The organism is Pseudanabaena sp. SR411, assembly GCF_002251945.1.
GTDB lineage: Bacteria > Cyanobacteriota > Cyanobacteriia > Pseudanabaenales > Pseudanabaenaceae > Pseudanabaena.
This window is the reverse complement of the sequence record NZ_NDHW01000181.1, coordinates 1-57,671: the sequence shown is the minus strand read 5'-3', so window position 1 is coordinate 57,671 and position 57,671 is coordinate 1. Positions and strand designations below refer to the sequence as shown.

General features: G+C 40.3%; 36 protein-coding genes and 1 pseudogene (1 of these 37 running past the window's edge). 2 read left to right on the top strand and 35 right to left on the bottom strand.

Going from position 1 to position 57,671, the window contains the following annotated elements; genetic code table 11:
* The 22 genes from B9G53_RS19030 to B9G53_RS18925 all read right to left on the bottom strand — a co-directional run.
* Positions 1-113: the beginning of a hypothetical protein gene (locus tag B9G53_RS19030; protein ID WP_094535047.1), read on the bottom strand. 235 nt of this gene lie to the left of the window's left edge; only the first 113 of its 348 coding nucleotides appear in the window; the start codon lies at positions 111-113; its stop codon lies off the left edge, out of view.
* 20 nt (positions 114-133) lie between these two features.
* Positions 134-346, bottom strand: coding sequence for a hypothetical protein (locus B9G53_RS19025; protein WP_094535046.1), 213 nt, complete (start codon positions 344-346; stop codon positions 134-136).
* Positions 347-627: 281 nt separating this feature from the next.
* The gene (locus B9G53_RS19020; protein WP_254923732.1) at positions 628-1,986 is read right to left on the bottom strand and encodes a hypothetical protein; all 1,359 of its coding nucleotides are present in this window, start codon (positions 1,984-1,986) and stop codon (positions 628-630) included.
* A gap of 297 nt (positions 1,987-2,283) precedes the next feature.
* Positions 2,284-3,447 carry a glycosyltransferase family 4 protein gene (locus tag B9G53_RS19015; RefSeq protein WP_094535045.1) on the bottom strand — a complete coding sequence of 388 codons (1,164 nt, stop codon included), beginning with the start codon at positions 3,445-3,447 and terminating at the stop codon, positions 2,284-2,286.
* A complete protein-coding gene (locus B9G53_RS19010; RefSeq protein ID WP_094535044.1) occupies positions 3,444-4,742 on the bottom strand; it encodes a glycosyltransferase family 4 protein in 1,299 nt (432 codons plus the stop codon). Before B9G53_RS19010 ends, B9G53_RS19015 begins: the two co-directional genes overlap by 4 nt.
* Positions 4,742-5,920, bottom strand: a complete 1,179-nt coding sequence (locus B9G53_RS19005; protein WP_254923731.1) for a glycosyltransferase family 4 protein — start codon at positions 5,918-5,920, stop codon at positions 4,742-4,744. The genes B9G53_RS19010 and B9G53_RS19005 overlap by 1 nt, the downstream gene beginning before the upstream one ends.
* A gap of 2 nt (positions 5,921-5,922) precedes the next feature.
* Complete coding sequence (locus tag B9G53_RS19000; protein ID WP_176453275.1) at positions 5,923-7,116, bottom strand: glycosyltransferase family 4 protein; 1,194 nt, start codon at positions 7,114-7,116, stop codon at positions 5,923-5,925.
* 361 nt (positions 7,117-7,477) lie between these two features.
* Positions 7,478-8,740 (bottom strand): glycosyltransferase family 4 protein, encoded by a 1,263-nt coding sequence (locus tag B9G53_RS18995; protein WP_094535042.1) that lies wholly within the window; start codon positions 8,738-8,740, stop codon positions 7,478-7,480.
* Positions 8,727-9,863, bottom strand: a complete 1,137-nt coding sequence (locus B9G53_RS18990; RefSeq protein WP_094535041.1) for a glycosyltransferase — start codon at positions 9,861-9,863, stop codon at positions 8,727-8,729. The genes B9G53_RS18995 and B9G53_RS18990 overlap by 14 nt, the downstream gene beginning before the upstream one ends.
* Before the next feature lie 65 nt (positions 9,864-9,928).
* On the bottom strand, positions 9,929-10,984 hold the full coding sequence (locus tag B9G53_RS18985; protein WP_094535040.1) for a glycosyltransferase family 4 protein: 1,056 nt from the start codon (positions 10,982-10,984) through the stop codon (positions 9,929-9,931).
* A 269-nt stretch (positions 10,985-11,253) separates the two neighbouring features.
* Positions 11,254-12,363 (bottom strand): glycosyltransferase family 1 protein, encoded by a 1,110-nt coding sequence (locus B9G53_RS18980; protein ID WP_217901625.1) that lies wholly within the window; start codon positions 12,361-12,363, stop codon positions 11,254-11,256.
* Between the two features lie 50 nt (positions 12,364-12,413).
* Positions 12,414-14,210, bottom strand: coding sequence for an ABC transporter ATP-binding protein (locus B9G53_RS18975; protein ID WP_094535039.1), 1,797 nt, complete (start codon positions 14,208-14,210; stop codon positions 12,414-12,416).
* Positions 14,211-14,261: 51 nt separating this feature from the next.
* Entirely contained in the window at positions 14,262-16,661 is a 2,400-nt protein-coding gene (locus tag B9G53_RS18970) for a glycosyltransferase (RefSeq protein WP_094535038.1), read from the bottom strand.
* 113 nt (positions 16,662-16,774) lie between these two features.
* Entirely contained in the window at positions 16,775-20,914 is a 4,140-nt protein-coding gene (locus tag B9G53_RS18965; RefSeq protein WP_094535037.1) for a N,N-dimethylformamidase beta subunit family domain-containing protein, read from the bottom strand.
* Positions 20,915-21,386: 472 nt separating this feature from the next.
* Positions 21,387-22,580 carry an L-2-hydroxyglutarate oxidase gene (lhgO, locus tag B9G53_RS18960; RefSeq protein WP_094535036.1) on the bottom strand — a complete coding sequence of 398 codons (1,194 nt, stop codon included), beginning with the start codon at positions 22,578-22,580 and terminating at the stop codon, positions 21,387-21,389.
* Positions 22,581-22,592: 12 nt separating this feature from the next.
* Positions 22,593-23,315, bottom strand: coding sequence for a YdcF family protein (locus tag B9G53_RS18955; RefSeq protein WP_094535035.1), 723 nt, complete (start codon positions 23,313-23,315; stop codon positions 22,593-22,595).
* A 14-nt stretch (positions 23,316-23,329) separates the two neighbouring features.
* A complete protein-coding gene (locus B9G53_RS18950; RefSeq protein WP_094535034.1) occupies positions 23,330-24,538 on the bottom strand; it encodes a DegT/DnrJ/EryC1/StrS aminotransferase family protein in 1,209 nt (402 codons plus the stop codon).
* Entirely contained in the window at positions 24,531-25,502 is a 972-nt protein-coding gene (locus tag B9G53_RS18945; protein WP_094535033.1) for an NAD-dependent epimerase/dehydratase family protein, read from the bottom strand. Before B9G53_RS18945 ends, B9G53_RS18950 begins: the two co-directional genes overlap by 8 nt.
* Entirely contained in the window at positions 25,492-26,202 is a 711-nt protein-coding gene (locus B9G53_RS28855; protein ID WP_094535032.1) for an acyltransferase, read from the bottom strand. The genes B9G53_RS18945 and B9G53_RS28855 overlap by 11 nt, the downstream gene beginning before the upstream one ends.
* A 9-nt stretch (positions 26,203-26,211) precedes the next feature.
* The gene (locus B9G53_RS18935; RefSeq protein ID WP_094535031.1) at positions 26,212-27,309 is read right to left on the bottom strand and encodes a DegT/DnrJ/EryC1/StrS aminotransferase family protein; all 1,098 of its coding nucleotides are present in this window, start codon (positions 27,307-27,309) and stop codon (positions 26,212-26,214) included.
* Complete coding sequence (locus B9G53_RS18930; protein ID WP_094535030.1) at positions 27,306-28,352, bottom strand: Gfo/Idh/MocA family protein; 1,047 nt, start codon at positions 28,350-28,352, stop codon at positions 27,306-27,308. Before B9G53_RS18930 ends, B9G53_RS18935 begins: the two co-directional genes overlap by 4 nt.
* Before the next feature lie 90 nt (positions 28,353-28,442).
* Positions 28,443-28,937, bottom strand: coding sequence for an acyltransferase (locus B9G53_RS18925; protein WP_094535029.1), 495 nt, complete (start codon positions 28,935-28,937; stop codon positions 28,443-28,445).
* 1,037 nt (positions 28,938-29,974) lie between these two features.
* On the opposite strand from B9G53_RS18925, the gene B9G53_RS18920 reads away from it, so the two are divergent.
* Positions 29,975-30,760, top strand: a complete 786-nt coding sequence (locus tag B9G53_RS18920) for a WecB/TagA/CpsF family glycosyltransferase (protein ID WP_094535028.1) — start codon at positions 29,975-29,977, stop codon at positions 30,758-30,760.
* 619 nt (positions 30,761-31,379) lie between these two features.
* Complete coding sequence (locus B9G53_RS18915; protein WP_094535027.1) at positions 31,380-33,629, top strand: polysaccharide biosynthesis tyrosine autokinase; 2,250 nt, start codon at positions 31,380-31,382, stop codon at positions 33,627-33,629.
* Positions 33,630-33,793: 164 nt separating this feature from the next.
* Here the strand turns inward: B9G53_RS18915 and B9G53_RS28650 are convergent.
* The 13 genes and pseudogenes from B9G53_RS28650 to B9G53_RS18850 form a co-directional block, all read right to left on the bottom strand.
* Positions 33,794-34,411: pseudogene (locus tag B9G53_RS28650) on the bottom strand (IS256 family transposase); the annotation flags it as partial.
* A 441-nt stretch (positions 34,412-34,852) separates the two neighbouring features.
* Positions 34,853-35,791 (bottom strand): hypothetical protein, encoded by a 939-nt coding sequence (locus B9G53_RS18905; protein ID WP_094535025.1) that lies wholly within the window; start codon positions 35,789-35,791, stop codon positions 34,853-34,855.
* 9 nt (positions 35,792-35,800) lie between these two features.
* On the bottom strand, positions 35,801-36,691 hold the full coding sequence (locus B9G53_RS18900) for an NAD(P)-dependent oxidoreductase (RefSeq protein WP_094535024.1): 891 nt from the start codon (positions 36,689-36,691) through the stop codon (positions 35,801-35,803).
* Positions 36,692-36,694: 3 nt separating this feature from the next.
* Entirely contained in the window at positions 36,695-37,807 is a 1,113-nt protein-coding gene (locus B9G53_RS18895; RefSeq protein ID WP_094535023.1) for a glycosyltransferase family 4 protein, read from the bottom strand.
* A 50-nt stretch (positions 37,808-37,857) separates the two neighbouring features.
* A complete protein-coding gene (locus B9G53_RS18890; protein ID WP_094535022.1) occupies positions 37,858-38,844 on the bottom strand; it encodes a glycosyltransferase family 4 protein in 987 nt (328 codons plus the stop codon).
* Between the two features lie 135 nt (positions 38,845-38,979).
* The gene (locus B9G53_RS18885; protein WP_094535021.1) at positions 38,980-40,140 is read right to left on the bottom strand and encodes a glycosyltransferase; all 1,161 of its coding nucleotides are present in this window, start codon (positions 40,138-40,140) and stop codon (positions 38,980-38,982) included.
* Positions 40,141-40,204: 64 nt separating this feature from the next.
* On the bottom strand, positions 40,205-42,031 hold the full coding sequence (locus B9G53_RS18880) for a beta-galactosidase (protein ID WP_094535020.1): 1,827 nt from the start codon (positions 42,029-42,031) through the stop codon (positions 40,205-40,207).
* A gap of 71 nt (positions 42,032-42,102) precedes the next feature.
* Positions 42,103-44,124, bottom strand: coding sequence for an O-antigen polysaccharide polymerase Wzy family protein (locus B9G53_RS18875; RefSeq protein WP_094535019.1), 2,022 nt, complete (start codon positions 44,122-44,124; stop codon positions 42,103-42,105).
* Positions 44,125-44,149: 25 nt separating this feature from the next.
* Positions 44,150-45,328 (bottom strand): glycosyltransferase, encoded by a 1,179-nt coding sequence (locus tag B9G53_RS18870; protein WP_094535018.1) that lies wholly within the window; start codon positions 45,326-45,328, stop codon positions 44,150-44,152.
* A 9-nt stretch (positions 45,329-45,337) separates the two neighbouring features.
* Entirely contained in the window at positions 45,338-46,660 is a 1,323-nt protein-coding gene (locus B9G53_RS18865; RefSeq protein ID WP_094535017.1) for a lipopolysaccharide biosynthesis protein, read from the bottom strand.
* Positions 46,660-50,898: a non-ribosomal peptide synthetase gene (locus B9G53_RS18860; RefSeq protein WP_094535016.1), complete on the bottom strand. Its 4,239-nt coding sequence runs from the start codon at positions 50,896-50,898 to the stop codon at positions 46,660-46,662. Before B9G53_RS18860 ends, B9G53_RS18865 begins: the two co-directional genes overlap by 1 nt.
* Positions 50,895-55,556, bottom strand: a complete 4,662-nt coding sequence (locus B9G53_RS18855; RefSeq protein ID WP_254923730.1) for a type I polyketide synthase — start codon at positions 55,554-55,556, stop codon at positions 50,895-50,897. Before B9G53_RS18855 ends, B9G53_RS18860 begins: the two co-directional genes overlap by 4 nt.
* On the bottom strand, positions 55,546-57,671 hold a 2,126-nt coding region (locus tag B9G53_RS18850), incomplete at its 5' end, for an SDR family NAD(P)-dependent oxidoreductase (RefSeq protein WP_141211825.1). The genes B9G53_RS18850 and B9G53_RS18855, both read right to left, overlap by 11 nt.

Genomic DNA, 57,671 nt, shown 5'->3' with positions numbered 1-57,671 from the left:
ACGCTATGGATCTCTACATCTAGTTTTGGTGGAACATAGTTCCAACTTTCTTCTTTGGCTTCAATAATTCTGGCTACAGCTTCACTGACATTCTGAATATAGGATAACGCCACTGGTCGGCTATGATTTTCGGCTAAGTCGCGATGCACTTCCGCGCTGAACCGTAAGCAAATTTTGAGGATACTTGTTTTGCAAACAATGGGGTTGATGTGATGATGATTCTGGCTTCTCGCTCTAAAGGGCAATAAGTTTTTCCTCCTCCTGCGCGTTGATAGACATGACGATCAACCACGACTTCTCCATAAGGGGTTTGATATGTTTTCGGTAGCTCTCCTTTAGTTTCCATCTTTTCTCCTGCAATCTCGATTGTTGAGCCATCTGTATCTCAATATTTCAGCGCTGCTTTTGTGGCGATACAACCTACTTTGTTTAAACTATTCTGAATGTTTTCTTCACTCGTCAACATTGAATGACTCAGGTCTATAATCATTTCTATCTTCACTTGATTTCCCTCTACATTCACTGATTGAAGACCCATCTTTATATTCTTTTACGATTTTATTTTACATTTTTTATTGTATCAGATTGAGGTCATACCCTGCATGGTTTTCTTTACAGTTGCTCATTTCACCCCACATTTAATACGCGAAGTTCCTGCCATCGTAATCCAATTAGACTAGCTATAAAAAGCATATATCCTGGTTCTTGCATCTGGGTAAAAATTAATCCATTGATGGCGACTGTCAGCATTAGATATTTAGAAAGATCGTCGGGACAGATTCGGCTCCAAGTAATCCAACAGACATATAGGTAAGCACCAAGTCCCAAAAAACCTAAATCTCCCCAGATGGCTGCCCAACCAAAAAAAGGTGCAAAAAAACTACTGCCACCACCTAACCAGCTTGAACCCATAAACGACCATACTTGCTCACCTATTGGAGAACGGGTTGCGCCAAGTGGATTGAGTAAATCGCTAAAGTCTTTCAACATCCATCCTCCTAGTCGATCAACTGTATGTCCTGGCCCCAATCCCAACCACCAGTTGAGTGGAGAATGAAAATGCTCGAGCGTAAACCTGATCCCCGAAAATTTCAGCTTCGTGGCTTCTCCTTCTGGCCCATAGATTTCGGGTCTAATCCAAGTTTGAAAAGTCTCTAATCCCGGAACGTTATAAATTGCCCAAGCGAATACAATTCCAAAAACTATAAATCCAATCAAATATGAAAGCGCCTTAACTAAATCTTTCATATTGACTAACGATAGTATTGCAAAGCCTCCAGCCATAACTACTACAACCTGATTTGCTTGAGACCAGATAATATTGCTGATCCCAACGAGCAATACTAGAATTCGTTGCCACATCGGGCGATCTTTAGCATTTATATAGAAATAAATGCCAACAGTGGCACAGACTGAAGCTGAAACGACATGCCCAGATCCTTGGTTAATAAATACCCCTTTAATTGCATCGCCATCGCCCCACCCCCCAGGTGAACAACCACAGGTATCCCACTTTAAAATAAACTTTTGGATCAGGGAAAAGCCAACATTGAAAAAAGCAAAGCCTAAAATCCATCTGCGAAATTGTGCGAACACCTCTAATGACATTGGGATCGAAACGATTGCCAGAATCAAGAGAAAAGGTTCAGTCCACATGAGGAATGAAAGAATAACATTAATGATGCCAACATCATTCAAAAGTGCACTGGCAAAAGAAATAGTTAGTAGAAGCCAAAGACTTCCTAAAAGTGCCATTGAGTTGGCAAGTTGTTTCTTATCCTTCGACTTAGCCTTAATTAAGACTGCAGCGCATGCAAAGGGAACAGCAGCGAAATGCAAGAAATTTACGGCTGAAGGGAACTTCAGCATCATTAGCACTCGCGGGAAAAATGCTGTCGCATAGGCAATAATCACTAGGTTAGAACTGCTGATATACCCAAAAGTTTTTTTTGCTGCTTTTCTAGAAGTAGTGATGTCTGGGTTCATGGATCTAAACTTGAAAAAATTGTCATATTCTGGGAAAAGAACGAGTAAACACTTAAACACTAATGAAGATCTATTTTATGAACAGATGGCTCACTTGTTAAATCTACTTACTATAATTCCTCCCATATGAAACACCATAGGAAAGAACAAAAAATAAACTGACGCTAACATACTCATAGCTAATCAAGTTGCATACACTGGCTCCCAAAATCCATAGAACGAATAACACGACGAAGATAATTGCAAAGAAGAGCAAGCCATTAAGAGACTTAAGCTGAGGTTTACTTAAGCTAAGGTTTATTGAATGCAAGCTTTCTCATATATTTTGATTAACTGCTGATAGCTTTCGGATGAAGTGTACTTTATTTCAAATTCGGTTCGGGCGTTTTGCCGCATTTGTAATATTTGCTCGGGATGCGCGATCGCCCACTCCACCTGAGTAACGAGATCGTCAGCCTTCCCTAGTTGAAAATGCAGCCCAGTTTCGTAGGGGGTAACAAAGCTGGACATTGCACCCAAATTAGCCGCTATCACAGGTGTCCCACAGGCGAAAGACTCGATTAAAGTTCTAGGTAAACCCTCATACCATTTTGAAGGGAAAATCAAAAATTGGGCATTTTGCATCAGCTTGTAAACTTCATCCATGGGTCTTCGTCCTAACCACTCTATTCCGCGTAGCTGTTGGGTTGCCCTATTCACCTCAGATGCTAGAGATCCATCGCCCACAATTTTAAGCGGTATTTTAGTGCTAAGCTGCGCCCAAGCCTCCAGCAGGACATCGATTCCTTTTTCGACAGACAAGCGTCCCACAAATAAGGCGTAGCCCCCTTTTCCTTCGCCAATTCCTGGATCGGGATCGACAAAATTTGGCTTTACAAACACTTTTCCTACGGGCAAACCGCCTTGGATAAATTTATCTCGCGCAAAATCTGTTAGGGCAATATAGGCATTCACCTGACGGTTCCAAGTTTGGAGCAAACGATGAGTGGTTAGCATTGTCACGACTGCGGCACTTGCCGATTTGCTTCCTCGATAACAGTTATGCTGAATGCCTTGCCAAGGAATTACTTTTCCTAAGCAATCTTCGCAGACTTTGCCGTCGCGCAGGAACAGGGCATTAGGGCAGAGTAGCCGATAGTTATGAAATGTTTGGACAACGGAGGCTCCTTCAGCCTTGGCTGCATAGTAAGCAGATGGAGAAATGAGAGGGAAAGTGTTATGGAAATGAACGATTTGGATGTTCTGCTGGCGAATCAGCGATCGCATCTCTTGATAAACGTCCCAATTCCAGATCGTTTTACCTAATAGTTCTAAGGGTGGGGTGGTTTCAATTTGGTCGTTGTTGAGTATGTAGCGATAGACTGAGTGTCCATAACTTTCTAACAAATTACACTCTGCAAGAAACACCTGTTCCTCTCCTCCTATCTGCTGATAGTAGTTGTGAGCCACTAGTATATTCATCTTGGAGAACTTTCCTCAGCGAATAGGTCGTTAATTAGTCTTGAATTATCCAGATCGCTACCTAATGGAGTGACGACTTCTTCGTAAGCCTTAGTCAATGCTTTCGCCTTGGCTTCCCAGTTATAAGACTTGGCAATCAGACTTTGTCCAGCTTGCCCCATTTGCATTCGCAAATTGGTATCCTGAGCCAATTTGGTCATGGCTTCTGCTAATTCCTGCACCACTTGGTCTGGAGTGCGAGCAGGGATTTTGAAGCCAGTTTCGGCAGTAACCTGCACTCCTGGACCGCCTAAATCTAGGCAAATAATGGGACGACCAGCTGCCATGCCTTCCAGACAGACCCAACCACCAGAGTCATGTAGGCTGGGGTGAACCAGAACCTGGCACTCGCTCAGTTTGCTTAAACACTCAGTGCGTGGAAGATTGCCCCAGAACTTTACTTGGTTGGTGATTCCCAGATCTTTTGCCAAGGTTTGCAGTCGATCGCGTTCAGGTCCCTCACCTAAAATCCAATATTCCGCATTGGGCAAGGCTGCTTGGGCAAATGCTCGCACTCCCAAATAGAAGCCTTTCCAGTGAAGCAACCGTCCCATACTGATGAACCGAATGGGTTCTGTTGTTAGTATAGGGTAGCTTGCTAAGGTGGCAATTTCTTCTGGGCGTAAGCCGGATTCCACCATTATCGAGGCATTCTGCGCACCTAATTCTCGCATCCGTTTTGCCGTATCTTCAGCTTTACACCATGTCAGACGGCTCCGCCTTGCAGTAAGGCGCATGAATGGATCGAGTTCTCCCAACCGTTGGGAAATGCTGCGAAATACTTCATAGGTTCGGGCTCGTAGGTTAAAATCTTGCCAAAAGGTTTGGGGAGCGGACTCAGCACCTCCAATCGGTCCCCAAAAGAACGGGATGGGCAAGAATGAGAGGAAACTGGGAGCTGAGTATTTCCCGTAAGTAAGGTGATGAACTAGGTCAAAACCTATCGATTTATGAAGCGATCGCCCCACAAAATAGGCGTATATTTGCCATAGGTAATAGTGCAAATGTACGTCCCAACTTGCTTTTTTGCCTTCTTGAGACCAATCATAAACCCAGCCTAATGGATCTAGGTACACAAACTGAAGATTTGCTATGGGTCTAACTGTTAGTTCTGCTTCAATGGCGGCGCGATGGGTGTTGGAAGTAAACACCCATATTTGATGATATTGAGTAAGGGAAACGGCGGTATTCCATCCCACTCCTGGTTCAGTGCCTCGATTGGGCTCACAGGCGTATGCTGACAGCAGAATTTTCATCAAGAAATGACCTCCTTGTAAAGACTTACAGATCTGATAACTTTTGTAAGAAAATCGGTTACAGCATTTGGAGTATGAGGAGCAATAATCTGTCTGGATTTTTCGCCCATTTGTCTACTCAACCCAATATCTTTGACAAATTTCTTCATTAAATTAGACAAAACTTCTGGTTGATAGGGATCAAAAATATAACCGTTCACATCCTCGACCACCATCTCGGCTGCACCTGCCCACTTTGAGCATAGAACTGGCTTGCCAAACCCCATTGCCTCTAGTATAACCATACCCCAAGTATCCTCTAGCGTGGGAAGGACAAAGACATCTGCGTTGATGAAATAAGTACTTAGTTGCTCGTAGCTTATTTGTCCAATCCACTGAACACACGCTTCCAACCCATAACTCTGACTCAATGACTGGAATTCCTGTTGTTGGGGGCCAGTTCCTAAAATTAGAACAGTGTAATCAGAAACCCCCTGTGCTTTCAGTGATGCACAAGCCTCTATCAGGTATTGCAGTCCTTTACGGTAAATGAGTTGCCCAACAAATAAAAAGATCGGCTTCTGATATTTAAGGATGTTCTGGTCTATCTCGCTTGAGACTTTCATAGCCTCTGGATCTGGTACTTCGTATGGTTGTGCAAAGACCTTCCTTTCATCTGCCCTCAAGACTTCCGTCAGATAGGCTTTTCCCGCTTTGCTATTGGTGATAAAGGCATCTGCCCATCGAGTCATGAGACGGCGAAAAAACAGACGGAAGCGAGAATTTCGATAGTCGTATGTTGGTGAACAGCCATCATAGGTAATAACAACTTTCCATCGTCCTAAGAACTTGAGTAGCAATGCCAACAACGTCCAGATTGAGAAACTACTGGTAAAGATGACATCAGGTTTGAATTGAAGTAGATAACTAACGATCTTGGGAGAGGCATAGGTGAAATTAGGGACGTAACTAGTGGAATCGGCGACCTCAATAAACTTGACTTTGCCAACTACCTCAACCTGAAATGATTTCTCAAAGCCTGATGCAAATCCGGGCCATTGTCCTGTGTAGACAATTGTTTGGTTAAATGTCTTAGTAAATTCACTTAAAACTGGATGCCAGTAACTTGCTCCTTGCAACGAGGGAAATAACCAAGCAATTCTTAGATCGTCTATCTTTTTCACTATAACGTCACCCAAACTTATAGATTTTGAAAAATTATGCTGGCAAACTTTTCTGCGGAATTCTCTTCAGCAAATGCTTTCATCTTAGCGCGATCGCACAAATTTTCTGGCAATTCTAATAAAAAACGAGTTAAACCTTTTGTGATTTCATTAGGGATAGTTGAGTTAACCGCTAAACCCAATTCATAACGCCGAATTAGCTCTCCCATTAAGCCATAATCTGAACTTAGCACTGGTTTATTGGCGGCAGCTGCTTGCAGTAGAATCCCACTCATGCCAACGTGACGCTGGTAGGGAGCTAAAACGACATCGGCTAGCTGAAAATAAGAATTTACCTCTAATTCAGGGACGTAGCCGTAGCGTGCGACTATTTGTAAAGAATCAAGTTGACGAATAGGAGTTAACCAATCTTCTAATTGCTTTTGATTGGGTTCTCCTACAAATAACAAGCACAATTTCTGCTGGAGTTCGGGCGACAAATGAGAGATAGCTTCCACAAGCTGAGGAATTCCTTTTCTGCCTTCTGACAATCTGCCAAAAGATAGGAAAATTTGTCTATTAGGAGCAATCCCTAAATTAGCTCTTAGGGTGTCAGCCGAAAACTCGCTAGAGTCTTCTAGCTTTATGGGATCTGGTAAGTGCATGACTCGATCGCGATCGCCTAAACGAGCGATCGCTTCTATTGCTAATGGATCTAGGCAAAATAAGGTTTTAAACTGCGGATGGTGTAAAATTCGCCACAGAAAAATTTGTTCTCGCAGATGTTGTATGCGCTCTTTCCAGGTTGGGATAGAGTCAACAAAAAAGCTGTAGTGAAAAGTAGGTCGGTAATAGATTCCTGAAAACGGGCAAGGAAGTTTTAATCCCAACACGAGGGGCAACTGACAGGAATCAAAATAGATAATCAATCCTTGTGTTGCTTTTAACAAACTTGCATATTTGCTAATCAGTTCGTATTGCTCGAAGGTGCGTCCCCAGCTTGACGTGGCATTTTCTAAATCAGCTTGTTCTTGGGGGGCGATCGTCACGAACTGGACGCTTTGGCGATCGTCGTATTTTTTTTGTAATTCTACGACATCAGCATGTTCTTCAAGAAACTGTCCAGATACAACTATATTTAGAGTTCCTGACAATTGCCACTGACACCAATAAGATATTAAATGTCGGAGATAAGTGGGATGATGACCGTAGCACCAGGGAGAAAATACCATTATTCGGTTTGCTGTTTTTTTACTAATACTCTCATCCTCTACATTTAGGCTGTTTCCTATCATTATGATATATTTCTCTACTAAGAAATTTTACTCTTTATAAGGGTGTGACCAGAATTTGATGTTCTACTTGATTAATGTATTACACATTCATAAATGGGTTTAAAATTTGGAATAGCAATTAATGAAATTATTTAGATAATAGTTTTAGAAAAATCTGAAATTCTTTAAAATAAATGTTTGAGGCGATCTACATCAAATTCTGGTCACACCCTCATCAAACTTTATAAGCTATATTTTTCTAGCAAATCAAAGCAATTGCATAATTTTTTAAATACTGCCTAATAGTTCAATTAAGCTTTTAGTCTTTCAAAATTGTTCGATAAAGTTGCTGGACAGAGAAAACATGTTTTTCTATTGAAAATCTTTCTTTAGCTGTCTGCTGAGCGACTTCGCTCATATGTAATGTTTTTTCTTGATTGTTTATAACCCAAAGAATCGCCTCTGACATTTTTGACGCATCCTTTGGAGGAACCAATAAGCCTGTGGTTTGATCCTCAATCATTTCAGGAACTCCACCAGCCGCAACACCAATTACAGATCGCCCTGACAGCATTCCTTCTACAATGACTCGTGGACATGGATCTGGTTCAGATGCGCTATGAACTAGAATATCTGACGCTGCCATAATTTGTGGAATATCTTCTCGAAATCCTGTGAAAATGACGTAATCAGTCAGGTTTAAATCTACAACTAGCTTCTGAAGTTTCTGGTAGTAGTTTTGCAGGCAAGGACGAGTTTCAAGTTTTCCAACGATTAAGGCTTTAACATTAGAATGATGCTGAATGACTTTTGCGATCGCCTCTATAAAGTAATCTTGTCCTTTCCAGCTATCTAAGCGTCCAATGTTACTAATTAAGACATCGCGATCACTCATATTAAACTCAGACCTAATCTGGACAATTTCTTGAATCGTAACCTGCTCAGATGCAGATGTATTGAAACCATTATAAATAACCTGTCCTTTCTCAATCGGAATTTGGAAGTCTAAATAATACTTCTCAACTGCAGTTGAAACATACAAAAAAGCAGAAACAGAAGGGATTAGAAGCTTCTCGAACCTTGCTAGCTGACTAAATGCATGCATATGACAGACTTGAGGTACGCCAGCTAACCATGCAGCAAGAACTGTGAAACGATCTTGCCGTAGATTGTCGTTGTGGTGAACGAGAGAAATTTTTTCTCGTTTAATTAAAGCAGCAACCCGAATTACTAAAATACAGGCACAAACCAATCGATAAAATGTTTGGAGCCATTTTCCGTATTGCTGCAAATAATCGGTAGTTTCTGATAGAAATACAATTGAGCCAAGAGAGGGTTTTTGGGTGCTTAAAGCAAAAACTGTTATTCCAATATCCTGAAATTTCTGAAAATAAAAATCAGGTTCGTAGAACAAAACAATAGGTTCAAAGATGCTCCGATCTAAACCTTGTACGAGATCGTAAAGTGCTGTGGCAGTACCACCTCCACCATTTTGAATATATAAAATTCGGTGTCGTTTATTAGGGATTTTAGACAAATCAACCGACAATTGTCTAGCTTTATCCTTTTCAATTACTTTCATAAATATTACCTTCGCTTAAACCAATTTGTAACACATTAAGATATTGTTGTGTTATTAATTTGAGGCTAAATTGATCCAACCAATCTGGACTAACTGATTTGATATTTCCCGATAATACTTTCAAAAGTGCATCAGCTAAAGATTGGCTATCGCCAACCGGAACTAGTTCGCCATACGTGCCATCATTGAGTATTTCTGTTGGGCCACTTTCACAGTTTGTCGAAACTACTGGAGTACCAATTGTTAGTGCCTCGATAATTACATTCGGCATTCCTTCCCATCGGGATGATAATGCAAAAACTGCTGCTTTCTTCATATAGGGAAATGGATTTTTGACAAATCCAGGCATTTCAACATGCTCTGTCAAACTTAATTCCGCCACTAAAGCCCCTAGTTTAGATTGATCGGGTCCCCAGCCCAAAATCATCAAACGAGCATTACAGACCGCTCTAACCTTAGCAAAAGCCTTGATCAGAGTTGGATAGTCCTTTTGGTCTTCTAATCTGCCAACGCTGATAATCACGGGTGGTGATCCTGGCATAAACCATGGATGATCGATTGGCTCTTGGGCTTTCTCTTGTAATTCTGGAAATGCAGGATTATAGATGACATTGATTCGCTCTAGTGATAGACCAGTAATCTGGGCGAGATCTTCCGCCACTCCGCGAGATACACCTACGAGACAGTCTGCAAGTGGATACAGAAAACGGACAGCAAGTGGAATCAGTCGTTGGCGGCTACCTTTCTCATGATATTTCACCTCTCTGGAAAGATTATTTTGCTCGGGGACTAATACTTTGGTCGAAACCCCAGCCAAATACTTTGCTACTATAGCTACCTCAATTGCGTAATGGAGCGTAGGTATAATAGCCACAGGTTGCTCTTGTCGCAGGTAACGGATCAGACTAGGCAGACTAGCTGAGACTCGTGCAGCTTTCAAGTCTATAACGCGAACTTCAGACGGAATCTCCCATAATTCAAGCCCTTCACCAGCACTCAATACCAGATCGACTGCGATTCCAGCTTCAATAAGTCCGCGAGCTAGGTTAATGTGTGCGCGCTCTGCACCACCACCACCCAAGGTTCGGAGAAATAAAGCAATTCGAGGTGTAATTTTAGACATAGTAAATATGAAGTTAGTATAGAACAACATAATCGCAAAATTAACGAGTGATATCCATATCTCGATTAATTGACTAGTTTTTGGTAAAGCTCTGCATATTGTCGAGCAATCATATCCCAAGAATAATGCTCGGTGACAAAATTGCGTGCTTTTTGAGAAAAAACAGTCCTTTCAGTTTTTGCCCATTTAGCGACCTCCTTGAGTTTTTCTACCCATACTGAAGGATCATCTACAGGAAGAAGCCATCCAGTTACATCTTCAATTACTGCCTCAGGCATGGAACTTTTAGGTTGCGCCAGAACTGGGATACCCATTGCAGAAGCTTCCAAGATGGTGAGTGGTAATCCTTCCAGTTCCGAGGGAAAAATTAAGGCTAAGGCATTGCCCATAAAGTTTCGCACTTCCGATCGCGGCTGACCACCCAATAGTTTGACATTGGGATATTTGCTGGCAGTCTCTCGATACATGGATTCTTCTTGGGGAGTATAACTTGCACCCACCATCACAAAATCTAATTCGGGCATTAGGGATGCAATTTGCATAAACACATCTGGTCGTTTACGGGGGGTCAATACACCTACAAATAATACATAGGGATGGCGAATCCCCAACTTTTCCAGATCGACGGGTTGAGCAGCTGCGGGATCGAAGAAATTGAGGTCAACTCCGCTCGGAATCACCGCATCAACCTTCCGCCCAAATTGCTCCTGAATATCTTTAGCCACAGCATAGCTCACTGCCCCTAATACATCGGCTCGACGCACAGAAGTTACATATTGCCGATAAAATTCGTCATCATCATGGGGTTGGATGGGAGCGGTAAAGATGTGGGTACACTTGCCAAAACTACGGGCTTTTGCCATGGCTGCGGCTATGAGGTTGCGAGGTGTCGCAGAGGCATGATGGACGATATCAAAGCGTTGCCAGATCAGATCGGCAACTTTAATTTTATGAATATGCGGTTGATTCCAGAGAAATTCTCCTAAAGCTCGATCTTCATCAGATGTAGGACTACTGAAGGAGTAGAAGTCAATTTTAGGGTTGCGGAGGGTCAGTTCCCTTAGAGATGTGGAAACTGGAAATTTACAGCGATCTAAATTAATTGGCAAAAGTACGCGCATAATTTTTTGCACCTATATAATTAGTATAAAAATGTCCATTTGATGGTATTTGAAGAGATATAGCCACTCTCCACTCTAGTTATTCTGTAGCCATACTTTTCTGCCACTATCTAAATAGGCACCATCTTGACCTGAGATACCACACCACATACAACTGCTGTTTCCATAATTACTCGAGGTTCGTGGTAAATTTCTATAGGTCGAGAATATCAAAAAACTTAAGGGAAATTATATTTTTGCTAGGGTTGATTTGACGCTTCTATTTCTTTTTACACTAAAGATGAGTAGACTAAGCCTGTTTGTTCAGCGCAAGTTTGCCAAGAAAAATTCTTAATACGCCACAATCCTTGCTTTACTAAGTTGCTTGCATAGTCACTAGAAAACACCACTTTCTCTATTGCAGTGACTATGCTGTCAATATCATAAGGATCAAACAATTCAGCCGCATTTCCAACAACTTCAGGAATGGAGCTAGTGTTACTACAAACTACAGGACAAGATGCAGCCATAGCCTCTAGAGGTGGAATCCCGAACCCCTCATACATAGAGGGGTAGACAAATACTGAGGCGTTTTGATAAAACTGCCTTAGTAGAGCATCACTCCCAGCAAAATGCAGTAAATCATTTTCGAGAACACCCATCTTATTGGCTCGATTCAGTTCATCAGGGGATAGAGGAGAACCCCCAAAACAAACTATCTTAAAGTTCTTTTTCAAGTGATCAGAACGGACATAAGCTTGAATAAGACCCCAAAAGTTTTTATAGCCATAGCGATCGCCGACATAAAGAATGTATGGATCAACTACAGTTCTCCGCTGGAATATTTCACTCTTTGGATCGTAATCTGATGAATAACCATGGTAAATTACAGAAATCTTACTGGCATCAATTTCTATGAGATTGAGTAAGTCATTTTTAGTACTCTCTGATATGCAAATAATATGGTCAGCACTACGAATAGCAATTTCCTTAATAATATTGATATCACTATCTGGATAAAATTTCTCAGGGATCATATCGTGAACTGTCAAGACTTTTCGATGGTGCTTTGAACCTATACCTTCGATTCTGAAAAAAGTCTCATGTACAATTTTAACGGGATTTTTCTTAATCCAGTATTTTGAGAAAGCAATATTTGCCTTCTCGATCATATTTGTAGCCTTTGGGATTCTAGGTAGCTTTACTCCTACGACAAGGTTGGATGGTATTGCAGGAAGATATTCATTGAAATGAACTCCAGCTAAAATCTTGATGTCAAATTTATGATCATTTGAAATACCTTTGGCAAGTTCGCAATAGTATCGAGAAATACCGCCATATCTTTGTCTGTTAAAGATCTGGGAATCATATACGACTCCAATTTTGCTGTTGACGATCATGAGACTTAAACCATCCTTAAAAAATTAAGTATTAGAAAACCACGAGCAAATTACTTTTCTAATACAACTTCTTCATAACTTCCGCTTTGTAGTATTCGCCCTCTCTCCAACTTGTAAATGCGATCGCAATGTTGAATTGTAGACAGCCGATGAGCAATGATAATGATGGTCTTATTGCCTCCTAACGCCTTAATTGCATCACTAACTAGGCTTTCGGTTTCATTATCTAAAGCAGCAGTTGCTTCGTCCAAAACCAACAATTCTCTTTGATGATAAAGAGCTCTAGCTATGCCTACCCTCTGACGCTGCCCACCAGACAATCGAACTCCCCGTTCGCCCAGAACGGTCTGAATGCCATCAGGCAGTTGTTCAACTAATTCTGAGAGTTGAACGCTCTGGATTGCCTGTTGTAATTTCTCCGCATCAATAAGATGGTCTGGCACTCCAAAGGCGATATTCCTTTCTAGGGTATCGTCAGTCAAAAATATCGACTGGGGAACATACCCGATTAAATTTTGCCAAGAACGTAAATCTTGATAAATTGATTTCCCATCAACCTGAATGTCCCCACTTTGAGGAGTTAAGAGCCCCAAAATCACATCAACTAGAGTGGTTTTGCCTGCTCCTGATCGCCCGATCAAACCGATCGATTGACCTCGTTTTATGGTGAGTGAAATTTCGTTTAGAGCATTTTCTTCAACATCTGGATAGCGGTAAGTGATTTTCTCCAGAATTATTTCATTCAGAAAAGGTACAACTGATCGTTTACCATGAAGTTGCTTCTCTGTGTCTGAACTTAAAGGAATCTCGACCAAAATCTTACTATCTAATTCCTCTTGTTCTTTTAAGTCCAAATATAACTTGTCTAGAACATAGCTATTATAACGAACTCCGTTCACTGTTCCGAGGAGATTACCTACAGCAGGCATCAAACGAAATGAAGCTAAAGCAAATATACCAAGGACTGAAGTGACCATCTGGGGCTTTTCTCTGTTTATCAGCAGAAAAAGCAGGGTGAAAACGACTAAGAAGGTCATAAACAGCCCTTCAATTAAATAACGGGGAAACGTGGAAAAAGTCACAGCCTTAGTTGTGCTAGTTGCCATTTTTTTTGTCTGAAACTCTAACTGTTTCTCAAAGTATTGTTCACAACCAATTATCCGTGTTTCTTTAATACCTCCCAGACTATGATTGATAGTGCGAATGATCTCAGTGCTGGCATCCGATCCATCTTTCCCCCATCGCCACAATCTATCTTTTAGCACTCGGATCGTAGCATAACCAAATAAGAGGCATAAACTAATCAGAATAACTGCAATTGGGCTGGTGGCGATCAGTAATATTACTAACCCAATAGTGACAAAGATATTTGAAATAGAAGTCAAGAGTGGCATCAGCAAGCCATTACAAAAAGTTTCAGTATCTTTGAGTACGCACTGAATGAGAGTTGCTGTATTTCTTTTAAGATGAAAAGTGTAAGGAGCTGCTAAGTAGCTATGTAGCAGCCTTAAAGATAATCTGCCTTGGAACGTAAAGCCATATGCAAAAACATATTGAGTAACTCTAAAACCTATAAAGATTTTCAGATAAAAAAAGCTAATGATACACAAACCAAATAACTGTAAAAACTGGGTATTAGAGGCAAATCCTAACTGTTGGTATAGTGTCTGTAAAATTGGTGTTTTGCTTATAAAAGTGGGATCGGTAGCGATCGCAATAAATGGTCCTATTAGCCCCACAGAAGCTGACTCCATAAAGCCAAGTAAAAAGAAGAGCAGTAGAAGCAGTAATAGTCCTTTTCGATATCCTCGAATGATGTATAACAACTTTGAAAAGAATTGCAACATGCGTTTACCAATGATTTTGTAAGATTAAGTTCAAGAATAAGAATAACTCTCTTAAGCTATATGATTCGATTTATCAGGAATATCACAAGGCAAAGAAACTTTTTGAAAAATTGAATAACCTCCGCGTAAACAAGGATTCTGACAAACTAGGACATAACTAGGGTCAAATAGCAGATCGAAATGATTTTTACCATGTTGAGGAGTGCTGATGTTATTCAACAGAATATATTGAGCTCCAGCGATATACTCTGTTGAATTAAAACTAAAATTGAATTCGGAGCCATCAATCAATACTGCATCAAAGGCATTAATTTGACTTTCTTGTTTAATAATCTTAATGATATTCTCAAGAGCATCTGAGAATATCGTTGAAGAGGAAGATGGAAACGTAAAAAATTTGATACAAGGACTTTTAGTGTATAGCTTGTTCAGCTTAGTGAATCGAGGATTGATCGTATTGACACAGAATATATCAATATTTTGCTTGCCACGAATGCCAGTTATCAATGCTTCTGTGCTTCCTCTTCCAGCAGATGCACCAATGATTAGTACTTTTTCTATGTCTTCCTCCTCTGCTAACTTTTGAATTGCGTGAAAAAATTCATCATTTCTCATTTCTGACAACGAGTAAGGTAAAAAGAAACCGAACCTAGACTCTAAGAAATTTAAGAAATTCAGGATTTTAGGCTTTAGCTTTAATTTCTTTCTGATCTGAAGAAACCAGAGTTTTCTAAAAAAAGAGAAATGAAAGGGATATCCAGTTTTGGGTAAAAAGAAAGAGAAGTCTTTCAATCGCTTAAGATAAGCTACTTTTGAAGATTTGAATACTGTATTTGTGGTTGACTCAGAATCTTTTTTTTTTAATGATGAAGCATTTAAAGCAATGGATGTTGTCAAAGTTTCCGCCAAATCTTTCTGCTGGCAGGCATTCAGCATTTTACTAATTTGCTCAATCCATTCATCAAAGCTACGGTGAGGTAGTTGGTGAATGCTGTAATGATACTTTGATTGGTCTTCATATTGTTGGAAAGGAGCTATATTTTCTCCATTTCCCAAAAATTCTATTACCCATCTTGTTCGATCAAGTTCAGGATGGCTCAGCAATGGAAAATGATTGATATGTTGTTTAGCTTCATCCAATTTTCCTGAGCACAGAAGGACGATGGCATAATATGCCCATTCTACAGGATCGGGAACAAGAGCTTGGTAATCTCCAAGTGTGTATTGAATCGGTTGAACTATCCAATACAGGGCAGTATCCATATTTCCTTTGTAAAGATTGCACAGGGTAAGTCTAAGCTTTGGTTCGGGCATCCAAGGAATATAACTGACACACTTTATATAGGAAACTTCTGCCTCTTCATATTGCCCAGCCCAAAGTTTCTCATCTCCTTTTCTCAGAAGGGATATATCTAAACCGTTGCTGACAAAAGGGGAACTTTTAATGCTTGATGATCTTTCTCCTATCGTTAGTGGAGCAAAGGGATTATTTTGAATAATTTTCTGATTGGGTTGGAGTTTTTTATGCAGATTAAACCATTGAAGCAATTGATCGCGTTGATTAAGGGTATGACGAGAATGAACTAGTTTGTAGCCTGCGTCAATGATACTTTCAAGTTCATCTTGATTTTGAAAAAGATAGTTTAGCTTGTCTAATATATTATGCTCATCAGCAAAAATACAATTTTGCATATCAACAAAACCAACGGCTTCAAGAGCAGGAGATTGCTCAGTGATTAAACAAGACTTAGAAGCTGGGATTTCAAAATGTTTACGAACGACCTCCTTTGCCACTGTGCCGCAAGTTGGCACAAACCATGAAGCATTAATCACGCGAGCATACTGTTCACCATGAAACATACGAGAGACCGATTGGCTATATCCCCCATGAGGGCAAATGAGGGAAGGAAAATGTTTAGTGACAATTTTATTAACTTTTTGCCTCCACGGGTACAAAGATGCTACTTGCCCAGTAATCAGCACAGGGATAGTTTTAGGTAGTTGATAATCTTGGTAAACATCTGCATCGATAAAATTCGGCCAGACAAATAGATTTCCAGTGATTTCTGGCATATGTTCAGCAATAGTGCTGGAAATTGAGAAAAATGTTTCTATTTCCCAATGCTCCATGTCTGACAGAAAGCCTGCCCGACAATCACACCATGAATCTCCATTGTGAAGTCCTAGTTTCGGTATCTCAGGATAAGCTGAAGTATTATGAATATTGATTTTGCGAGAAAGAGTGGATTTAAACCCACTTTCAAAAAGTGTGAGATCTGGCTCGTACTGATCACAAATTTGCTGATAATCACAATCCCGACTAATTACAATTACGTCAAAAAACCTTGACAGGCACTTAACATGCAGCTGCATATGTAGTTGTACAAACAAAGGGGTTTTCTTATGATCCCACTGAAAAAATACGAGTTTCGGTTTTGCTACTTGATCCATAAGGTTTCCGCTAATTTTTCTAGACGAGTTTACTCTTTTAGGTCTTGGAGTTTTTGAGCATTGAGAGAGCAAAATATGCTGAAATATAGCTCTCTCATGAATCCTAATGAAGTTCAAACTATAACGATATTTGCAGAGGGTGTTTGAGGTTTAGCTCCCATATCAGCTAGAGCATTGACTGTAATTTGCTGAACTCGAGGATCAACACGGTCAGTGACACCGTAGCTATCTAGACCCCAAGCCCATTGTATGGAGCCAGTTGAGAATACTTTAGCGCCGCTAGGAGCCGTGTAACGAACTGCGTTGGAAGTATAAACGTCAGTTCCTGGTGGAAGAGGAGGTAGAGCGAATATTGATCCTGGCACAACAGGCGATGCCGATAAAACTACTAATCCCTCAGGAGTAAAGCCATTATTTAGTACTGCATCCCACTCGTAACCTACGAGTCCTGAGAGCACATCACCGTTCTGGAGTCCGGTATAAGCATAATAAGGATCTGAACTGTTACTGACCACAAAGTTAAATCCTTGAGTAACAGAATTACTTGTACTATTGTCTCCGATGTATGCTACGCCTAGCAAAGAGTTCTCAGGACTATTGAGCTCAGGGCTGCGGAACAGCGTCGTTGCCTGAGAAATATCATTTTGTGCTATTGGATCGAGAGCCCAACTACTCTTGTAGGAAACCATCACACGATTAGGTTCTCCAGTACTGGAGTCCTCAAATCGAACTCGCCAATAAGCCGTGTTCGCCGAGAAGAATGCTAGGTTGATCCCATTGTCCCGAGCTTTGGTGACGCTATCAAACATTTCCATTGACCAGTACTCATCATGTCCCACAGATAGAAATGTATCTTGAGAATACAATTGCATTGGGTTGGTATGCACATCTAGATTGGAGTAGTAGGAAACATCATAGCCTTGGGACTCTAACCAGCGCACCATATTGTACTCCCATGCCATCATATTGTTGATGGTGTAACCATCGTTATTCACAGTACCCTGATGAGTAGGAGCCATTGGTCGGTCAAAAGACACCTTGAAGGCGCGATTGTTATTTAAGCTATTAGAGGTATAAGTACTGTAACCACCGTAATTGTTGTAAGCCTCATAAGTGGTAAAGCTAGTCTGGAAGCCCAAATCAGCAGGGCGATCATCATCCCGTACCGTAAACGACACTTGAGATTCTTTACCTGTTCCAATGTCTATCAACTTCGCAATGTATAAGCCACTAGTCCAATCGTTGCCAATTTGCAGATTGTAGGACGTATTCCAGTTGGCTTCAAACAGTCGAGTATTTGGATCAAAGGTGGAACCAGTTTGAATATCTCCATTCAGTAAACCACTACTGGTGATGAATCGACCTCCAACTCCTCCGTAATAGCCTAATCGGTAGACATCTATTCTGTATTGTCCAGGTTGTGCTAGGGAAACCTTAATAGGCAAAACCTCTCCCTGATTGACACTGGTTGCTGAAGCATATCCCAGAATTTCACTATTCGTAGCCAGGTTGGTAATTTGCCAAGCGGTTGTACCTGTCTTCTGATTTTCCAGAACGATCGCATTTTGGGCAGTGATGCTTGTCCCGAAGCTGAAAATGTTTTCAAGGGTTCCATTAAGATCTGTATAAGTTGTTGCCATTCGCACTTGCTTGTCTAAAAAGGAGGAACCAAGTGCTAATGTTCGTCCTGTAGCCCCTGCAATATTGATCCAGATATTATTGACCAGCTCTTGCCACTGATAATTGATGGTGACACCAGCTAAACCGTCGTCATCCAGGACAGTTGCTGTAAGGCTGCTTTCGGTTGTTGCACTGCCCTTGAGAATGGCTGCTCCTAGATCATTGATATTAGTCACAGGGGATGTCACAGAACTGACAAGTGTTTCGCTGCTGCCTAGGGCATCAGTGTAAGTCGCCCTGACTCGCAGTTGCTGATTGACCAAGACATCTCCCAACTTCAATGTTCGTTGAGTAGCTCCTGAAATATCGGTCCAATTGCCATTCTCTAGTTTTTGCCACTGGTAGGAAATATTAGTTCCAGTCAACCCATCAGTATCGGATACTGAAGCAGTCAGAGTTTGGTCTTCTATAGCTGTCCCGTTGAGAGCAACTGTGCCTGGATTATTGGAATTAAAAAAGACAATGTCGCGGTAGTAGTTTTCGTTTTGGAAGGTCTGGGTCGGGAAGTTTCCCAGAGTGAAGTTATACACTCCAGCCCCAACCGACGTGTTGATGATACCATTAGAAATTGGAGAAGCAAAGCCAGCATTCGTAGAGACGTAAGCAGTATTCGTATTAACTGAGACAACATAGGTGGTACCAGCGGTCACCGCTAATGGGTTCGCTAGTACCTGCTCCTGCCAGCCAGATGCAGTTTCATTCGTAAAGGTGACACTAGCTAGCAATTGCCCAGTACTAGACCAGATTCGACCGACATGACTGCCTGTTTCGCTGGGTGATTTGTAGTAGCGAATTGCCTGAATTTGACCAATGGCTGTAGTTGTAAACCTCATGCCCAACTCGTAATCATCCCCTCCATTATCTATGTTGTTGAGGTTTGTCGGGGTAGCTGTTGAAGTAAAGAGAGATTGAGTGACAGCAACAGCAGTAATGAATGAAGTAGGATTGCTGAGAATATTTTCAGCAGTTCCTAAAGCATCAGTATATGAAGTATTAACACGAAGTTGATTACCTACCAAAGTGGAGTCTAATGTCAAAGACTGGGTTGTAGCCCCACTTACATTAGTCCAATTAGTACCATCAGAACTTTGCTGCCACTGATAGGTTGGGGTGACACCATTTAGACCATCAAGATCAGTAACATTCGCCGTGAGTACTTGTCCAACAACCGTAGAACCAGCGATCGCGACAGTACCCAAGTCATTGACATTGGCTACGACTGTGGTTGGAGTACTAAGGATATTTTCGCTAGAACCGAGAGCATCAGTATAGGTAGCATTGACGCGAACTTGATTTCCAACTTGAGCTTGACCTAAAGTCAAAGTGGAGTTAGTTGCGCCAGTCACGTTTGTCCATGTTGTGCCGTTGGCACTTTGTTGCCATTGATAGTTGATGGTGACACCATTTAGTCCATTGGCATCACTTACAGCTGCGGTTAAGGTTTGATTTTGAGTAGATGTTCCTGTAAGGGCAACTGTTCCTACTGTGTTGTTTACTGGGGCAAAGGCAGTAAATACGATGTCGCGGAAGTAGTTAGTGTTATTCCAAGATTGCGTGGGGAATGCACTCGGTGTTTCATTAAACACACCATTGCTACCATCCGCCACAGCACTGATATCACCATTGGTCAAAGTAGAAGCTAAGCCATTAGACGTAGCGACGTAATGTGTATTGGCGTTAACCGAAACTATGTACTTGGTATTGGCAGCAATAGTTAGTGGTGTTGCCAAAGCTTGTTCTTGCCATCCTGATGCTGTTTCATTGGTGAAGGTGACACTGGCTAGTAAGGTTCCATTGCTTGACCAGATTCTACCTACATGAGTACCAGTTTCACTGGCTGCTTTGTAATAACGGATGGAGTTAATTGTACCTGCCCTAGCACTCTGGAACTCCATCCCTAACTCATAATCAGCGCCACCATCTGTGGCATTGACTAGTAAAGGAACTTGTGTAGTAAAAACGCTCTCGAACACACCTTGGTAAGAACTCATCAAGGAATGTGACAGAGGATTGGCTGTCTCAATGTTGCCAGTGCTATACTCCAACATCCAGTCCCCACCTTGGAGGGAGTTGCCAGTAAAGTTATTGGAAGCGGCAATATCCGCTCCAGTTAAGGTACTTAAATTATCAACAAATGCTTGTCCAGATTCTCCAAACGCGACGTTGCACCCATAAAAAAGGATATCTGCACCAGTTGCAAGTGATAGAGACCATTTTTGTAGCTCACTAGTATATTGCGAAAGTGACTCTGCACTTAAAAAACTTTTACCCAGTTGCAATTGAGCTACATTGGCATGAGAGATGATATTAACGCCTGTTAGATTTTTATACAGTCCTAAGGTTTCAGTTATTTGAGCAACCCCATCTCGTGTTGGATCTAAAAGGACTTTGACATCTGATTGTAAGTTTGCCATGACAGTCATAGCATCGGAAATGTTTTGATCGACAAAAGTAATTGTTTGTGGACTAATTAAGTTGCTCCCAGAAAATCCTTGTACTTGTAAAGGATCCACTAATTGCTGAGGAATTAATGGTGATGACAGAGTCTGGTTGGCAAAATAATTGTCTAACATGGCAATACTCTTATGCTTTTTATAAAGAAATAATGATTTGTTGTTCGCACTTTTATCCCAAACAACTTAGCAATAGCAAGTCGCATAAAGCAATTTAACTTTTGCAGTATTCAGAAATAACCTACATACTATTTTATTTGCAAAGTCATTTTTATGTAAATAGCGCTGAGTTAGCTAATAGTTACATTTAAGTTATATTTAGTTCTTTACGTTGATATAAAACTCAATAATTTTGATAAAAGGGATCTTCTGGCTTCTTGGGAATAAGCATAGCTAATTTATAGATAAAAGCCTTTCACTCCAATGATTTGCCCTTACTAAACATTCGAGTATTGTATAAAATTATACAGTCTATGTCGTAAACCCAGAAGAACGATAAAAAGTTTACTAAGCAAATTTTTTATCAAAATTATCGTCTCTTGTTTTGCTTAAAAAGGCTGTAATTAGTAAAGATGTTAGAACAAGAGGGTATTTAGAAACAAAAATCAAGTTTTTTGTCTGCGATTACCTTGCCGATTTCAATCGAGGAAGTAGCTGCTGGAGATGGAGCATTACAGACATGGATAGAATTTTTTGTTCTGACAATTAAAAAATCATCAACTAGACTACCATCATTCATTAGAGCCTGCGCTCTTACGCCAGCATGACTAGGTACTAGATCATCAGCTTGAACTTCGGGAATAAGTTTTTGCAAGCTCCGCACAAATGCAGCTTTGCTAAAAGAGCGAATCATTTCTTGGAGTCCTTCATCTGCATGTTTGAATGCTAATTTCCAAAAGCCAGGGTAAGTCATTACTTCCGTAAAATCTTTGAGATCGAAGTCTGTTTTATTGTAGCCTTCACGTTTTAAGCTCAGAACTGCATTAGGTCCTGCATGGATATTCCCATCGATCATGCGCGTGAAATGAACACCTAGAAAGGGGAAATTGGGATTGGGGACAGGGTAAATTAGATGTTTAACTAAGTATCTTTTTTCTGGCTTTAATTCGTAGTATTCACCTCGGAAGGGAACTATTTTTGCTTCAGGATCAACTTGATTAAGTTTGGCAATGCGATCGCTATATAATCCTGCACAATTGATTAAGCTACGAGTTTCAAAAACACCATTATTAGTCTCAATTCTTTGTCCATCAGACGTTTCAACAATTTTCTCGACTTTTGTATTGAGATGCAAATCACCTCCCCAACACTCGATCAATTCCGCATACTTACGACAGACTTGTTTATAATCAGTAATTCCTGTTGAAAATACTTGAATTCCTGCAATACAATTCACATGAGGTTCAATTTCTTTAACTTGTTCTGCCGTTAATTTGGCAACTTTAATTCCATTCGCTAAACCTCGTTGGTAGATATTTTCTAAGGCTGGTAATTCATTAGTTTGGGTGGCAACAATCACTTTGCCACAAACATCATGCGCGATGTTATGTTCTCGACAAAACTGTACCATAGACTCACAACCTGTGCTGCAAAGCTTAGCTTTCAAGCTTCCAGGTTTGTAATAAATTCCAGAATGGATAACTCCACTGTTATGACCTGTTTGATGTTTGCTCCAAGCACTTTCTTTCTCCAGAACTGCAATGCGAAGGTTGGGGTTGGAACTTAGTAAAGCCATAGCTGTTGAGAGTCCAACAATACCTCCTCCAATTACTATCGAGTCATACATAAATTTAACCTCCTAATTTTTTTCTCCACTCACATGGCAATGCCAAGCTTTGAGTCGATCGGTAACTTCTACATTTGGATGATCAATTTCGTCTTGGGTGCGTTGGCGCAGGCGACCTTGCCATCGATAGATTATCAAACCAACATACTCCCGTATTACAGTACCAAGTCGATCATTCGTACTCCAGTTTGTGGGTAAGGGAATTGAGTGGGCAATCACTTTAAACCCAAAACTTTGAAATAAGATCTGAGATCGCAGCATGTGGGGAGCATCTGTCAATAAAAGAATCTTCTGAATCCCTTGAGGATGTAGCACCGCCGTAGTAAATTGAGCATTTTCTTCGGTCGTCTGCGAGCAACGTTCGCCACTCAAATAGATTTTTGAAATTCCCCAATTTTGCAATTGGGAGATTGATTCTTCGGCATCCAACATTCCGCTCACAAAAATTTGGGGTGCGCGTTGCGCTTTCCATAGTTTACTAGCTACTTCTACTCGATGAGAACGCAACGACTCACCGCGTCCTAGAATGATGATCGCATCAGCTTTTTCACCAGTATCTGGAGGTAAAGCAAACGTTAAGCCATGATTTGCTAAGTCAACCCCAATCGGCGAAGTTAAGAACAGGTAAATCACGCCAATAATCGCTACGGGGAGAATGACTCGACGTTTCTGTTGTCGAGAACTGACTAGCCACAACACCCAGAGCAACGCAAAAAAAATCAAAGATTCCAGCATCACTACGCCGCGATTTAGTCATGTTTGATCAGTGAATTTTTCAAGGCTTCAACAATTCGATCAAGATCTTGATTGGTCATTTGATGGAAAAGTGGTAACAGAATACAACTATCTTGAGCTTTCTCGCTTTCTGTCAAGCGATCGCATTTTCCTGCCCCACAGTTACATGGTTTTGGTGTAGCTCCACAAGACCAAGCTTCCTTTTGATAGGCAGGTTCACGATGTGTGTTCATAATGCCGCGCCTTGTGGCAATGCCTTGGTCTAGCATCTGCTGCATTACTTGCACCTGATCGTACTTGTCTGTCAGTCTTATAGCATAACTCTGCCAGTTGCTCCGCGCCCAATCTGGCTCAGTTGGTAATTGCAATCCCTCTACATCTGCTAATAGTTCATGATAGCGTTGGGCTAAATAGCGGCGGCGTTCCACGATCGCAGGCAAACGTTTAAGCTGCTCACGACCGACCGCAGCTTGAATGTCAGTCATCCGATAGTTGTAACCCAAGATTGGATAGGACTCAAAGATAACTTGCTTAGCTCCGTGACGTACTGTGTCGGCAACGCTCATACCATGTTGACGCAAAAGTCGAAACTGCCGATCCCATTCAGGATTAGAGGTAGTCAACATGCCGCCATCACCAGTGGAAATGATCTTGCGGGGATGGAAGGAAAAGCAAGCGATATCACCATGAGGCTTTCCAATTTTTTCCCACTCACCATTCCAGAGAATTTCACTACCGATCGCACAAGCAGCATCTTCAATCACAGGCAAATTGTGCTGGTGAGCAATCTCTAAAATTGCTTTGAGATCGCAAGGCATCCCAATTTGGTGAACTACTAAAATGGCACGAGTGCGATCGCTGATGGCTTCAGAAATTAATGCTGGATTGATATTGTAGGTTTGCGGATCAATGTCCACAAATACTGGTAATGCACCACAATAGCGAATGCTATTGGCAGTTGCGATATAAGAATGGCTAACTGTAATTACCTCATCCCTAGGCTTTACCCCAACTGCTAACAGCGCTAGGTGTAAAGCTGTCGTGCAATTAGATACAGCACAAGCGTGTTTAGACCCCACGTAAGTGGCAAACTCTAGCTCAAACGCTGCAACTTCAGGTCCTTGGGTGACCCATCCAGACATAATCGCCCGACTCGCGGCTTCGGCTTCGGCTTCACCCATCCAAGGTTTAGCGATCGGAATATTTTGGAGCTTTTCAGACATTAGTCGCCTCCTTATTCTTTTGTGCAAGCCACCAAGTTACCAATTTGCTCAAGCCATCCTCAAGTGATACCTCCGCTTCAAAGCCGAGCAACTGCTTGGCTTTAGTCACATCTGCGAGCCTACGAGCAACAGGATTAACTTTACGCTCCTCACCATATTCGGGCTGTAAATCAGATCCCATGACTTTTGTTAAACCGTAAGCCAAATCATTTAAGCTACTTTCAACACTACTGGCAATATTAAACACTTCATCAGTGACATCGGCTTTGGCGGCTAAGATATTTGCTCTCGCAATGTCCCCGATATAGATAAAGTCCATTGTCTGTTTACCATCACCAAAAATCAACGGAGGTTTACCTGCAATGATGCGTTCCATCCACCGAATTAACACTTCGGTATAGACACCATAAATATCCATTCTCGGACCATAGACATTGAAGTAACGCAGAGCCACATAATCTAGTCCATACATGTCATAAAAGCTGCGTAATAAAGCTTCATTAAAAATCTTGGTAGCGCCGTAAAGAGTACGGTTATTGTAAGGGTGATGCAGCTCTGTGGTGGGAAATTCATCTGCCATCCCATATATTGATGCAGATGATGCAGCAACTACTTTTTTCACCTTAGCTTTTACGGCTGCTTCCAATACGTTATAAGTACCATCTGCCATTACTTCTAGTGCTAGACGAGGTTCTGCAGCACATTGGGTAATCCGAATCGCAGCTTGATGAAAGACAATATCTATATCTTGCATAACTTCATCTAAAAGTTTGAGATCGCGAATATCACCTTCCACAACTTTGACATTGCCATTTTCCTCTGCCCAAGCTAGGTTTGACATCTGTCCGCGTGTAAAATTATCAAGAATGATAATTTCTGCAACTTCTTCTTTAACAAGAAGGTCAGCAATATGAGAACCAACCAGACCTGCGCCACCTGTAACCAATACTCGACTATTTTTCATGTTCTGTAATACTTTCTAATGGTTGATATCCTTCACGCCAGCGTAAAAACTTTGCAGGAACGCCAGCAACGATCGCATAGGCAGGTACATCCTTAGTAACCACTGCTCCAGCACCAATAATGCTACCTTCACCAATGGTTACACCAGGAAGTATAACTGCATTCATCCCTATATCGGCTCCTGCTTTAATTCTGACCGACTTGATTTCCAAATCAGTTTTGACAATGGGTAGCTCAATTGGCAAACCAGTGTGAGCTGAGCCTAGAACTTTTGCCCCAGGCCCCCATCCCACATAGTCTTCAATGACTAGATCGCGAGCATCAAAATAGCTTTGAGGACCAATCCAAACATGGTTGCCAATGCGACAAGTGCCATCAAAACGACCTTGAATATAGCTTTGAGATCCAATAAAAACTTTATTCCCAAGCTCAAAGGTTTCAAGATGTTTAAATCCAACTCCATTACCAATCTGGATACTATGACCAAATTTACGAGCAACAGCTCGCCAAATAGCCCGCCGCATTAATCCGTCAAAATTACCGTCACTAGCCACAAACCGAGAATACAGTTCAACTAATGATTGGAGATCGTACTGATTGCGGAGATACTCGGCTAATTGAACTTCAAAATCAGGATCTAGCTTATCTTCTTGTAAGCCATGGAAGGCTGCGACTACTTTGGATTTTACAAAATCAGACATGGAAATCCTCTATCTAATAGAGCTAATTATGGCTTTAGCAACCTGAGTTTGTGACTCAATGGGTAACTCTGGATACATGGGTAGAGAGAGTACTTCATTAGCAACAGCCTCTGAATGAGGGAAATCCCCCACCTTATGTCCTAACTCTGAATAGGATTTTTGCAAATGTACAGGAATTGGATAGTGAATGCCAGTTTGAATATCATGGGCTTGTAAACTCTGCTGAAGAGCATCACGTTGAGGCGATCGCACAGCATATATATGGTAAACATGACGGTTATGTGGTAACGCTGAAGGAAGCCCTAAACCAGATTCTGCCAATAGTTCATTATAGTTGGCAGCACAGGCAATTCTAGCTTCTGTCCATGCTTCGATATAGCGCATTTTTACCCGTAAAATCGCACCTTGAATGCCATCCATTCGATAGTTATAGCCTTTGAGAACATGGTGATACCTCTTTTCTTGTCCCCAGTCGCGCAACATCCTCATCGTCTGATCATATTCAGGATTATTGGTTACAGCCATACCGCCTTCACCATAAGCACCTAAGTTTTTACCGGGGTAAAAACTAAAGCACCCAATGTCTCCAATGCTTCCCACTCGACGGCCTTTATACTCAGCTCCATGGGCTTGAGCCGCATCTTCGATCACAACCAAATTATGACGACGGGCAATTTCTAAAATTGGATCCATATCTGCGGATTGACCATATAGATGGACAGGCAGAATCGCTTTAGTCCGCCCAGTGATCGCTTGCTCGATTTGAGTGACATCAATTGTATAAGTGACAGGATCAATATCGACAAAAACAGGGGTGGCTCCTGTGTAACAAATTGCAGCTGTCGTTGCCACAAAAGTCATCGGTATAGTAATTACTTCATCACCTGCACCAATCCCAGCCGCTAGTAATGCTAAATGCAGCGCACTTGTACCTGTGTTCAGCGCAATCCCAAAGCTAGCTTGGCTATAATTAGCAAATTCTGCTTCTAGGGCGGCGACTTCACTTCCCAGAATAAATTGGGTGCTATCCAACACTTTTAATACGGCTGTATCAATTTCATCTTTGATACTAAGGTACTGAGTTTTTAGATCGACAAATGGAATCACGACGACACCTCCGCTAAATTTAATTTGACTAACTTTCCTTGTTCTTTCATGGACTGATTTGCTGCTTCAAGAATTTTGACAACTCGCAGCCCTGCTTCGCCATCACTAATAGGACGCTCTCCTGTTTGAATGCAGTGTAAAAAATGCAGCCCTTCTGTCCGCAGTGCTTCTGTTATATCTAGCTTTGGTGACCACATATCACCTGTCCGATAACCAATCATTTTTTGATAGACACTTTCAGAATCATTGTTATTTAAAGTGATGCCTTTGTCATACACTTTAATCTTTTCACTCGGATCTAAGTCATCGAACACAATCATTTTTTGACTTCCTCCGATCAAAGTTCGTCGAACTTTGACAGGAGCTAGCCAATTCACATGTAAGTGCGCGATCAAGTTGTTTTCAAAAAACAGGGTCAAGTAAGCAATATTTTCGGTTCCATTAGGTACATGACTGATTCCAGTTGCTGACACCGCATAGGGTTTGGCTGGCAAGACATAGTCCATAATCGAGAGATCATGAACTGCAAGATCCCAAAGGACATTGACATCATGTTGAAACAGCCCAAGATTGACTCGCACTGAATCATAGTAATAAATATCACCAAGTTCTTTGCTAGAAACTAATTCCGCCATTTTACGGACTGCTCCTGTATAGACAAAGGTATGATCCACCATCAATATTCGGTTTTGACGCTTGGCTTCAGCTAACAACTCAATGGATTGCTCAGAAGTCATTGTCATTGGCTTTTCAACCATCACATGCTTCCCAGACTGCAATGCTGCTAATGCCAGCTTAAAGTGTGTGGAAACAGGAGTGGCGATCGCTACTGCATCAATCTCAGGATCGTTAAAAATGTCACTACAGTCTGTTGTGATCTGAATCGCAGGATAACGAGCCTTGGCTTTTGCCAGAAGATCGGGGCTAAAATCACTGACAGTCCTGACATTAACACCTGAGAGTTCCGAAAAATTTCTAACTAGGTTTGGTCCCCAATAGCCATAGCCAATGACACCAATATTGATGCTATTAATGCTGCCCATATGTACTTATTAAAGATATAAAGATATATTTACAAAAAATTGTGCAAAAAACATAAACGACAAGACTAAAAGCTAAAAACTAGCCAATAATCATTGCGAGGTAGATTTATCGCGATCACGTACATCTCCTACAACCCTCGCAGGCACACCAACTACGATGGAGTACTCCAAAACATCGTGGGTAACCACTGCACCTGCACCGACAAGAGCATTTTCGCCAATAGTTATTCCTGCCAAAATAGTGGCATTACTACCAATGGAGGCTCCACGCTTCACATAGGTTTTGACAACAGCCCAATCAGCCTCTGTTTGTAAGCTCCCATCAGTATTTGTAGATCGTGGATAAAGATCATTGGTAAACATTACTCCATGTCCAATAAAAACCTCATCTTCAATCACAACACCCTCACAAAGAAAGGTGTGAGAGGATATTTTGCAGCGCTTACCAACCTCCACATTTTTTTGAATTTCTACAAACGTTCCAATTTTTGTATCATCATCAATACGACAACCATAAAGGTTAACGAGTTGGGGATGGAAAATTTTAACGCTTTCACTCAACTGGACATCTTCATTGACTGGCATTATCTTGTTCTACTCATTGTATTGAAGTCATAAAAAAATTGAGATTAGCTCACTATTTGAAAGTCTCTTGCTAGATAGGGATTGTGAAAATAGCTTTTGCACTAATACCAATCTAAATATCCTCTCATAGCTTATTTAATAGTCGCTATACAGTCGTTATACATATGATACCTTCCCTAAACTCAAGATTTAACATTTTGGATCTTTTTAGGAAAAAACTTTAATGGCTATTGACATAACATTCTAAATACTAAAAAAGCTAAGTTTAAGAGGCTGTTTCAATACTTTGGATAATTTGTAAATGAGGTTATAAGCATTACAGGGCAGTCTTTCTAAGAATTGCATTATTTAACTAGCTGTGAGCTAAAATGCTCACAACTAGTTTAAATAACAAGTGGAATGATGTTCTATACAGGACAAACGATACAAGCTTCTAAAAGTATCCAAAATATTGGATTGGGAAAGCTGTCTTAAGGATAATTACGCAGCAAGACTGCGAGCCAAAATAGCTAAGACCCTAGAATTAAGTACTATCCAAAGCTTGTGTGCCACCTTTTAAACAGACTCCAAATAGCATATTTTTATTAATGCTTTGAAAGTTGTAGAAAATTTACAAAACTGTCTTATTTTTTTGAATTATTATTATTCTCATGTATAGTTATGGTAAATTATATAAGACAAATCAAACATTGAATCAAACATTTTTAAAAAATGTAAATCTCTAGAATCTTATATCTCTTAGGGTAAATCCCTCATGTCCTGTGGCGAAAGATAAAAATTGCAATGCTTAACAATGTGTGCAAGCAAAACATTTTTTATACCTCGTCCGCTTGCTGCAGGGTAGTTAATTAACTTAGAAGCGCTAATCGTGAAGTATTGAAATTAGTAGTAGTAGTGGCTAGTTATTTCTAATAGCTAAAAACACAATTAAAAATCTTTGATTTATCAATATCTTCCCAAATCTTGCACGGGTTCTCTTTTTGCCTAGCAATCACTTCCGTTTGATAACCAGTTTTTTTACTTTGGGATTTATACATATGGATAAAAATGGTATGCCAACAAAGGACTTAATTGGAGTTCCCGTATACTTTTCATCTTTTGACGAGCAAGTTAGTCAGATAGTAACTTGGGCAAGAAATTACCAAAGTAAGATGGTTTGTGTCGCTAATGTTCATATGTTAATTGAGGCTTGGCAAAATTCTCACTTTGCTGACCTGCTTAGAAACGCAGATCTAGTTACCCCAGATGGAATGCCCTTGGTTTGGATGATGAAACTGATGGGAGTCAAACAAGCGGAAAGAGTTGCTGGTATGGATATTTTTCATACAGCATGCGAACAAGCCTCTACTGCCCAAATAAGTGTTTTTCTCTTGGGATCGAGTCCAGAGGTACTAGAAAAAATTTGTCAGCGCTTAAAAAATGAATTCCCTAAGCTGAATATTGCTGGAATGTATTCTCCACCATTTGCGCCACTTAGTCTAAATCCAGACATTAGCATTATCAAAACCATCAACGATAGTGGAGCGGGAATTGTCTTTGTTGCCCTAGGTTGTCCAAAGCAAGAATTGTGGATGGCTCAATATCGGGAGAAGATTCAGGCTGTCATGATTGGAGTAGGCGCAGTGTTTCCTATTTACGCTGGTGTATTGAAGCAAGCTCCAAAGTTTATGCGAAACGCTGGGCTTGAATGGCTATTCCGTCTAACACAAGAACCTAGTAGGCTATGGTATCGCTATACTACCACTATTCCGATTTTTATATGGCTGGCTCTAAAGCAGATCTGGCTCCATCGAATTTACTACTCTGCCCAAAATGAATCTTAAGGACTTTTGAACAAATAGGGATCTCTATATAATGCAAAATTGTTGAGATATAGAGCTGTTTTTAGAGATACCTATTTGCAAATACTTAAACTGCTTACAAATGCCCGTCGCAAATATTGTCATCCCAAAGACAATATTATCAGAAATATTTTAGGAAAGATCTATTGAACCAACAGGAGTACGTAGGATACTTATATACATGCCTTAAACTTACGGCGCTGGCTCACTAATTAGTGATATTAAGCTGTAATCCCTATCTGGCAACGATTTCAGGCTTTAGTCACAATTTACTTGTAAAGCCTTGCCAATCAACAGCTTCATCGCTCTATCACTAATTAGCTGTCCAGTGCCAAACTTACAAATTTTGTTAACATGAATCAAACAAAACTAAATATATTAAGCATTTGCAGTAGCTTAAAGTGATGAAATATTTTGATATACAGTGTTTTTAAACTCGGGTGTCAAACATCATAAACATCTGTCATGAAAATCATTGAGCCATTTTTATGATGTTTAATCTCCACGAAACGCCTATTGGTCTGAAAATCTAATATATTGTGATCGCCTGTGTTTTAGGATTAAGCACAATCTTCTAGTCCTCATACGCAAGAGAATAAACATGCAAAGTGAACAGTATCCTCAACTTCCTCCAAAAAACAGTGACATTAAGCGCTTTGAGCCTGTGAATTTGGTCAAGTTTACATCTCCTGATGATGAAGGAGGATTAAAATTAGGTCAAGCATTGCAGTCACTCCACCGACAATTACCTGTAATTGTTGGAGTAACTTTTATAGTTACTTCTTTGGCACTTCTCAAAGCTATAACTAGTAAACCAACTTATCAAGCTAGTTTTGAGATATTAGCCAAAGTAATTACCGAGGAAACGCGAGTAATTTCTCAGGTAACGCTGAACAATAGAGATGATAATAGTAAAAGTTCGGTCGATTCTACAACGCTAAAGCTTTTGAAAAGTCCTAGAATTATCAACCCAATTGTCGATCAATTAAAATTAAAGTACCCTGATGTAAATTATGAAAGTCTATCCGATGGCTTAGTTCTTAAAGTAATTACAGAGGCAGAGATTCTTAATGTCAGCTATGAGGATAAAGACTCCACAAAAGTTAAAGCTGTTCTAGATTTGGTGTCCAATGCTTATCTTGACTACAGTTTGGAAGAACGTTTAGCTGAGGTACAACAGGGACTCGACTTTGTAGATTCCCAATTACCAAAAATAGAGGAAAGTGCTAGTAAACTTCAAGATAAACTACAAAGCTTTCGGCAACAATATAATCTGATCGATCCAGAATCAACCAGAAAGCAGTTAGCTGAACAAATTAGTACTATTAGTCAGCAGCGACTAGAAAATCAGGTTAAATTAGACGAAGCATATGCTCTCGCTTTTGATTTAGATAGCCAGTTAGCCAACCCGAGTAGTAACTCAAAGGGTTCCGCAGCACTCCAAGATAATGCTCGATATCAATCACTTTTATCTCAAATTCAAGTTTTGGAAATCCAAATCGCCAAAGATTTGAGTGTGTTTCAGGAAAGTACTGACAAAATTAAGGTGTTGCGAGATCAGCAAACAAACTTACTCGCATTGTTGAGCCAAGAGGGAGAAAGAACTAAAGAACTGCTTGCAAGTCAAATTCGAGAATTAGAATCCCGTAGTGAAATTTTATCGCAAGCGGAGGAACAGTTGAATCAGCAGGTGAAACAGCTATCCATCGTATCTCGGCAATATAATGATATTCAGCAAGAGATTAAAATAACTAATGATAACTTGAATCAGTTTCTAACAAAACGAGAAGCTTTACGCATCGATGCTGGACAACGTAAAACACCTTGGCAGATCCTCACTCCATTGAAAGATCCTGTCGCATCCTCTTCTGATATTAAAAGAAATGCCTTGCTGGGCGTAATACTGGGATTATTGTTAGGGATCGGTATAGCTTTATTACGTGATAAGTTAAGTAATTTGTTGCGTACCCCAAATGAAGTAAAAGACACATCAAAGCTGCCAATTTTGGGAGTCATTCCCTTTAATTCGGCTTTAATATCTGATAAAAAACAAGATGGTATTTCGGACTTGATTCCATTAGAGAAATCTTTGATAGACAATGAAAATAACACTACTATAGAGAAACTAATTGAAATAATAAATATAAAATCTTTGGTACAGCGCTCCCACAAAAGATTGGAAGGAGAAGCTAATGCTACACAGCCTTACTATATGACATCGATATTTTTAGAATCTTTTAGATCGCTTTATACGAATATTCGCCTGCTTAGCCCTGATGACAAAATTCGATCTATTGTTATCAGTTCTTCCTTGCCGAGTGAAGGGAAATCTACAACTTCAGTTTATTTAGCCCAAGCCGCAGCGGCTTTAGGCAAACGAGTACTACTTGTAGATGCTGATTTGCGTCGTCCAAAACTGCATGAGCGATTGCATTTTAGTAATGCTGTAGGACTTAGCAATTTAATTTCTTCCAATCTTAGTTTTGATGAAGTAGTTCAGAGATCTCCAATTGAACCCAACTTATCGATACTCACCTCTGGTCACTTGCCACCCGATCCAACACGACTAATTTCTTCACAAAAAATGCAGGACTTAATGCAATTATTTCAAGAGACATTTGATTTAGTGATTTATGATACTCCCCCACTTATAGGTATGGTCGATGCCAAATTACTCGCATCAAAAACAGACGGAATTATCATGGTAGTTGGATTAGATAAAACTAAAGTTTCAAGCTTAAATCAAGCTTTAGAACTTTTAAGTAACTCTCCCATTGTTGTGTTTGGCATAGTTGCTAATAGATCAAAAGACTATGTAGCAAGTCTAAATGATACTTATAAGCATTACTAGTAGACAGTCAAATGTAAATTGACGGATAAGATAAAGGCACTGGTGAGTTAATTAGTGAGGCAACAAAATCTCCTTGAGGATAATAATTCCAGCATAGAAACGGGACGATGAAAAAGTCCGATCGCCATAGGAGATTGTCAAGCAAAGTGTGTAAAGTCTAGGAACTAGAGGTGGAGACGATCATCAAAGAGGATGGCAAATCGATTAAGTGCAGGTTTCCAATCCTTAATCGCGCCTCATCCATTTCTTAGAAATATTCTGCATCGCCAAATAAACCAGCTTCAAAGCAGCCTCATCAGAGGGGAAAATCTGTTGAGATTTAATCACTTTCCGCAAACAGCTATTCATCGACTCAATCGCATTAGTGGTATAAATCGCCCTACGAATCTCGGACGGGAAAGCAAAGAAGGGGATAATGTGCCCCCAGTGACTGCGCCAAGACTTGGAGATCGAGGGATATTGTTTGTCCCATTTTTCAGCAAACAACTCAAGGTTAAACTCCGCTTCTGATTCCGTCGCAGCAGCATAAATTGCCTTGAGATCCGCACAAACTTGCTTGCGTTGTTGCCAAGGCACAAAGGCGACCGAGTTACGCACCATATGAACAATGCATAACTGTACCTGTGTTTTGGGAAACACAGGTACAGTTATGCATTGGGAAAACCAGTCAAACCATCAACGCAAGCAATCAAAATGTCTTTGGCTCCACGGTTATGAATTTCAGTGAGTACGGACAACCAGAATTTCGCTCCCTCATTCGGTGAAATCCACATATTCAATAATGAGTTTATTACTCATCGACAAATCTTTAATTTTCCCAAGCTTTTTACCTATGGTTTTTTCTCATAACTCATTTAGGATTGCTATATAGCACCTTTAGCAAACTACCCAACGACGAACAAGCACAAGCGATCGCCATAGCGACCTAGACGAAGAATATCTCCTGAGCATACACTCTACATTCAGCAGGTGTTTTTTGAGAATTAGCATTTATTAGAGAAAGCCTTATAAATAGTGCATTTTGGGGATTTTCCCGTTTTTGAGACTCATGGTGCGATTTACTAACTGCTATAGATATTTAATAAAAAGCTCTATCTATTACCTCTCTTTTGCGATTTGGTATTATTTAATTCTGTCCTTACCTTCTTGAAAACTGCAATAGTTTTCAGATTTGCCTTTCTTTGCCTTTTTTAGGGGTTCTCTGAATTAGGAGACTAACAAACCTAGCGATAATCCCATCTTCCATCCACACAAGCAATCCAAGAACCATCATTAAGTTGATGTCCATCTATATGATGCATTCCTGATTTATTCCATCCTTTACCACTAGCGGTTAAGAGAGGTTCAGTACCAACTTGTTTTTCAGTATAAGTTTCTGGAGAGATATCAGTAATTTCAAAGGCTCTCACTTGCGTCCCATAGGTGGGAAAACAGTCTTGCGTATAACGAATCAGGCGATCGCCTAAATTTAAAATGCGACCTGCGGGTCTAGCAATATGAGGATTATGTTGGATAATCGGACTAAGTGGATGCTCCTGCCATTTACCTTGGAGATTAGAAGCATAATATAGCCTTAGAGTATCATTCTGATCTTTAGGGCTAGTTTCGGTAAAAAGCCACCACAAATTGTTATAAAAAACAATAGAAGCATCTAAAAATTCTAAGCCTTCTAAGATATTCCCGATAAAGTTCCATTGCAAGGGAAATTGAGTAGCTTTATAAAGTCGAATGGATTGAGCCTCTCCTGTCTCAGGAATCATATAGTAATCTGCTTTCCATTGGAAAACATAAGGGTAAGATAGATGAAAAGATTCAGTAAGGACGATTTGTTGATATTGCCATTCTAATCCATTATTACTAGTTGCTAAGCCAATTTCACCAAGATTGAACTCCTGATTCATAACTTCAAAAAACATATACCATGTTTCCTTATTTTTAATCATGAATGGATCGGCAACCAGAGAAGCATGGCGATCGCTAATATCTTCTCTCGAAATTACTGGTTGTTTAATCGATAGTGCAGGCTTGAGATCTAAGGGATTAGAACCAACATAAATCCCGATCGCCCAATTAGACATTTGTGCTGACAACCAGTATTGGATTGGTTTTGGCAAGTGTTGGCGAATATTTGATCGAAGATGATTGACAAGTCGATTAATCATAGCTCAACTTTAAATAATTCCTTGGTTACGCATTAACTCTATTTCTTGTTGCAAGCCAACTTCTAAGGTGCGTGGCTCAAAATCCAAATCGTTTTTAGCTGACTCATGGGAATAAGCCTTATCTTCTTGTAATCTTAGAATTTGCTCACGTCTTACTGGCGATTTATCTCCCAAAATACTTTCTAAAAGAGTTGCTATGGTAATGCCAATATTCAGAGGAAAGTAGAGATGATAAACAGGTTTAGCTAATAATTTGCTAACTATAGTTAAAAGTTCTCTAAAGTTAACAATACTAGCACCAGAAAGATCGTAAGCACCTTGAATATTGGGAAACTGCCATGCTTTCACCAGAGTTTGAGCGATATCATCTGCATGAATTGGCTGTAAAAGGGTATTTCCTGAGCCAAAAACAGGAAAGAATTTATAGCGATCGCAAAATTTAACTAACTTATGTAAATTTTGATCCTGTGGAGAACCATAAATCATCGTAGGACGAAGTAGACAATAGGTTCCTGAATATGTCAACAGTTCTTTCTCAGCATCTTTATATTCTTGGGAATATCGATTGTATTTTGAATAAATTCCCGTTGTACCAATAATAATCAAATGGGGAGTTTGCTGTGCTTTTTTGAGGCTATTAATTAGTACAGGGACTTGATTCAGTTGCACAATATGAATAATTATTTCAAAATTGCTTTGAGCAAAAATCCGATCCCAAGTTTCAGCAGTTTTACTATCGCCAATATAGTAATTAATCTTTAAATTAAGATGATCAATTTTACTGCGATTGCTAGTTTCTCTAACTAAGCAAGAAACCTCGGTATTTGGTTTGATTTCAGCTAACCTCTTAAGAAATAATGTCCCTGTTAGTCCCGTAGCTCCAGTGATTAAAGTGGTCATAAACTACTTAGCCTTAAGTTGTCTTCTATGAATAACGTCTTGATAAATATTCAGTGTTTTGGTACACATCTGCTCTAAAGTTAACTCCGCCTCATATTTTTGTCGTCCTTGGATGCCCATTTCGCGCCGAAGTTGAGCATCATTAACTAATTTTTCAAGGCGATTTCTTAAGGTCTCAACATCACCACGAGGTACACAGTAGCCTGTTATTCCATCAATTACTGACTCGGCAACCCCTCCAACTTGAGAAGCGATAATCGGCATTTCCGCTCGCATTGCTTCAATAATAGCGTAGGGAAATCCTTCCCAGTTAGTAATCAGCGTAAAAATATCACCTTGGGGCAGCATCTCGGACACATTGCTACAAAAACCTCGAAAATTCACGCGATCGGTCATATTCATTTGGCTGACCATAGTTTTGATTTCTTCTAGCTTTGGCCCACTTCCAAGTAATTCTAGCTGAGCATTTTCAATGGATTTAAAAGCTTTAATTAAGGTTGCATAATCTTTCTGTGCATCAAACCTAGCAACCATTAAAATGCGTACCGTGTCATTTGATTGATGGCTAGATCTTAAATGATGAGGAACATCTTCAATTCCATAGTGAATCATTACTAATTTATCAGCAGACATTCCTGCTTTTAATGCAATCTGACGATCATTTTCAGAAACACAAATAACTTTATCAGTTATTGGCTCAACCCATTTTTCGATCACCTCATAAACACTGCGATTAGGCTCAGGTATTCCATCGGTAAATGCCCATCCATGAGCAGTAAATACACAGGGTATATTAGTTATTTTCGCTGCCAATCTACCCAAAATTCCTGCTTTACTAGAGTGGGTTGCTACAATGTCAGGTTGTAATTGACGAATAGTTTCTACAATAAACCAAAGAGTTTGCCAATCTAACCATGGATTAATGGATTGTTTAAAATATTCGCAAGCAGTGGAGTTAATAGAAAAACTATTTAAAAAGTCATTAAAAGGACCTTTTTCTCCAGTTATAACAAGAACCTCATGTCCGTGATTTTGTAGAAAAAAAGCCAAATCTTTGACATGAACTTGAGCGCCACCAACGGTATCGGATCTCGTAATAATCAAGAGAACTTTCATAGCAATAGTTAAGATTTAAATAATGATTAATTGTAACTGTCTATAGAAAACTATACTTGACTTCTAAGTCGAAGGCTAAGATAAAACTCGCCTAAAATGATCAATGCAATAACACTGAAGAAACCGTACCAACCTCCTATAGTTCCTACATTAATAATACTGATCGCAATTGAAAGATTTAGCAAAACGTAAATACTCGCAACTTGTCCGTGAGACATTCCAGATTGTTGTAAGCGTTGATAGATGTGACTGCGATGGGCTTGAAAGATATTTTCGTGGTTGAGCAAGCGGCGAAATAGAGTGTATAACGCATCCCCTAATATGGGGAATGTGATCACTAACGCTGACCAAGTTTCACTAGCATCTTGATGACTACTCAGTAAAGAAAAAGCAACGATCGCTCCAAGGGAAGTACTACCTACATCTCCCATAAAGATTTTTGCAGGAGACCAATTCCAAATTAAGAATCCAAACAAAGCTGCAACTAAAAGCCATAAAATCGGCTGGTTTAGATAAATAGCTTGAAAACCAAGTTGGATCGCAGTACAGCTAGCAACTAATCCATCTAGTCCATCCATGAAATTGTAAAAATTAATAATTGCAGTCATGCCGATCAGAGTGATCGCGATCGCGATAATTTGACCGAATATGCCCAATTGCAGTAACCAAGGTTGAGGGAAAACACCCACATAGAAGGTCGTAATGCCTGCAACTACTAACTGGACTAAGTAGCGAATGCTCGATGGAACTCCTTGGCGATCGTCAATAATGCCGATAATCGCCAGAGGGATTAAGGTTATCCAAAGTGGATAAAGTGGCAGAGAGTCGCTAAACAGAAAAACACTAATTCCACTGGTGATAGCAAAGGCAATGATAAAACCCAGCCCTCCACCTCTAGGGGTAGGTTGTGTATGGGAACTGCGATCATTAGGAATATCTAGTAGATTTTCTCTAAAGCCTTGCTTGATTAGGTAAACCGTAATCCAACTAATGAGAAAGCTGCCGAGAGAGAGAATAAGTAGTAAATTGCTAGGCATTTCGGATTACCAGTGGAAAAGCTTAGGTAAAGTATATTTAGAATCACTAAGTATTAGACTAAGCATATTGTCGTAACCTCTGAAGATAACATTAAATAGACTCATAGAACTAGGCATATTGACTGAATTTCTAACTTAACTTGTTGGAGATTTCCTAAGAACTTCCTGATACATCTCTAGTAAACGATTAGCACTAGTGGGAATTGAAAAGTTTTGAATTACGCGCTCACGCCCAGTACTAGCAAGACTCTTAGCATAGTTAGGATCTTTTAAAAGTAGAACAACCGATTGTGCCATACCTTCAAGATCGTTCACTTCATGTAAAAGCCCTGTCTTCCTGTCACATACAGCTTCTAATATTCCAGCAATTTTACTTCCGACTACAGGCAGTCCCGCTGCACTAGCTTCGATCGCAACTAGTCCAAATCCTTCATGTAATGATGGAAATAGAAATACATCACAAAGACTCATGATTAATGGAACATCATCACGACCACCTAGAAATCTAACCGAGTCTGTCAGTCCTTGATTAGTAGCGATCGCCTCAATTTGTGTTTTTAAGGGGCCGACACCTACCATCAATAATTTAGCTGAGGGGATTTGCTGACGCACTTTCTCAAATATTTTTAACAACCCAAGATGATTCTTTTGTTCTGCAAACCGTCCCACATGTAAAACTATTGGTGTATCGTCTTCCCAGCCAAAGGATTGGCGAAAGGCAATCTTGTCTGTAGATCCTTTGAGATCAGCAATCGTAACTCCACTATACCAAACACGGCTTCGCTCTAACTGATATTTGGGGATTGCTAGACTATCTAAAATTGCTTGAGAAGATGCTGTAATAAATTCAGAATGCTGAAGGGCATATCGAATACTGACAGCGCCATATAGCGATCTCAATTGCCGTAAAACTGGTAACTTTGTTAAGTGATCTTGAGCAGGAAAGTGAGTATTGTGAAACATACTGATCACAGGGATACCCAAACCCTGCGCGACCCATACAGGAAACCCACTATAGACTTCGACATGATTATGCAAAATCGTATATTTTTGTGTAGATAAGATATCTTTGAATTGTCTTCCAAACTTGGGGTGATTAAACCCTAGAGGACAATGGAATACTTTTGCACCTAGTTGTTCTGCTATATCTGACAACACTCCTACGTCAGAACCTTTACAACAAAAGTCCATCGCACAAATATCCCTAGAGATTTCTCGGAGCATAGAAATTAGCCAAGTTTCTATCCCCCCTCTGTTTAGTCCATGGATAAGATGAAGAACCCTTAAATCACTCATAAATTTGACTGAATATTAGAATAAGACAAAAAAATTGTGGGCGCTTCCGCGCCCACCAAAATAACTATGTAGGTTGCAGTTTGATTACACGGACAAAGCGTACAGTAAGATCTTGGGAACCTCCATTGTAAATCCGAAAGTCCATATTGCCATTTTGCCGATTCGTAAAAGCAGCATCGGATATTTTAAATGTGGTTGTTTTCCACTTGCCACTATTTTGATTAACTATCTGTGCTGTCTTTTTATACACATTACCAAAAGCGTCATATTCAATGCCCCATGTAGCGTTGTTATCATCTAGATATGTCACCTTGATTTCTATGTCAGTACTTTTGTTTCTTAAAAATTGATCATCTACATTGAAATATATATAGTCACTCTGATTTTGATGATCGGTTCTAATAGCTTCGTAGCTAAATCCGTTCCATTTAACAAACTGTGATTGGGAATAAACTTGATGAGTTGGCTTCGTATACCCATCAGGTGCAACTTCACGCTGGGTGAGCCAACGTTCCCAATTGCGGTATGGAAATTTAGCATTTTTGAAAAAAACATCAAGTTGTTGATAATCTGCAAGACTTAATCCTAAAGTTTTTGATAAATTATCTGAATATTCTGGCAAGCGATCGTCTAAATAGGTAGGATCGTTCCATTGACGCAATGCCACCCAAGCATCTGGGCTATTTTCAACGGTTTTACCCATCGTCTTGCGTGCATATTCCACTACTTGAGGTGCGAGGGAATAGGAGAGATCGGTAGTATTGATCCAATTCATTCTTAATTGTAATGACTTGAGGGTAGCCATCTTCATAAAATAATACTTACCCGTTCCAGGGAGCATATTCTCATAACCAAGTAACTCGTTTTCAGTGCCAATGATCCGATTGCGATCGCGATGTAATGGATGATTATCATCGATAACTTGATAGTTCAAATTACCAATTGTTTGAGCCGAAGCACCCCAAGAAGGGATATTAGAATAGGGATTGAAATATTCTTGAGCGCCAATTCGTACACTCATCCCCAAAGAAACCGCATAATCGACCATCCGATTTTTACCTTTGGGTGGATCATTCAATTTCAAAGCCCATAAAGCATCATTCTCACACCTTTCCATCTGCGGCTGCCCAGTAAATACGAGTTTATAGGTATAGCCACTAGCCGCATCTGCATAGTCATCCATATGACGACGAAACCATTGCCAAAACTGATCGGCACTTACGCCAGATCTTTTCGTTTCATCAACAAAAATAACTTCCCACTCATTCCAGCGCCATGCTCCAGGGGCGTACATAAAGGCAAGTGCAGGATTCGCAATATAACGCCGTTGTTTGAAACTAGCTAATAACTTCTTAAATTCTGCTTCAAACCCATAGTGCCAGATTGGATAGAATTTACCTTGGCTAATTTTATTGTCATACATATCCATATAAAAGCCGCCTTCATTTTTGTACTGCATGGCTTTTAAATCAGGGTACTTAGCCTTTACCCATTCAGGTGTATGCTTGACATCCGATGCAAAAATACGTAACCAAATTCGCTTGTTTCGTTTCTGAGCCGCTTCCAAGTTAGCTTCCAATCTGCGCCAATCAAATACATTCTCTTTGGGATTAATTTCTTTCCAAGACATACTGACTGTATACACTTCAGGCTTGAAGATGTCTGTAGATTCGGCATACAATCCACTATTTGCAGTTTTTGTAACCCAACTAGGTAAAGACCAGTCATCTTCTGATGGTTGTTGTTCGATAATATTGGGGATATTGCTGGCAGATATTAGAGCATTTTGATTATCAGAAAAAAAGCATCCAAAGCAGCAAACTAAAGCTAAAAGGATAATAGAAATCCTACGTTTGATATATCTTCGAGTTTTGGAAGTAAAGGATCTCATATTACTTATCTCCTGCATTTTTATAATGCCAGTGCGATTTTCTCTGTCTTAATATTTCTCTAGCCTATGTACTACTTTAAATTACATAAAACTTTTATAAGTAAAAGCAACTTTTTTTGACGGTTATCAAGACAGTTTCTTTCTAGCAGTTGTTCCAAGTTGCGAATTATTATCTTGCAACGTTCTATATAAGCTAATATCCATGACTGAATCTCTTGAATTTGTTCAGAGTTGCAGACAAGCTCTTTTTGATTTGGGTGTGATATATACCCATTTCTATTAATTTCAAATTCGGCTAGCCAAGATGAATCAGGGCGACTAGATCTCCAGTAGTTAGTGACTACGCCTTTACCGAGGTATTGAATAGAAATATCACTAAGTTTATTGAATACATCCAAAAGTTCATCTAGCTTATACCCTCTTGTATTAGTTATCTCGTTCGCTGAACTGACACTGCTTACTGTAACTAGATCTATTTGGTTAGTAGGCATTTTTGTAGCAGTATGTGTCATAGATTCATCCGATTGCGTATTTACATTAGTCATTACATATGGATCGATAGATGCTTGAATATCATTTGTCTTAATATTGCTACTTAATGTAGAGAAACTCAATTTCTTTATTCGCGATCGATGTAATAGTAAAACACCTAGATAAGGAGCAAGACTATACAGTACAAAAGGGCGAACAATTTGGGTTGATTCTTGACGACAGAAGAATAGAAGTGATGGTAAAAAACTAGCTAATAATGCCATTTTTGCTGGTTCTCCTAACCGAGTTGCCCATAAGACTAATTTACCAATGTAAAACCCAAAGATTGTCATAAAAATTGGAGTGCCAATCCAACCAAAATTTAAGTATGCCTCCGCAATAAAAGAATACCCTAAAGAAATTCCATGGATGAATTCTCTTGGTGTGACTTCAGCAGATAACCAAACTGCTGGTACACCTCGCGCAACGGCTGGATGTAGACCTCCAAATCCAATATTAGGAACTAAAGTATATAATGCGTAGAGATAATCAATCCCCATGTTAAAGTCTTTTTGAGATGGCACTAGCTCGATTGTATAGGCGATGGTTTGCATTGAGTTTCCAAACTCAAATAGGGTACTAGCAATTGGATTTTCTAGTGAGGTAAACTTCTCGATTATAGAAGTAAAAGAAAATCTTTCTAGTCCCATACCACCCCTGATCTCAGATATTAAAGGCGAAACAACAAAAGCTATAAATGCGGTAAGTGGCAAGAAAACTTTTTTAGGAAGGGGTTTAATTAAATGATGCCAAAGCCATGCTAGGCTGACCAAAGGTAAAATACCATTAGTTCTCTGTCCTAAAAAATTATACGTAAGTGAATAGATAAGAACTAAGCATATTGATAGCCTTGCCGAGAAACGATTTTGCTGGCTACCAGCAAGTAGGAATAATGCACTTGGTATGATAAATTTGCTCAATACTGTTACTGCACCACCTTCCGATGCCAGTGATTCATAAAGGCTTATATACCCAGAAGTAGCAACAGTACTGATTGCATTTCTTAGGATAAATAATGTTGGGGGTAAAGAAATCACTAGTAAAATCCAGCCAACTTTGCGGATGTCTTGGCTGAGTAGTAATTTATTGGAAAATGATTTTTCTAACGTCGATTTGTTACTATCTAAAGTAGAAGATTGCTGTTTTACCGTTATATTACTTAGCAATGCTCCCAGATGGAGAGAAACTATGCTAAGAGTAACCAGAAATATAGTATGAAGTGTCGTAGCGGGCGAAAACTTATTACTGAGAATACCTACAGGATTAATACCTAGTATTTCCAGAAATATATGTCCACCATTAAATAAGGCTGCCGCAATTAAAAATAAAATGTAGGGACTAAATATATTTTTAGTTAAAACAGTCCAAGAGAACAAGCACCAAAATACAATGATTGTAAATAGAAAGCAGAATGGATAGATTACAGTTTCTGCATCAAAAAATGATTGGTTTTCTAATATCGCTAAGATACATAGAAAAATAATAATTCCCATCTGACAAGCCAAAAAAACTGGCTTAATCTGGCTATATGGTGGTGATTTAATATTATCTATGGGGGTCATAAAAATCTTTTAGAAGTTAAGATCATCACGCAGGAATTGCCATCAGTTTCAAGTATAAATCTTGTAAATATTTGACATTTTGGATAATGTTAAAGGGACTCTTTTCTAAGATTGCGAGGCAATCAGCTTGGGTATGTTGCTGTTTAATCTGGCGAGAATTTAATACAGCATCTACCCATATAGCGATCGGCTCAGATAAATTAATCCGTTGAATCAGGGTTTTGATTTCATCGACCTCTTCTGTCACAACATCTGAAAGGATGACTGGTAAACCTGCTGCTTGAGCTTCTAAACCTACCAAGGGCAAACCCTCAAAGGATGATGGCAACATGAGAACGTCCATAGCCCCCTGCATGATTCTAGGCACTTGATCTTGAGAGCCAGCAAACATAACGTTTGAGTCGATTCCCATCTCTAAAGCTTTGGTTGCGATCGCTTGTCTCAGGGGGCCATCTCCTACAAATAACAAGTAAGTATTTGGTTCTTTTTCTAGCACTTTGACTAGGATCTTGAGCATCAGTTCATGATTTTTGAGAGGAACAAAGCGCCCTACATGTCCAATTACAAAAGCATCAATGGGAATGCCAAATTCTGACCTCACACTAAGGCGATCTAGCGGCTGACGGAATAGCTCTAAGTCAATACCGCAATATAGAACTTGCCAGCGTGGATCGCTTTGCCAATTCTCGTTACCCAAGAGGGCCTTAAGAGCTTTACGGCTAACACCTACACCGAAGGTTGTATATCGGTTAAGCCAATATCGCATTAAGCCAAAATAAATCTGGCGATACCAAGGGGCTTGACGATCGAGAGGAGATGTATCGCTATGGGTTTGGACAATGCGATGGCGAATTTTTTGTTGATGGGCGAGGCGTAAGAGATATCCACTAAACTGATGGAGATGACTGTGGATGATGTCATAGGAACCATGCTCTTGCAGCGCTTGTTTAAAATTATTAGCAAAGAGCCAAGGCTTTTGAGGATAGAGACAGCGTACGATTTTGACACCCAAGCTATCTAGTTCCGCATCAAAAAAAGGAAAATCATCTGTGACATGAACCATTAAGTCAATTTGAAAGCGATCGCGATCGATATGTCGTAACATCTGCATAATCCAGCTTTCTAAGCCACCGCGATTACCCATTTGACCAACAACGTGAAGGACTTTAATTTTCTGTTTTGGCTTTTGGTTGAGGACAGTCATACTTCACCTTCAAATTGATCGCAATTTATTTTTATGATGCTTTTTCGCAATGTAGAGAATTGCGATGCCATTCAATACTAAATCTATAGCTGAGGCGATCAATAAAGCGATCGCTGCACCATTCAGACCTTGGCTAGGGATTAACCATAATGCAAGCAAGGCTGATATCGTTACTACAGTCGCAGATATAACCATTTTAATCTGAAAACTTCTGGTTGCTGTAATCGATTGTCCAATAAAGGAAGAGATATCTTCAATTGAGCCTGCCAACATAAGTAAAGTAAGTAGTTGTGTATATTGTCCATATTCTTTGCGATAGATAGTTTCTAGAATTGGTTGACCAAATAGCCAGCAAGTTGTCATGATGACTACTCCCATGACTATTGCGATCGCCATTAATTTACTTAAAATTTGCCAGAATATTTTGAAATTTCCCTCAGCGTAGTATCGAGACATTCTCGGAATAGTAGAAGCTCCAAGGGGATTTAAAACTGTGTCACCAATCAGCATCAAACTGGCAATGCTGGCAAAAACTCCTAGAGAAGCCTCACCTATATACTTTTCAATAAGATATCTAGGAACATTGGTGTTAAAGCTAACTAGCAAGGTCACAATTCCCATCGGCAAAGCTAATTTCGTAAGCGTAAATAACTTTTGGGAATACCATTTTTTATCAAAAATCTTAGACAAATCAATTTGGGTAGATTGAGGAGACAAGCCATTAATTGCTAATAAATCATAAGAATTAGCGGTTTTCAGACTTGAGGGTAATTCATAGATAAACAGATAGACAGTCCGAAATAGGATTAAGCCGATTAGACCTAAGACTAAGTTACCTGTCAAATAAAGAATTATTCCAAGTAAACTGATCGAAATAATACTTTTACCCATCCCTAAAAAAGCTAAAGTTTTCATCTCCTCTCTTTTCTGAATCAACCCATATAGGGTGGCACTAATTGCTTCTAAAGCTCTAAGTAATGCTAATAGACCAACAATGACGAGAATATCCCATGAATAGCCTGCAAAAATAGGAATGATAATACTTAAAAACAATGCAAAGCTAGAAGTTACTAGCTTTAGATTAAAATAATCTTCAAACGCATACTGGCTTTTAGAATCAGTGATTTGCAAGGTATCTGAATCTAAGCTAGTAAAAGCAAATATAGGGATTGTAATAGCATTAGCTAATGCAAATCTACCAACTAAGACTTTATCGCAAAATTTAACTAAAAGAACATTCACTAAAAACTGACTACAAGCAATAATAATGAACGCAAGAAATAGCCATGAAAATAATTTTCTAATGGGTTTTCTTGCCTGAGAATCTGACATTATTTAGACTCCTGCTTGTTTTTGAGAATGTCCTTGTAGTTATCACTAAGGGATTTGTCTAAACAAGCTTGCAATTTCCAAGCTATTTGCTGGACTTCTGGTTCTTCAAATACCAAGTTATGTACCCCTTCGATAATATGGTAGTCAATTTCCTTCAGTGCTAATTTTGACCACAATTGTTTGTAGTCACTGAGGCGAGTTTTATCAAATACAGTGGTATTGATTAAGGTTACTGCATAAGAAATAGGTTGCGGACGATAATGATCGATCGCCTCTAAATGAGCCATCATATTATTGTGATATAGATAAAATTTACGCAACTCAGGAGGCAGTTGGCAGTTCATTTTTAGATAGAATCGGCATTGGAGAAGTTTGAAAATATCTCGAATTGTTTCAAAATATTTCTTAGGTTTCTGAGCAGTACGCTTGATTTTTTCTAGTAATGATATCTTCAAGAAATTGCGCCAACGCATTTCCCAAAACTCTTGGGCAGGCACTAGAATATCATTCTGAAATCCAGTATCCATTAGTACTAGTAAAGCAACATCCTGTCCTTGCCTATGAAGTTGCTGAGCCATTTCATAGGCAACTATCCCCCCTGCACAAAAACCTCCTAAATAGTAGGGGCCTGTTGGCTGTAAACTTCTAATTTCTGTTAAATAATTAGCTGCCATTTGGTCAATACGTTTAAGTGGTGGGTGTTTTCCGTCTAATCCTTGGGCTTGCAGTCCATAGAAAGGTTGATTGGCATCCAAATGTTTGACTAGATTGCGATATACAAATACTTCACCAAAACCTTCATGGATACAAAAGAACGGGGGATTAGTTCCATCTGGCTTCAGTGGGACTAAATGATTCCAACTAGGAGTCCAACCTTGACGTAAAAGCTTAGCAAGATCGGCGATCGTTGGAGACTGAAAGATAGACATGATGGGAACAGGATGACCTACCAATTCCTCTAGTTGGGCGCTAAGGCGAATTGCCAATAAGGAATGTCCACCTAACTCGAAGAAATTGTCATGGGTACTAAGCAATTTTATGCCTAGCAGTCTTTGCCAAATTTGGGCTATGCGTAGTTCTAATTCATCTTGCGGATAGTTAGTATTAGTAATGTCTTGAGGAGCTTGAGAGTGATTAGGCTTTGGTAAAGCACGACGATCTATTTTGCCGCTCTGGGTTAGGGGGAAACTATCTAATACCACAAAGGCTGAAGGAACCATATATTCAGGTAAGTTCTCTTTGAGAAAACGGCACAGATCGGCAATGGACACCTTTGAACCTAATTTACAGACAAGATAGGCTACTAAGCGATCGCTAGACTGATGGTGATCCACAGTTACCACTGCCTGATTAACTGGAGAATATTGAGCTAAGGTCGCCTCAATTTCACCTAATTCAATGCGAAAGCCCCGCAACTTCACTTGAAAATCAATCCGCCCTAAATACTCAATCGAGCCATCTGTTAAATAGCGGACGCGATCGCCAGTTTTGTATAGCCTCGCATCAGGATCTGAGCTAAAAGGATCGTGAATAAATTTCTCCGCAGTCAATTCAGGACGATTGAGATAGCCTCTACCGACCTGCACGCCACCAATATGTAATTCCCCTGCCACACCAATCGGCACTGGTTGCAGGTAGTTATCGAGAACATATAGTTGCGTATTGGCAACAGGTTTACCAATTGGGACTGTACTTAGATGACTACTGGCTTGACATTGCCAATAACTAACATCTATAGCAGCTTCCGTGGGACCATAGAGATTATGTAGCTCACAATCCAAACGCTCAAAGAAGCGACGTTGCAGATCAATGGGCAATGCTTCTCCACTACAGATCACCCGTTTCAGACTGGAACATTTTGATAAGTCTGTTTCCGCTTCTAGAAATACCTGCAACATCGAAGGAACAAAGTGTAACGTGGTAATTCCTGCTTGGATGATTAATTGTTTTAAATAGCTAGGATCTTTATGTCCTTCAGGTTTAGCAACAACTAATTTCGCGCCTGTACTTAGCGTCCAGAAAAATTCCCACACGGACACATCAAAGCTAAAAGGAGTCTTTTGTAGTACGCAGTCAGATGTGCCAATTTGATAAGTTGACTGCATCCATAGCAGCCGATTGACAACACCTCGATGGTTATTCATCGCTCCCTTGGGTTTACCAGTTGAGCCAGAGGTATAAATGATGTAGCAGAGATGCTCAGCTTTGCTCAGTCTTGGCAGATTGAGATCGCTTTCATCTGCAAATAAAGTCCATTCAGAATCCAGACAAAGAGTCTGAGCTGTATGTTCGGGGAGTTGTGCTAACAATTTCTGTTGAGTGAGTAGCACTGACACCTGAGAGTCAGCGAACATGAAGGCTAAACGGTCTTTGGGATAGGTTGGGTCGATGGGGACATAGGCGCCTCCTGCTTTGAGGATTGCTAATAGCCCAATCACCATTTCTAAGGAACGTTCTATGCAGATGCCCACGGGTTGATCGGGTTTAACACCTTGCTTCCGCAGGTAATGGGCAAGCTGATTGGCTTTTTGATTGAGTTCTTGATAGCTTAACTGTTGATCTTCATAGGTGACAGCGATCGCATCAGGAGTTTGTGCAACTTGGGCTTCAACTAGTTCATGTAAGCAAATATCTTTAGGATAGTTAACGGCTGTATCATTCCAATCAATCAGAATTTGTTGAGACTCTAACTGAGTTAGTAAGGGCAAGTTGTATATTTGCTGATCTGGATTAATGGCGATCACTTCTAAGAAATTTTGGAAATGTCCAACCATGCGATCAATTTTCGAGCGCTCAAATAGGTCAGTATTGTATTCAAAATTTCCTGCTAAACCATCAGGTGAATCAAGCATTTCTAGTGTTAGATCTAGTTGCGTGGTGTGGCTATCGACCTCGATCCCTGACAAGCTCAAATCTGGCACTTCTAACGATTGCGTTGGTGAGTTTTGGAGAATAAACATCACCTGAAATAGAGGATGATAGCTGAGATTGCGTTCAGGTTGTAACTCCTCAACTAGTTTTTCAAAAGGGAGGCTTTGATGATCGTAGGCATCAAGGGCAATTTTTTTAACTTGAGTTAATAGTTCTTGAAAAGAAGGATTTTGCTGAATTTGAATCCGCAAGACTAAATTATTTACAAAAAATCCCAGCAGATTTTCGACTTCGGCGCGATCACGATTGGCGATCGGTGAACCGATAACGATATCGGTCTGTCCACAATAGCGAGAGAGTAATAAAGCAAAAGCCGCATATAAAGTCATGAATAGGGTCGCGCCATTTTGCTGTCCTAAGCGCTTGAGTTGCTGCGTAAGACTAAGGCTAAGCTGAAATGAAACCTTACTACCTTGGAAAGTTTGGATCGGTGGACGTGGGCGATCAGTTGGCAATTCTAGCAGGGGCGGAATATGGGCTAGCTGTTGTCGCCAGTACTTGAGATGGCGTTCGAGAACCTCGCCTTGCAACCAATTGCGCTGCCATGCCGCAAAGTCAGCATATTGGATTGGCAACTCAGGTAAGGGAGACTGTTTACCTTGGGAAAAGGCTGTGTAAATACTAGCAAATTCTTTTAAAAAGATGCCCATAAACCAGCCATCAGCAGCAATGTGGTGGACTGCTAAAACTAGGACATGGGAAGTTTCGCTTAAGCGTACTAACTGGCAACGAAAAATTGGTCCCTGTTGGAGATCGAAGGGCTTGGCGCGTTCGGCGGCGGCTAACTCTTTAACAGCGATCGCTTGTTTAGTTTCAGGCTCAGCCTGCAAATCAATAATGGGGATATTAAGGATTAGGGGTGGCTGAATTTTTTGGACAATATCACCATTGATATTCGTAAAGGTTGTCCTGAGAACCTCATGACGACGCACAATTTCAGAGATCGTTTTCACTAAAACTTGCGGATCTAATTTACCTGTTAAGGCGATCGCTGGGGCTGGCCAGTTATAGGTTGCGCTTTCTCCTCCCTCTAACTCATTGAGAAACCATAGGCGCTGTTGAGAAAATGATAGAGGTAGATTTTGATCACGGGAAACTGGTTGAATCGTCGATAATTTGCCGCGATCGCTGATGGCTAAGTTTTGATTGAGCGTGGCAATAATTTCGGCTTTGTGCTTAGACAATTCCGCCAATAACTGTGGGGTTAAGACATCCTCGGAGCCGCTATAGCGAAGGCGATCGCCTTGTACCCATAGTTTGACCCCGCGATCTCTAAGATCATTTATCCAATCCTGAATCAAACTCATAGCTCACCTTCTATTAATTTTGCTGTTTCTGAGTTAGCAAGCTTAGGTTCCATACTCTGCAATTTTGCTAACTCATTTGCTGACTCAATAATTTGTCCTAACCCCGATAAGGTTGGATTTTCAAATAGATCGCGATGGCTTAACTCTAGTTGAAATACTTCTCGCAATCGCGAGATAATTCTCGTAATCAGTAAAGAATCTCCTCCTAATTCAAAGAAATTATCATAAATGCCAATTTGGCTAATTCCGAGAAAATCTTGCCAAATATTTGCAAGGCGTTGTTCAATCTCATTTTGAGGAGCAACATAGGAATTAGACAAATTAGGTCGGGAATGAACTGAAAAAGCAGAATTTGCTTTTTCCTGCATTGCTGGTTGTTTACGATCAAGTTGTTCGAGTTTATTCTCATAAATCCATTGATTGAGCCTTTGATGGAGATTCCCTGTTGAGACAACTACTTGATTGAGAGAATCTTGTTCGAGAATGAGTTGGAATACCTCCATTCCTTGCTTAGGTGATATTCCCAAATCTTGGTTATTAGCATTGGACAAATCACTTAATTCTTGAAACTGCCAACTATCCCAGTTAATCGCGATCCAAGGAGTAGGATTTGTCTGCTGCTGTTGCTGAGTAAAGGCATCCATAAATAGATTTGCGGCGGCATAGGCGAAATATCCTAGTCCGCCTAACACCGCAGATAAGGAAGAGAACAGCAAGCAAAAATCGATATTTTGCGATCGCAAGATTTGCTCTAAAACCAATAGCCCATCAACCTTGGGGCGTAACTGTTGCTCACAGTTTAGGCGATCAAGCAACCTAATTTCTTGAAATGCTTGTTCAGTAAGAACCCCAGCCGCATGGATCACACCATTAATTGCGCCCCATTTCTGGTTAACTTCCGCAAAGATAGCTAACATCTGATCGAGATTAGCAACGTCGGCTCTAGCAATAAATACTTCAGAACCAAGATTCGTAATGGTTTGCAATTTTTGAATTTTCTGACTAATTGGATCTTCGGGGCTATGGGTGGCTAGCCATTGCTGCCATTCAGATTTTGCAGGAAAAGGCGATCGCCCAACTAATAATAATTTTGCCTGACAAGTGAGTGCTAGATGCTCGGCAAGTATTAAGCCAATGCTTCCTAAACCACCAGTAATCAGGTACAAGCCACCCTTCTTCAATCGTGACGAATTAGATTGTGACTTCTCTAATTTGACTGGCTCATAGGTTTGAATCCATCGGCGATTTGCTCGGTATACGACTACTGGTTCGCTGATATTGCCAGTAAGATCGGCATAGATATTATCAATCAATTTCTGAGTTTGCCAACTATTGACATCTATAACATCTGCTAAAGCAATATCAATGCTCTGACAGCGAATATTGGCATATTCTTGGGGAATTACTTTACAAGCCCCCAATAAAGATGCTTTTTCAGGTTGAATCGTTTCTTGCCCCGTTACCGACTGCATATTATTAGAAATCACCGTTAGCTTTAATTTGCTGGAAATCGCATACTTAACGATCGCCTGAGTTAAGAAAAGTAAGCTATATAGTCCAATGGTTTGGGCTGTAGCGATCGCTTCTTCTCCTTCGCTAGAGATCTGTGCAGTGACATTCCATAAATGCACAATTTGATCAGGTAATTGATTAAGTTGCCGCAATGCCTCGATCAGCGATTCGTAGTCCTTAGCTTGACTAGGATCGATCATGTAACGGCGATCAGCTAATCTTGCAAAGTTAGAGCCAATTTTTACGGTAATTACTTGATGTTGTGAAGCCTCTAGCTTTTGAATAAATTTATCCCCTAATCCGACTTCATCTATAAACACAAGATAAAGTGATGGTAATACTTCTTTAAGTTCAGGAATAATCGTTGATTTCCAAGCAGGGCTGTAAATCCAATCAGAAACATCTAAATTCTTCTTAATCAATGGTTTTACTGGTTGACTAATCACATCTTGAGAAGGTGACTTTGGAGGCTCAATCCAAAAGCGTTGACGTTCAAAAGGATATGTCGGTAAAGGCACTCGATAACGCCTTTCATCTTGATAAAAAGCATCCCAATCAATCGCCACACCTGATAACCATAATTGCCCCAGAGTCCTCAGCAATACCTCCAGATCCGCTCTCTGCTCCTGTGGATGCCGTAACGATGTCAGGACAATTTGCTGTGGATTTCTCGCAGAGTGACGCATTGCTAATGTACTTAAGGTCTTCCCTGCTCCTACTTCTAATAGCACAGAATCCTGATCCTGTAGCAGAGTCCCCAATCCGTCTGCAAATCTCACTGTTTGACGAATATGCTCTAACCAGTATTCTGGGTCAGTCGTTTGAGCTTCAGTAATCCAAGTCCCCGAGACATTGGAAATATAAGGGATCTTCGGAATGCTCAATTTAATTTTTTCGATCTCATTCCTGAAGTCATCTAACATTGGCTCCATCATCGCTGAATGAAAGGCATGGGAGGTATGTAACTGACGATATTCAATACTAAGTTCCTGTAGTTGCTGCTCTAATCGTGCGATCGCTTCTATAGTTCCCGAAACAACTACTAGATTAGTGGCGTTTATTGCGGCTAGAGATATGTCTTTGTTTAAGAAAGGCTTGATTTCTGCTTCGGGTAGAGATATAGATAGCATTTTTCCTTTTGGTAAGGCTTGCATTAGTTTGCCTCTAATCGCCACCAGCCTGAGTGCATCCTCTAATGAAAAGACTCCTGCAATACAGGCGGCTACGTACTCACCCAGACTATGCCCAATCATTGCTTTGGGTTTGATTCCCCATGCTATCCACTGTTGTGCTAGTGCATACTCTATGGCAAAGATTGCTGGTTGGGCGATCGCTGTTTCTTGCAGTTTTACAGCCATATCGTCGATTTGGCTTTCTGAAGGATACAAGACATCTCTGAGGTCGAGTCCGATCACAGGTTGCAAGATTTGACTACAGCGATCAATCTGTGAGCGAAAAATAGATTCTTGCTGATAGAGTCCTTCTCCCATCTTCACATATTGCGATCCTTGTCCTGTAAATAGGAAATTTATCCCTCGGTTTTGAAATTCTTGATGTTGGGAGTGGAGCAGATCGGGATTTTCTAATATTGATATTGCATTAGTGTGGCTATTGCAGACTAGTATTCGCCGATGGTCAAATGCTTGACGACCAATTTGTAGGGTATAGGCTACATCTGCTAACGATATCTCTGGATGCTCTTTGAGATGAGTAGCGAGATTTTTAGTCGCAGTTTCTAGGGCTGTATCTGTCTTGGCGGATAGTAGCAATAGTTGATAGGGGCGCGAAGCTGAGGATGCTTCTAGTTCTGGCGCTTCTTCTAAAACTACATGGGCATTTGTCCCGCCCAGACCAAAGGCACTCACACCCGCCCGACGAGGTGTACTATGCCATTCCCAATCTTTCAAAACTGTATTGACATAAAACGGACTATTGGCAAAGTCGATGTCAGGATTCGGATTCTCAAAGTGTAATGTGGGTGGAATCTGCTTATGTTTTAAGGACAGAACTGTCTTGATCAGCCCCGCTACACCTGAAGCCGCATCCACATGACCGATGTTAGACTTTAATGAGCTGATCGCACAGAAACCCGTTTTGGCTGTCTTAGCCCGAAACGCTTGAGTTAGCGCCCTTATTTCAATCGGGTCGCCTAAAACAGTACCTGTTCCGTGGGCTTCTACATAGGAAATTGTTTCTGGATCAAGTCCTGCGAGAGCTTGAGCTTCTAAAATTACTTCCGCTTGACCTGTGACACTCGGAGCTGTGTAGCCCACTTTTTGCGAACCGTCATTATTAATTGCTGAGCCTTTGATGACTGCATAAATATGATCGCCATCAGCTACAGCATCCTCCAATCGCTTTAATACTACCAAACCCACTGCACTACCAAAAACTGTGCCTTGTGCCTTCACATCAAAAGGACGACAATGTCCATCTGGCGATGTCATTTCACCTTCTTGATAAAAGTACCCTACCTGTTGAGGAATACGCAGAGTAATACCTCCTCCTAGAGCCATATCACACTGATAATTTAGTAATCCTTGACAAGCCAAATGTACGGTGACAAGAGAAGTAGAGCAAGCGGTGTTGATACTCAGACTTGGACCATGCAAATTTAGTTGATAGGAAATTCTCGTAGAGACAAAATCTCGACTATTCCCGATTGTAGTTGACCAACCAGCTTCTTCTATTAGCTGAGGGTTAGAGATCAAATTATGTAATAAATAATTACTGATACTAGAACCAACATAAACGCCAATTCTTGCTTTAGTAGTTTTAGAGTTATAGCCCGCATTTTCTAGAGCTTGCCATGCATTCTCTAATAGAATTCGATGCTGAGGATCCATCATTTCTGCTTCTCTAGGGCTGTACCCAAAGAACTTCGCGTCAAAGCGATCAATCTCTGATAGCACTGAACCTGACTTGACATAATTAGGATGCTTTAATACATCCAAACTGATGCCTGCGGCTATTAGTTCTTCATCGGTAAATGAGGTGATCGCTTCGACTCCATTACAAAGGTTCTGCCAAAATGTCGAAATATCAGCAGCTTTAGGAAATTGTCCCGCCATGCCAATAATGGCGACTCCCTTGAGAGAATTATTAAAAGAACTGTTAATCGATTGATTATATTGATTATTCTTCACGATCTTGTTGTCTCCGATTAATTAATTCACTGGCTCTCTCTTCCATCGCTGCTCGCTGTTTGCTCACTCGATCTTCAATTTTTGGTGCAACCGTTTGGTCTTTTCTCTCTTGCCTAATATACTCTGCCAAGGAGCCGATAGTAGAATACTCAAATAAATCTACGTTGGAAATAGGCTGATTTAAAACAGATTGTAGCTTACTACGGGCTTGGACAATCAGAAATGAATCGCCACCAAGATGGAAAAAATTATCATCAATTCCTACCCGATCTAAGCTAAAAAGCTCTTGCCAGATTGAGCAAATTGTTTTTTCAAGATCGTCTCTAGGTGCGATATAAGTATTGGATAAATTGGGTCTAGTGTAACGAGTTGTTTGTACCTTCTTAACAGAATTTTGTTGTGAAATATTTGTTTCCAGTGGGTTATGTGTCCACTGTTTCAGCCTTGTTTGGAGGTCGGCAGTTGAGATTATCATTTGAGGAATATGAGTGGCGATCGCGGTTGATAAAATTCTTGTAAAAGCTTCTATCCCTTCATCGGCAGTCATTGAGAACTTTACTAAACTTGAATTTGAAGACGAATGATTTGCATCTAGATCAAATTGCCAAGTATCCCAATTGAGACATTTCCAAGGAATATGTTGGTGACTGTTGGCAAAACTATCCATAAAGAGGTTGGCAGCCGAGTAAGCCGCAAAACCCAGCCCACCAAGGATTGACGATAATGATGACATTAACAGTCCAAAATCAAGCTTTCTCCCTTTTAATAAATCATTTAAAACCAAAAGCCCATAGACTTTAGATTGAAAGTGTTTTTCACAATCTACTGGACTCAGCTTAGCAATTTCGTCAAAAGCATCTTGTGCTAAAAAGCCTGCGGCATGAATGACCCCATTAATTGCTCCTAACTGGATTTCACTTTCTGCGATCGCGACTTGCATCTGCTCTTTATTGGTGACATCTGCTCGAACGATCAAGATCTCAGATCCCATAGATTCCAATTGTGCAATTTTCCGAATCTTTTGACTAGTGAGATTGTTAATATCATGGGTTGCTAACCATTGCTGCCAAACATCTCTGGGTGGTAGTCCCGAACGTCCAATGAGAATTAGTTTCACTTGATGCGATCGCGCTAGATATTCAGCTAGGGTCAGACCAATTTTACCTAGTCCACCTGTAATCAGATAAACTCCCCGTTGTCGCAATGGGATTTGTTTTGGGGTAGGCTCTAATCTGATTGCTTCAAACGATTGGCTCCAACGATGATTCCCTCGATAAGCGATCGCAGGATCGTTACTTTGGGTGGTGATTTCAGTTAGATATTGCTCAACTAATCGCTCTGATGGTAAGCCATCAATAGGACGTACCACGTCAATGCTTTGACAGCTTAGATGCGGGTATTCTTGGGAAATCACTTTGCAGGCTGCAAGTAAGGTTGCTTTTTCAGGACATAATGTTTCTTCTCCTGTCACTAGTTGGAGATTGTTAGAGATAACTGTGATTTGGATATGCTCAATAATCTGTTGTTTGTCAAATGCCTGTGCCAAGAATATTAAGCTATAAAAGCCATAGGACTGAGCTTGTCTAAACTCCTCGCCAGAAAGTTCCTTGCTGTCAAGGCTCAAGCTCCACAAGTGTAAAATTTTCTGTGGAAGGTTGTTACTATCTTTTAGTGAGGCGATCAAATCAACATAAGTATCATTTTGGTACAAGTCAATAACATAGTGATCTTCATCAAGCTTGTTAAAGCGATCGCCAATCTCAACCGTAATAATTCGATGATTTTGTTGTTTCAACTTCTCCACAAGGCTCTTTCCTAAGCCCAATGTATCGGTAAATACCAACCAACAATCTGATTTAATTTCCTCTGGTGACTTTGCGAGCGCTAGGTGCGGTATAGTTTGCTTCCAACAAGGAACATAGAACCAATCGGCAATATCAGATTTTTTGCTAGTTAAGGTTGCGATCGCTTGACTTTGCAAAACCTGAGCAGAAGCAGAACTAGGCTCAATCCAAAAGCGTTGACGTTCAAAAGGATATGTCGGTAAAGGCACTCGATAACGCCTTTCATCTTGATAAAAAGCATCCCAATCAATCGCCACACCTGATAACCATA

Coding starts and splice junctions, on each gene's coding strand:
- B9G53_RS19025 (WP_094535046.1), bottom strand. CDS start 346: ATGGAAACTAAAGGAGAGCTACCGAAAACATATCAAACCCCTTATGGA.
- B9G53_RS19020 (WP_254923732.1), bottom strand. CDS start 1,986: ATGAACCCAGACATCACTACTTCTAGAAAAGCAGCAAAAAAAACTTTT.
- B9G53_RS19015 (WP_094535045.1), bottom strand. CDS start 3,447: ATGAATATACTAGTGGCTCACAACTACTATCAGCAGATAGGAGGAGAG.
- B9G53_RS19010 (WP_094535044.1), bottom strand. CDS start 4,742: ATGAAAATTCTGCTGTCAGCATACGCCTGTGAGCCCAATCGAGGCACT.
- B9G53_RS19000 (WP_176453275.1), bottom strand. CDS start 7,116: ATGGTATTTTCTCCCTGGTGCTACGGTCATCATCCCACTTATCTCCGA.
- B9G53_RS18995 (WP_094535042.1), bottom strand. CDS start 8,740: ATGAAAGTAATTGAAAAGGATAAAGCTAGACAATTGTCGGTTGATTTG.
- B9G53_RS18990 (WP_094535041.1), bottom strand. CDS start 9,863: ATGTCTAAAATTACACCTCGAATTGCTTTATTTCTCCGAACCTTGGGT.
- B9G53_RS18985 (WP_094535040.1), bottom strand. CDS start 10,984: ATGCGCGTACTTTTGCCAATTAATTTAGATCGCTGTAAATTTCCAGTT.
- B9G53_RS18980 (WP_217901625.1), bottom strand. CDS start 12,363: ATGATCGTCAACAGCAAAATTGGAGTCGTATATGATTCCCAGATCTTT.
- B9G53_RS18975 (WP_094535039.1), bottom strand. CDS start 14,210: ATGTTGCAATTCTTTTCAAAGTTGTTATACATCATTCGAGGATATCGA.
- B9G53_RS18970 (WP_094535038.1), bottom strand. CDS start 16,661: ATGGATCAAGTAGCAAAACCGAAACTCGTATTTTTTCAGTGGGATCAT.
- B9G53_RS18965 (WP_094535037.1), bottom strand. CDS start 20,914: ATGTTAGACAATTATTTTGCCAACCAGACTCTGTCATCACCATTAATT.
- lhgO (WP_094535036.1), bottom strand. CDS start 22,580: ATGTATGACTCGATAGTAATTGGAGGAGGTATTGTTGGACTCTCAACA.
- B9G53_RS18955 (WP_094535035.1), bottom strand. CDS start 23,315: ATGCTGGAATCTTTGATTTTTTTTGCGTTGCTCTGGGTGTTGTGGCTA.
- B9G53_RS18950 (WP_094535034.1), bottom strand. CDS start 24,538: ATGTCTGAAAAGCTCCAAAATATTCCGATCGCTAAACCTTGGATGGGT.
- B9G53_RS18945 (WP_094535033.1), bottom strand. CDS start 25,502: ATGAAAAATAGTCGAGTATTGGTTACAGGTGGCGCAGGTCTGGTTGGT.
- B9G53_RS28855 (WP_094535032.1), bottom strand. CDS start 26,202: ATGTCTGATTTTGTAAAATCCAAAGTAGTCGCAGCCTTCCATGGCTTA.
- B9G53_RS18930 (WP_094535030.1), bottom strand. CDS start 28,352: ATGGGCAGCATTAATAGCATCAATATTGGTGTCATTGGCTATGGCTAT.
- B9G53_RS18925 (WP_094535029.1), bottom strand. CDS start 28,937: ATGCCAGTCAATGAAGATGTCCAGTTGAGTGAAAGCGTTAAAATTTTC.
- B9G53_RS18920 (WP_094535028.1), top strand. CDS start 29,975: ATGGATAAAAATGGTATGCCAACAAAGGACTTAATTGGAGTTCCCGTA.
- B9G53_RS18915 (WP_094535027.1), top strand. CDS start 31,380: ATGCAAAGTGAACAGTATCCTCAACTTCCTCCAAAAAACAGTGACATT.
- B9G53_RS18905 (WP_094535025.1), bottom strand. CDS start 35,791: ATGATTAATCGACTTGTCAATCATCTTCGATCAAATATTCGCCAACAC.
- B9G53_RS18900 (WP_094535024.1), bottom strand. CDS start 36,691: ATGACCACTTTAATCACTGGAGCTACGGGACTAACAGGGACATTATTT.
- B9G53_RS18895 (WP_094535023.1), bottom strand. CDS start 37,807: ATGAAAGTTCTCTTGATTATTACGAGATCCGATACCGTTGGTGGCGCT.
- B9G53_RS18890 (WP_094535022.1), bottom strand. CDS start 38,844: ATGCCTAGCAATTTACTACTTATTCTCTCTCTCGGCAGCTTTCTCATT.
- B9G53_RS18885 (WP_094535021.1), bottom strand. CDS start 40,140: ATGAGTGATTTAAGGGTTCTTCATCTTATCCATGGACTAAACAGAGGG.
- B9G53_RS18880 (WP_094535020.1), bottom strand. CDS start 42,031: ATGAGATCCTTTACTTCCAAAACTCGAAGATATATCAAACGTAGGATT.
- B9G53_RS18875 (WP_094535019.1), bottom strand. CDS start 44,124: ATGACCCCCATAGATAATATTAAATCACCACCATATAGCCAGATTAAG.
- B9G53_RS18870 (WP_094535018.1), bottom strand. CDS start 45,328: ATGACTGTCCTCAACCAAAAGCCAAAACAGAAAATTAAAGTCCTTCAC.
- B9G53_RS18865 (WP_094535017.1), bottom strand. CDS start 46,660: ATGTCAGATTCTCAGGCAAGAAAACCCATTAGAAAATTATTTTCATGG.
- B9G53_RS18860 (WP_094535016.1), bottom strand. CDS start 50,898: ATGAGTTTGATTCAGGATTGGATAAATGATCTTAGAGATCGCGGGGTC.